This is a genomic window from Sulfurospirillum sp. UCH001 (assembly GCF_001548035.1).
Classification (GTDB): domain Bacteria; phylum Campylobacterota; class Campylobacteria; order Campylobacterales; family Sulfurospirillaceae; genus Sulfurospirillum.
On record NZ_AP014723.1, the window covers coordinates 1 to 57,671 of the forward strand.

A 57,671-nucleotide genomic window follows, 5' to 3' on the forward strand; every position below is an offset into this window, starting at 1 on the left:
TTTTTTATCCTTTATTCACAGGGTTGTTCACGATGTGAATAACTTTTTTCACATTATACACATACCCACTTTAACATATAACTAATAATAGTTTAGATAAAATAAAACAAACTTATTCACATGATATTCACAGGGTGAAGACTTTTTTAAGGAGTATGTTTGTTAGCAGATACTGTCATAGAACTTTTAAAAGAAGAAATTTCTTCTTTAGAGTATGATCGCTATATTAAACAACTCAAGTTTCATGAAAAAGCCTCTAATTCGGATCAAATGGTCTTTCTTGCTCCCAATATTCTCATTGCAAATTGGGTACGAACAAAATACTCTGATAAAATCGCTCATCTCTTTGAACTGAAAACAGGTAAAAAACCTGAAGTAAAAATTGTTCTCAAAGAGCATCTTAAAACGACTAAAACGAAATCAACTCCTACTGAGATGATTGATGCTATTAAAAGCACAAAAAACACTATTTTAAACCCATCCTACACATTTGACAGCTTTGTTGTAGGAAGTTCAAACCAATACGCTTATACGGCTGCTAAATCTATTGCTGAAAAACCAGGCTTGATGTACAATCCAGTCTTTATTTATGGGCCAACAGGACTTGGTAAAACACACCTTATTCATGCTATTGGTAACTATGTACAAACCAAAGGTAAAATTGTTATTTATGCCACCATTGAACAATTTATGAATGACTTTACGTATAACCTTCGAAACCAATCAATGGATAGATTTAGAGAAAAATACCGTAATTGTGATGTTCTACTGATTGATGATACTCAATTTTTATCCAATAAAATTCAAACACAAGAAGAATTTTTCCATACGTTTAACGAACTTCACTCTGCAGGAAAACAGATTGTTTTAACCTCAGATAAGCCGCCAAAAATGATCAATGGGCTTGAAGATCGTCTTAAAAGTCGCTTTGAATGGGGTTTGATTGCTGATATCGGCTTACCAGAACTTGAAACTAAAATTGCTATTATTAAAAAGAAATGTGAACTTGATGGTATCAATTTAGGCAGCGATATTGTCAATTACATTGCGGCTAATATGGGTGATAATATCCGTGAAATTGAAAGCGCCATCATTAATCTTAATGCCTATGCATCACTTATGCGTCAAGAAATTACTCTTGATTTTGCTAAAAACGTTATGCGTGAACAGATTAAAGAGCGTCGTGAAAATATTAGCCTTGAAGATATTATTCAAATCATTGCAAAAGATCTAAATATTAAACCAAGTGAGATTAAATCAACAAAACGTAGCAAAAACATTGTTGAAGCAAGACGTATTGGTATCTATTTGGCAAGAACACTCACACCAAATTCTATGCCTTCACTTGCAACGTACTTTGGAATGAAAGATCATACAGCCGTTTCACATAATATTAAAAAAATTAATGAGCTTATTGAAACCAATGAGTCCTTTAAACTCAAAGTTGAAGATTTAAAAAATAAAATTTTAACCAAACAAATGTAAAAAGTTTTGATGATAAACGTGATGAGATGTGAAAAACTCATATCAAATCTTTCACGCGAATCGTCCCTATTTTGAGGTATAATGTTGATGTTTTCACGAATTCATCTCATTCTACTACTTCATCTATTTTAATTAAAATAATAAAAAGGAGACTCTATGAAAGTTTCAATTAAAAAAAGCATTTTAGAAAACATGTTACTCAACATTCAACCTTATTTAGAAAAAAAAGATTTGAGTCAAATTACATCACATGTTTTACTGATAACAAAAGACGGTCAATTTACGCTTAAAGCAACTGATTATGAAATTGGTCTTTCTTACCATACTCCTGAAATTAAAATTACCACAGAAGGCGATGCAACAGCTAATGGTAAAAAGCTCTTAGATATTATCAAAAGTTTAAAAGATGATGAAGTTGTTTTAGAAACAATCAATGATTACCTCTATATCAAACAAAACAGCTCCAAATTTAAGCTTCCAATGCTTAATCCAATGGATTTCCCATTATTTCCAGAAATTGCAAATAAACCCAAATTTGACATCAATAGCAACACATTAGTTCGTTCTATTAAAAAAATAGCACCTGCTATTGATAGTAACAATCCAAAATTCGAACTTAATGGTTCTTTGATCGATATAAAAGATAATAGTATTAATTTGGTTGCAACTGATACTAAACGTCTTGCTATTATGCAAATTGAACAACCAACAGAACATAACTTTACATTGATTATTCCTAAAAAAGCAATCAGTGAAATTCAAAAACTTTTTTTTGATAACATTGAAATTTTTTACGATGAAAATACTCTTATTGCAAGTTCAGCACATTTTACATTTTATACAAAACTCATTAATGGTAAATTTCCTGATTATGCACGCATTATTCCAAAAAATAAAAATTATCGAATTCTGCTCAATCGTGAATCTATGGTTGATGCTATTAAACAGATCTCAATTATCTCTCCTGAAATCAAGATCACCTTTAAACCTGAAAAAGTTGTTTTTGAGAGTTTAAATGACGATAACATTGAAGCAAAGACAGAGATCGATTTTAAAACAGGTTTAGATAATGACATTTATTTAGCAGTTAATAGTCGGTATATTTTGGATTTTCTATCCAATATTGAAAATAGCAATTTTACATTAGGGTTTAATGATAGTGGTCTTCCTTTCACATTAGAAAGCGATAATTTTATGACTATTGTTATGCCTATTATGATTTAATACAGAAGATAATAAAGAAGCGGAGAAACTATGAGCAATTACGGTGCAGATAATATTAAAGTTTTAAAGGGCCTTGAAGCGGTAAGAAAACGACCTGGTATGTATATTGGTGATACGAACATTAACGGTCTTCACCATTTGATTTATGAAGTCGTCGATAACTCTATTGATGAGGCAATGGCTGGCTATTGTGATCTCATTAAAGTAGAACTTACACGTGAAGGCTCATGTATTGTAACCGATAATGGTCGTGGTATTCCTGTTGGTTGGCATGAGGGTGAAAATATGTCAGCAGCAACTGTTGTTCTTACGGTACTTCATGCAGGTGGAAAGTTTGATAAAGATACCTATAAAGTGTCAGGTGGTTTACACGGTGTTGGTGTTTCTGTTGTAAATGCACTTTCATCAAAACTTGTTGCAACCATCAAACGTGAGGGAAATGAACATCGTCAAGAGTTTGCATGCGGTATTCCTCAAACACCACTGGATATTGTTAAAACAACCAATCGTACGGGTACAACGATTGAATTCTGGCCTGATGGTACTATTTTTGAAACAACAGAATTTCAATTTGAAATCTTAGCAACACGTTTTCGTGAACTTGCATACCTCAATCCAAAAATAACGATTGAACTCAAAGATCAAAGAGATGGACGTGCTGAAGTGTACCACTTTGAAGGTGGTATTAAACAGTTTGTTCTAGATCTTAATAAAAAAGAAAAAGTAGCAGAAGCTGTTCATTATACAGCAAGCGTTGAAGATGTTGAAGTTGATGTTGCAATGATGTACAACTCAACGTACAGTGAGATTGTTTATTCGTTTGTTAACAATATTAAAACCATTGATGGTGGAACTCATGAAAGTGGTTTTAGAGCTGGTCTTACACGTGCCATTACGAACTATATCTCTTTAAATGCTGGTATTCGTGAAAAAGACGTCAAAATTACAGGTGATGACGTTCGTGAAGGTTTGATTGCAATTGTGAGTGTAAAAGTTCCTGAGCCTCAATTTGAAGGACAAACAAAGGGTAAACTCGGAAGTTCTTATGTTAAACCAATTGTACAAAAATTGGTGTATGAACAACTGGTTAAATACTTTGAAGAAAACCCAATCGAAGCGAAAGCAATTATGAACAAAGCCCTTGCTGCAGCAAGAGGTCGTGAAGCGGCTAAAAATGCTCGTGATTTAACTCGTAGAAAAGATGCTATGAGCATTGGAACACTTCCTGGAAAATTAGCGGATTGTCAAAGTAAAGATCCTTCTGCATGTGAACTTTACCTTGTAGAGGGCGATAGTGCGGGAGGTTCTGCAAAACAAGGACGTGATAGGGTTTTCCAAGCAATTTTACCACTCAAAGGTAAAATTCTTAACGTTGAAAAAAGTCGTTTAGATAAGATTTTAAAATCGGATGAAATTAAAAATATGATCACAGCTTTAGGATGTGGTATTGGTGATGAATTCAATGAAGAAAAACTTCGTTATCATAAGCTAATCATCATGACCGATGCGGACGTTGATGGTAGTCACATTCAAACACTGCTTTTAACATTTTTATTCCGTTTTTTACGTCCTGTCGTCGACAATGGTTATGTCTATTTAGCACAACCACCACTTTACCGTTATAAAAAAGGTAAAAAAGAGATTTATCTTAAAGATGATCATGAAATGAATGCCTTTTTAATTGAATCTGGTATGGATAGCATTGATATCGAGGGTATTGGTACAAATGACTTGGTTGATTTCTTCAAAATCATTTCTGCGTATAGAGGTATTTTAAAAGAGCTTGAAAAACGTTTTTCTATGATTGAAGTCATTCGTTATTTGATTGAAAATCCAGATCTTATTACACTTCCTTCAGCAGAACTCTTTAAAGAGATTGAAAAGTTTATAACAGCGCTTGGTTACAATATTCTGAATCATTACATCAATGATGATAGTGTTCATCTTTTCATTCAAACCAACGATGGGTTAGAAGAGTTGCTTTTAGATGAATCATTCTATACAAACCCACTTTATGAAGAGGCACGTTATATTTATACCAAAATTGTTGAGCGCGATTTTGATGTTTTTGATGGACGTGATCCTGTTGAAGTTCTTGATGAAATTGAAAAAAATGCTAAGAAAGGTGCTTATATTCAGCGCTATAAAGGTCTTGGTGAGATGAACCCAGAACAATTATGGGAAACAACCATGAATCCTGAAAATAGACGTTTATTGCAGGTTAAAGTTGAAGATGCAGAAGCAGCAAGTGAAACATTTACCCTCTTTATGGGCGATGAAGTTGAACCTCGCCGTCAGTACATTCAAGACCATGCAAAAGATGTAAAACACTTGGACGTTTAATGCTCTATTCTGAGATAAAGGAGAGAGAAAATCGATTTAAAATAGCTCTTAAAATCGCTTTTCCACTCCTGCTTCTCATAGGCATTTTTTTCTACTCATTTCAGCTTTTTTCACACACTTCGGTTAATTTTTTTCTTCTTATTTTACTGATTCCTATTTATGTGTACTATACGGTTTATTTGATCTATCATGGTTTTCAAACAACTCTGATTGATCCTATAACAAAAACATTCACAAGAGCCGAAATTCTTACTAAAATTGAAAAAATAAGCGACCCAGAAAATACAACAATTATTTTTTTACACATCAACAATTTTAGTGATATTAATGAGCGTTATGGCATTAACAATGGTGATTTGGTCTTAAATCAATTTATTCAAAAGTTAGAGTTTTTTTTACGTGAACATCGTTTTAAAAATATTCCTATTGGTCGTTATAGCAGTGATAGTTTTCTTTTATTTATTAAACATCCAAGTCGAGAACTCAAACATCTTTTAACAGTTTTTACAAAAAGTGTCCAAAATGTTGGAATTTCCAATATTGAAGTTAAAGTTGCTTTTTCTCTTTTAAGTGCTGCCTATGATACTGATGCAAATAACCTTATTGAACGACTTTTAATGATGATTGAAGAGCAAAAAAAGAGTGAAGAGACAACACCCAATATTAAATTGAATCAGTTTAAAACCATTATCTATGAAGTGATACAACACCATAAACTTTTCTTTAAATATCAACCATCTCTATCACTTCAAAAAGAAAAAATAACAATATTAGAAGTTTTAACACGTATGGAGTCACAAACCTATGGAACACTCTCAAAACAGCAAATTCAGCGTATTGTGAATCATACAGGGCATGAAAGAGAGTTTGATGAAAAGGTTTTTGAACTTTTACTCAAAGAAATTATACCACTTATGGAAAAAGAGATACTTTTTAGTATTGAAATATCTCCAGTGACGCTTCGAAATTTAAATTTCAAACGGTATCTTTTAACGCTTTTTGAACGTCAAAAGATTTCACCTCATCGTTTTATATTGGAAATTACAGAGAAAAAAAGTTATGAAAATATGCATCGTTTTAGAGAAATCATTGAAAGTTATCAAGAGGTTGGATTTAAGATAGCCTTGGGCAACTTTGGTGGAAATAATTGTGGTTTTGAATACCTCAAATATTTACCGATAAATTTAGTAAAATTTGATATTGAATTTACTAAAAAAATTGATGATTCAAGGTATCAGCACCTTCTTGGTCATTACATCAAACTTATCCAAATGCTTCATATTCAAAGTATGGTAAAATTCGTAGATAAAGAGGCTCTTTTACATAAAATAAAAGAGTTTAAACCTGATTTTATACAAGGGTTTTGCATTTCAAAACCTAAAAATTTAGAACAAATACTAGGAGAAATTAAATGAAATACGGTGAACAAATTATTAAAGAATTTGATGTTGAAAAAGATTTAGAAATTTGGCCAAATCAGCATAAAAAAAATTATGTGATTAAACTCACATTACCAGAGTTTTGTTGCCTTTGCCCACGAAGTGGTTATCCTGATTTTGCAACAATTTATATTGATTATATTCCTGATGAACTTGTTGTAGAACTTAAAGCTATCAAACTTTACATCAATAGCTTTATGAACCGTAACATCAGCCATGAAAACAGTGCCAATGAAATTTATGACCTACTCGATCGTAAACTCAAGCCAAAATGGCTTAAAGTAGTCGCTGATTTTAACCCAAGAGGTAATGTGCATACAGTTATTGAAATTGACTCCAAAATGGTTAGAAATGAGAGCTTATGCTAAATCCAAAACTCATTGAGCAGTTCTTTGGAGCTGCTTCTATTCAGCGTTGGAATGATTATCCGCGTATGGTGGAACTGGTAGAACTCGACAAACAAGCGCATAAATTCATTATTGCTTATTTTATTGCAAAGATGGAGTCAAAAGAGAATATTGATATGCGCTCTTTGATTGAAGCAGGTATTTTTGAATTTCTACGTCGTGTTGTTGTCACCGATATTCGCCCTGATGTTTTTCGTAAAGCACTTCAAAAAAAAGAGAAAGAGATCAATACATGGGTACTCTCTCAACTCTATGATTCTTTAAGTGATATCGAAAATGGAGCGTTTTATAAGCGTTTCGAAATGTACATTAGCGATAGTTCTATGTATAAAAAAGAGCGATTTATTCTCAAAGCAGCTTCATATATGGCAACACGCTGGGAATTTTCGATAGTCTATCAAACCAGCCAATTTTTAAACAATATTGATCGTGTCAAAGAGGCAGTGGAAGAAGAAATAGAAGACTATTATGAACTTATAAGCGTTCGTAAAATGGCTATGAATAAAAAAATCTCTAAAATTATAGACCTCAGTGGACGACTTCGTTTTCAAAAACGTTGGGCACAAACACCTAGAATTCCAGAAACTTCTGTATTAGGGCATATGCTCATTGTAGCAATTTTGGGCTATTTTTATTCTCTCTCAGCAAAAGCATGCGACCAACGATTGGTCAATAACTTCTTTTGTGCACTTTTTCATGATTTTCCAGAAGCGCTAACAAGAGACATTATCTCTCCAGTCAAGTATTCTGTAAGTGGGCTTGATGATATTATCAGTGAATTTGAAATTAAGATGATTGAAGAAGAGATACTTCCTTACCTTCCGGAGGGACTTATAAAAGAGTTTAAATATTTACTTGGATTGTATGGCGATAATCAAAAAAATGAGTTTATGAACCGTATTTTTGAGCATGAAATTACAGCAGTTGAAGATCTGTCTCACTACAACGAGAATAAATTTAATGCCATTGATGGAAAAGCGCTTAAAAATTGTGATAACTTGGCTGCATTTATTGAAGCGACACTTTCTATTTCACACGGTGTAAAGTCTAAAGAGCTCACACAAGGTAAAGAGCATATACGTCATAAGCTAAAAGAAAAAGGGAAAATGGGTAATGCTGATTTTTATGAATTGGCATTGGAAATTGAAAATTATTTTGGAGTATGAACGTAGAGGTAAAAAAACCCTCTCCCAGATGACTGCGGCACACACCTAAAAAAAGTGCTCTGCTGTGTTCCCACCCTGAAGCTTTGCTCTTAAAAGACATTGCACAGGTCTAGAAGAAGGCGAAGCGTATTTTACCCAAAAATTCTTAAACAAAAGAATTATTCTGCCTCTTCGAGGCAAGCTTTAGTGCCCCAGCGGCTAGCGTAGTCTTTTGAGCTTTGCTTGAAAGACGAGAATAAAGATAATGAGGACATTTATGGTTGATCCAAAAATTGAAGAGAGTTGGAAAAGTGTTTTAAAAGAAGAGTTTCAAAAGCCCTATTTTGAGAGTTTAAAAAGTTTTTTAGTTGAAGAAAAAAAACATCATACAATCTATCCAAGTGGAACAAATATCTTTGCTGCATTTGATAATACACCTTTTGACAAGGTTGAAGTAGTTATTTTAGGACAAGACCCTTATCATGGAGCAGGACAAGCACATGGACTTTCTTTTTCCGTACAAGATGGCGTGCCTCATCCACCCTCTTTGCAAAATATTTTTAAAGAACTACGCGATGATTTAGGGTGTGCTATTCCGCAAAGTGGGAACTTAACAGCATGGGCAAAACAAGGCGTTTTTTTACTCAACACAGTTTTAACGGTACGCTCTAGCGAAGCAAATTCTCACCGTGGACAAGGATGGGAAAATTTCACAGATGCTGTCATTAAACTTTTAAGTAGCCAAAAAGAGCATTTGGTATTCATTCTTTGGGGAAGTCCTGCTGGAGCAAAAGCATCATTAATTGATAGCAAAAAACACCTTATTTTACGTGCTCCTCATCCCTCTCCTCTCTCCTCATATCGTGGATTTTTTGGATCTAAACCTTTTTCAAAAAGCAATCATTATTTAATCAACAATGGTAAAAAACCTATTGAGTGGTGTTTGGCTTGAATGTAAAAGAGGCTATTTATGAGTGGTATATAAAAAATGGTCGTCATGATCTTCCATGGCGACAAACTGATGATGCCTATAAAATCTATCTCAGTGAAATCATGCTACAACAAACACAGGTTAAAACGGTTTTAGAACGCTTTTACTTTCCCTTTTTAGAACGCTTTCCAACGCTTAAAAATGTTGCTGTTGCACCCTTGGATGATGTGTTAAAGATGTGGGAAGGATTGGGCTATTACACCCGAGCTAAAAACCTTCATCATACTGCCATAACATGCAATGGCATTTTGCCAAAACGACCAGAGGAACTAGGTGGACTTAAAGGCATAGGGAAAAGCACCGCACACGCTATTTGTGCATTTGCTTACCATCAGCCGTTGCCGATTCTTGATGCAAATGTAAAGCGTATTTTATGTCGCTACTATGCGCTTCAGACAAAAGATGAAAAAATTCTTTGGGAAAAAGCGTGGAAACTTCTTAATACACAACATCCTTATGAGCATAATCAAGCAATGATGGATATAGGCTCACTTATTTGTACTCCCAAAAACCCTCACTGTTTAGAGTGTCCACTGCATATCTCATGTAAAGGGAAAGAAGAACCTGAAAGGTATCCACTCAAAGTAAAGAAAGCATCAATTCCTACAAAACAGCGTTTTGCTTTAGTGATTATGCAAGAGGGAAAGTTAGGGCTTATCCAGCGTAAAGAGAAGTTACTGCATGGACTTTGGGGTTTTGTCCAGGTCGATGTTTGTCCAAGTAATGCCAACTATTTAGGGAGAGTTTCTCATACGTATAGCCATTTTAAACTGGAGCTAGATGTTCTTATTCTTAATGAATCTACAGAAAAAGTAGATGGTTATTTTACAAATGAAGAAATAACACAACTTGCCCTTTCCACTGTAGATAAGAAGATTTTAGCTTTGTGTTCCATGATGGGGAATATACCCCCTACTTCCTAACAATAAAAGAAGTGTTCCACAAAGACTTACAACCATCATAACACCCGTAATAGGTAAAAGAGTACTATCATGCATTGAGCTTGCGACAAAGCCCATAAATGCGCCTACACTGTACTGCAAAACTCCAACAATTGCATTGGCAGAAGCGCTAATAGTTGGAAAAAATTCTAGCGTTAAAGAGATGGCATTTGAAAAGATGAAACCTAGTGTCCCAATATAGAAAGAAATCAGTGGAAAGAGAAGATAAAGATTGCCATCTTGAAAGACAAATAATAAAACACCAAGAATAGATTGCGTGGTCATACCAAAACGGAGCAAAACAAGTGGCTCATTTCGTTTTACAAGCCATGCATTAAGCCGCCCACACGCCATAAGTATCATCACGCTTACGCCAAAAAAGAGTGCAAATTTTCCAGCGCTCAGATGAAAATGCTCCATGTATATAAATGATGAAGAGGTGATGTAGGTGTACATTCCTGATGTACATAAAATTTGCGAAATAATAAAAACCATTGCTTGTTTATGAGTAAGAACATTTTTATAGTTTTGAATAGGCGTAATTTTGCTGCGTTTTTGTTTAACAGGTGGAAATCTAAAAAGGTAAAAACCCAGTGCAAACAGCGTATAAATTCCTAAGAGAATGAAAATAATTTCCCACTCAAAAAATTTAAGGACTAAAGAACCAAGTGTAGGTGCCAGAAGTGGAGCCATGAGCATAACCATGGCTATCAGTGAAAAGATGCGAGCACTCTCTTTACCATCAAACATATCACGAACGGTTGCTGAAACATTGACGGTTGCAATGCCTCCACCAAAGGATTGAAGGGCTCTTAATATCCAAAATGTTTCAACTTGAGGCGTAATGGAGAGTAAAAAACTACTGAGTCCAAAGACAATAAGACCAATAATAACCATAGGGCGTCTGCCATAAGCATCAGATATAGGGCCGCCAAAAAGCTGCCCCATTGCCATACCAAAAAAATAGATACTAAGACTAAATTCTATATTAGGAATACTTGTATGTAATTCTGTTGCTATAGCAGGAAATGCGGGTAAATACATATCAATTGCCAAAGGTGTAATAGCTGAAAGTGCAGCAAGTGTTAAAACGATTTGGCGTTCAGTGAGTGTGTGGGACATTAAAAATTCTCGTTAGTTAAAGTAATGTGATTATAGGAAAATAGTTTAAACCCTGTGTTAATAGCAGATAAATGCTGTTTCGAAACAGACTAAAAGTTAGTATTTTGAATAAATTCAGTATTAATAGATGTTTAAGTAGATAAAACTTAGAATATTTAATAAGTGATATGTGATAACATATTAAATATTATATAGAGGTTGTTAATGTATTGAGTTAAATTATGAAAGGGAGGTTTTGATGTCAAAGCAAACTATTGGGATGATTGTTCCTATTGCTGTGCTTTTTGTGTTGTGGTTTTTGCCTACTCCTCAAGGACTAAGTCTTGAAGGATGGCATTTTTTAGCTATTTTTTTAGCAGTGATCATTGGGCTTGTGATTGAACCTGTTCCAGCGGCACTGGTTGGTTTAGTAGGAATTAGTGTTGTTGCTTTGCTTGGTTTAGCGGGTAAAACTCCAGCTGCCAATGTAAAATGGGCACTCTCAGGATTTTCAAACTCCACAATTTGGCTTATTTTTGCTGCCTTTATGTTTGCAATGGGGTATCAAAAAACAGGTCTTGGAAAGCGCATCTCTTTAGTGATGATTAAATATATGGGCAAAAGTTCACTAGGGCTTGGTTATGCAGTTGCTTTTGCAGATCTCGTATTATCGCCTTTCATGCCATCCAATACAGCGCGAGGCGGTGGTACTATCTATCCTATTGCCATCAACATTCCTATTATTTTTGGCTCTACACCAGAACATGAACCGCGTAAAATGGGAGCATATATCACATGGATTGCTATGACAGCAACCTGTGTCACCAGTTCGATGTTTCTAACGGCACTGGCACCCAACCTTTTGGCGATAGACTTAATCGCAAAAGGGGCTAATATAACCATAGAATGGGGAGCTTGGGCAAAAATCATGATTCCTTTAATGCTACCTCTCTTTTTAGTAACACCCCTTTTGGTTTATTTGATCTATCCACCAACCCAAAAAACCTCTCCAGAAGCACCTGCTTGGGCAGCAGAAGAACTCAAAAAAATGGGCACCATTAGTTTAAAAGAGATTTTAATGGCATCCTTCGCAGGGCTTGCACTTATTCTTTGGATTTTTGGTAAAGAGTTTAAAATCGATGCAACGATAGCTGCAGTTTCTATTGTTGCTGCAATGGTTTTAACACGCGTAATCACATGGGATGATGTCATTGGCAATAAACCAGCATGGAATATCTTTATTTGGTTTGCAACGCTTGTAGCGCTTGCTTCAGGACTCAATGATGTGGGCGTTTTAAAATGGATAGGCAAAGGTACTGAAGTGTATCTCTCAGGCCTTACTCCTACGATGTTGATGATTTCGATGATAGTCTTTTTCTTTATGTTGCATTACTTTTTTGCAAGCTTGACAGCACATACGACAGCATTGTTGCCTATTTTCATTGTGATTGCAGCAAAACTGATTGCACCTGAGCAGTTAACAACATTCATGATTTTGCTCACAAGTACAATAGGACTTATGGGGATTATTACACCTTATGGCACAGGACCTTCGCCGATTTGGTACGGTGCAGGATACATCTCGCAAGGAAAATGGTGGGCACTAGGTGCTATATTTGCTCTCATTTTTATGTCAGTATTATTACTAGGAGTATTTATTTTCCTCTAAATAGATTTATCCTTACATGGAAAAGCCATGTAAGGATTTTTTATAGGTGAACGAAAAACGTTTAAATTATAAATGTGATAAAATATCACATATTACGAAAATGAAGGAGAGTAGATGTCAACTCCAAATGAGACCCAAAAAATGGTTGATATTTTGGGAAAGTTTATCGATGTAGTTTCGAAAGAACTGCCTGATGATGTGATGGCAAAACTGACTGAACTTAGAACACAAGAAGCAAGCCCTTTAGCAAAAACAATTTACGATGTCATGTTTGAAAATATGGATAAAGCTAAAAAGCTCAACCGTCCAACATGCCAAGATACAGGTGTGATCCAATTTTTCATAAGAGCAGGTGCAAAATTCCCCCTTTTAGGAAAGCTTCGAGAGATTTTAAGAGAGGCAACCATACAAGCAACGAAAAGTGCACCATTACGTCTTAATGCGGTAGAGGTATTTGATGAAGTGAACACAGGAACCAATGTAGGTACGAATGTCCCTTTTATTGAGTGGGAGATTGTGGATGATAGCTCCAATGTGGAAATCGAAGTCTATCAAGCCGGTGGTGGGTGTTCCTTACCGGGAAGAAGTATTGTATTGCCACCGCTTGCAGGGTATGAAGGAGCGATGAAGTTTGTATTTGACACCATTGTAGATTGGGGTATCAATGCCTGCCCTCCTCTTGTTGTTGGGGTAGGCATCGGAACGTGTTCAAACTCAGCAGCACTTCTTTCAAAGAAAGCAATGTTACGTCCTGTAGGCAGTGTTCATCCTCATCCAAAAGCAGCGGAGATGGAGAAAAAAATTGAAGAAGGACTCAATGCCATTGGTCTTGGACCACAAGGTATTTCTGGAAAAAACAGTGTCATGGCAGTCCATGTTGAAGGAATGGCACATCACCCTTCCGTTTTAGGGGTAGGTGTTACGGTAGGATGCTGGGCAAACAGGCACGGTGTCATTCGTTTTGATGAACATATGAACTATGAGATTGTTTCGCATAAGGGAGTAAGACTATGAAAAAAATTTTAACAACTCCAATTTCTGATGAAGATATCAAATCGCTCAAAGTAGGAGACATCGTTTATTTAACAGGTACGCTTGTAACGTGTCGTGATGAAGGGCATCGTAGAGTTGTTGCAGAGGGAATTATGCCAAAGCTTCCGATGGATCGCATCGCTATTTTTCATGCAGGTCCCATTGTAAAAGATGTTGAAGGTGGTTGGGAAATGGTTTCCATTGGACCAACAACGAGTATGCGAATGGAACGCTATGAAAAAGAGTTTTTAGCAAAAACGGGTGTTAAACTGGTAATTGGTAAAGGTGGCATGGGTGCAAAAACAGCAGAAGGTTGCAAAGAAAGTACGGCTGTTCATGCTGTTTTTCCTGGTGGATGTGGTGTGGTTGCCGCAGAACAAGTCGAAAAAATTGAAGATAAAGAGTGGCCAGAATTTGGTATGCCAGAGGCTTTTTGGGTTATGAAGGTGAAGGAGTTTGGACCATTGATTATTTCGATTGATACAGAAGGCAATAACCTTTTTGAGGCCAACAAAGTTACGTTTCATCAGAAAAAAGAAGAAGCATTGAAAAAGACAGCATCACACATTGTTTCGATGATTGCTAAGAGTTAATACTAGAGGCGCTTTTTGCGCCTCTTTTAATTAGTTTTTGTAATTTGCTAGTGTACTGTTCATACTGTAGATGATATGTTGACGCATGGTTTCGCATGCACCTTCATAATCTTTTTTCTCTAGCTGTTCAACAATTTTATTGTGATCTGCTAAAGAAATTCCTGCATATTCTTGAGCTGTGACCAAATGGTTCATTGATAAACCATTCCATAGTAATGAGAGAAATGATTTGAGTTTTTCACTATCTGCTGCTTCCCAAATCGTCATATGAAAGGCTTGATTAGCAAGATTGTAGGCTTCGGTATCGCCTGCTTCTTTGGCACGTTGACCTTGCTTGTTGACAGTCTGAATGGCTTTGAGTGTTTCGTCATTCATATGTTGACACGCACGTCTAAGCGCTTCGGTTTCAAGCAATATACGCATTTCATAGTGATCTTTAATAGCTTCAATCGAAATACCTTTGACAATAGCACAACGATTTTGGCGAAGTTCGAGTAGACCTTCATTGGCAAGAATTTGAAATGCTTCACGTACGGGCGTGCGAGACATACCAACTTGCTCACCAATACTGTCAAGTGTGATGGATTGACCTTTGCTGATACCACCAGAAAGGATTGAAGAGCGCAGTATGGAAGCTACCTGTTCACGAGCGGGTAACATTTGTACTTTTTTGAGATTGATCATAAAATGCTCTTTATAGTTCTATATTTATTTAAGTATAGCATGACAAGGCTATCTTTTCAAGAAAAGAGCTATTTTCTTTTTTTATTTTCAAACTTTTATAGTGCTAAACAGCTCACTTTTTATTGCTTTAAGTTGTACCGTTATACAATAAAACATGAACGTTCAATTAAGGAGAAATGTGATGCTAAGAGATGTAATAACATGTTTGATTGTTCTATGTTTCCTTAGCGGATGCAACAGTAAAGAAGAAAAAAATACAGATACAAAAGCAGTTCAAAGTGTTGATGCTACGTATCAAAAGACGATTAAAGAAGAGGTCTTAAAAACCATTAATGATCCCAAGTCGTATCAAGAACTTTCATGGAAAAAACTCAAAAGTGGTGATGTTGTAAGCTCACGTATTGGCAAAAAAGTTGTCTTTATAGCCCATTCATTTAAGGGTAAAAATATCTACGGTGGGGCAATTACACGTGAAAATATTTACTTTATAGGCGAAGATAAGCCTAGTCTTATTATAGATTTTGATGTGAAAGTGGCTTTTGAAGAGTTCTTAGCGAACAAGAGCATCATAAATCTTTTTGCAACAAGTATATGGGATATAGAAAAATTGCATGCAGAGTATAAAAAGAGTGCAACAGATCTTGATGCGAAAGAAACTATCAAAGATTTTATCTATTCGATCAAGCGCTTTAGTAAAGCCGATCAAGACTATTTAGCAGATTCTATTTCGAATGCAAACAATCCGCTCTCTATCGCAAAAAATGTGGCACTTTTTATGAGCATTAGGCTCTTTCCTGAGTTGATTGAAGAGTTACTGTTTAATGAAATAACCTATAATGGAAAATATAAATAAGGAGCTATGATGAAAAATGTTGTAAAACTCTTATCTCTTTTAGCGTTTTGTACACAATTATCGTATGCAGATGACCTTATGGATGGACTATCAGCATATGAACGAAATGACTTTGGCACTGCGGCAGAGTTTTTTCAAAAATCGTGTGACAATGACAATGCTGAGGCATGCTACAATCTTGCAAATATGTACGATTCTGGGCTTGGCATTTATAAAGACGATCAAAAAGCGGTTATGTTGTTTACAAAAGCGTGTGATGGTGGATTTATCGACAGTTGCTACAATCTTGGTATGATGTACGATTCTGGTGAAGGGGTTACCAAAGATGTAGTAAAAGCCTTTACGCTTTTTTATAAAACATGTGAAAAAGGGCATACCAGAGGGTGTTACAATGTCGCATTGATGTACTACAAAGGACAAGGTGTTCAAAAAAATTATCCAAAAGCATTTGAATTATTTCAAAAAACATGTGATGAAGGGTATGAAAAAAGTTGCTATAACCTAGGAGTAATGTACCGTAACGGACAAGGTGTGACGCAAAACCTAGATAAAGCATTAGCACTTTATAAAAAAGCGTGTGAACAAGGTCTTTCTATCGCATGCGATAAGTATGGAAAACTAAGAAGCGAGATGCAATAATGTATTGTGTAGATACGGTTTTTACCAGTATCTTCCATAATATAGAATTCAAATGAAACGCCATTTTCAAATTCTTGAACGCTTTCGTCGCTCTCTTCTCACAGGGCAGCAGTTACACGAAAGCGTTCCCTCTAGTCACGTCAAAAATTTCCGAGACATATCAGCTCTTTCCTATTCTGAAGTATTGGAAAAACTCCAAAGTAATCAAGAAGGCTTGACACAAAGCGAAGCGCATCATCGTTTGCATCTTTATGGTCACAATGTTGTTGCTACACATCAAAAGCAGCACAGTTTGCTTATTCTCTTATCGAAGTTTAAAGAGCCTTTGGTTGTGATGCTTTTGATTTTAGCGCTCATTAACCTTGTCTATATTCAAGATCTCAAATCGGCAAGCGTGATTGGCGCCATGACATTAATTAGTGTTGTTTTATCATTTACACAAGAGATACGTTCAGGAAAAGCAGCAGAAAAACTCAATGCAATGGTATCATCCATGGCGACTGTTGGGCGTAATGTTAATGGCAATATATCGTTATTGCAGTTGCCGATTTCTATGCTCGTTCCTGGGGATATAGTGCACTTAGGAGCAGGAGATATTATCGCGGCAGATATGAGAATTCTTACTTCAAAAGAGCTTTTTGTTAACCAATCTACATTAACAGGTGAAGCAATGCCTGTTGAAAAAAATGAACAAAGCAATGCGCTCCATAATGAAAGTATTTTCGATCTTTCCAATATGTGTTACAGAGGGAGTCATGTCGAAAGTGGTTCTGCTGTTGGCATAGTGGTTCAAACAGGTAAAAAGACTTATTTAGGCTCTATTGCTACGATGCTTGAACACCAGCCCTCTTTGACAACATTCGATAGAGGCATTAAGAAATTTACATGGATGATGATTACATTTATGCTTATCATGACTCCTGTTGTTATTGTGATCAACGGTTTATTAAAACACGATTGGGCAGAAGCTTTTTTATTTGGTCTATCGGTTGCCGTAGGGCTTGCACCTGAAATGTTACCGATGATCGTTACTGTTAATTTGGCCAAAGGTGCGATGAGACTTTCTCAAAAAAAAGTAATTGTCAAAAATCTTCAAGCCATTCAAAACTTTGGTGCTATGGATGTATTGTGTACCGATAAAACGGGAACACTCACGCAAGATAAAATTATTTTAGAGCGTCATATTGATGTTACTGGAAATGAGAATGCGCATGTTTTGGAGTTAGCGTACATCAACAGCCATTATCAAACGGGGCTGAAAAATCTTCTCGATATGGCAATTTTGCAATATGTTCAGTACGAAAAATTACAAAAAAGCGATTATGTACGTAAAATCGATGAAATTCCTTTTGATTTTAGTCGTAAACGCATGTCTGTTGTTATTGAGAATAATGCTTCAAAAAAACATCTTATGATTACGAAAGGTGCGGTTGAGGAGATTATCGCTTTGTGCCATACATTTGAGCATCGAAGTGAAAATTTGGCATTTGATGCTTTTAACCAAGAATGTGCTTTTCAAACAGTGAAACGGCTCAATGAAGAAGGGTTTAGGGTTATTGCTATTGCTTCTAAAGAGGTAGATGTTTTACAAAGGAACTTTACGCCAGAAGATGAATGTGATTTGACATTAAACGGATTTATCGCTTTTCTTGATCCTGCTAAAGAAGGTGTAAAAGAAGCACTTGATGCACTTCATGGCTGCGGTGTTGCAGTTAAAGTTTTAACAGGAGATAATGAAGTTGTAACACGAAAAATATGCCATGATGTGGGGTTGATGATTACACGTGTTTATAAAGGTTCAGATATCGATACTATGAGTGATAAAACACTCAAAATTGCTGTGGAAGAAGCGAATATTTTTGTCAAACTTTCACCTTCTCATAAAGCACGCATCGTTGAAGCATTGAACCATAATGGTCATACGACAGGCTTTTTAGGGGATGGTATTAATGATGCTTCAGCCCTTCAAATGGCTGATGTTGGGCTTTCTGTTGATACGGCAGTGGATATTGCTAAAGAGAGTGCCGATATGATTCTTTTAGAAAAAAGCCTTCTTGTGCTCCAACAAGGTGTGATCAGTGGAAGAGAGGTCTTTGGAAATATCATCAAATACATAAAGATGAGTGCCAGTTCGAATTTTGGCAATATGTTTAGTGTTTTAGGCGCTAGCCTCTTTTTACCCTTTTTACCTATGCGTCCTATTCAAATTCTTACGAACAATTTTCTTTACGATTTATCCCAATCAACAACGCCCACCGATAATGTTGATCCGGAGTTTATAGCAAAACCTCGTAAATGGGACATTGGAGGATTGCGCAATTTTATGTTGGTAATGGGGCCAGTGAGTTCGTTGTTTGACTATATATTGTTTGCCGTTATGTTGTATATCTTTCAGTGTTGGGAAAATCCATCGTTATTTCAAACAGGTTGGTTTGTGGAGTCGCTGGTATCGCAGACGATGATCGTGCATATCTTGCGCACCAATAAACTTCCTTTCATTCAAAGTGTTGCGAGCGTTCCTGTTCTTATTATGACATCATTTGTAATGCTCTTTGGTATGTTTCTACCCTACTCTCCTTTTGCGCAAACTTTGGGATTTCAAGCATTGCCGATGTTGTATTGGTTTATATTGTTAATGATGATGTTAGCGTATATTGTCTTGGCGCAAAGCGTGAAACAATGGTATAGTAATCATTATGAGAGTTAAGCTTTATCATGAGATAGTGAGTTGTGAAGTGGCGGGCAGAGGGGGAGACATTCCCAATTCCCATTGTAACCAGAAACCCCGTAATTTAGGGGTTTTAAACGCATTTTATTCCTTTTTTTTGATGATTATAACATAAAAAAAGTTGGACAAGTTGGACAAAAAGTTGGACACTTGTATATTTTTCTTTTCTCTCTTTTTGTTCATTAGAACAAAAACACATTACCAATAAACTAACTTTTTACCGAAATGAAATGTAGGGTAAAAAAAAGTTAGTTTATTGTCATAAGGTGTTATTACCCACGTCTAACTTTTTAATCTATAATTAAGTTTATAAATTAAAAAAGGAGAAAAAATGGGAAATAATACATTCTTATACAAAGAAATAAATTTTACGAAAAACGGTAAAAAAGTATTTCAAAACACTAAAAATTGTTATTCACAAATGATAACAAGTTTAAAACATTCGTTAAGGGTTTTAGAAGAGGAAAAAATACATATAAACACCGAGAAAACACACGAAAATGATTATATTTCTGATTTCAATTTTGACACAAATGAAGAATTATTATTAAAAATTGAACAAGATATAAAAGACAATATAAAAAAATTTGAAAACATTAACAACGAAGAAGAAAGAAAAAAGATTTTAAAAGACTTCCAAAATTCAAAATCATCAATTTCCAAAAAAATTCCACTGGAATTACTAGAATTAGAGTTGGAACAAAGTAAAAATGCTGGAACTGTTTTACATAATATAGTCTATAAACACAAAATTAAAAACGTTAAAGTAAAAGACAAAAGAACAATAAAAACATTGGAAAATTACATTTTTTTAAAAAATGAAATGATTAAATTAAAACAAAAAACACGTAAATATAATAATCAAATTATAGTTAAAGAGGTTCTTTTAAAAATTCCAGAAGGGCAGGAATTAGACTTAAAAAAGGAAGAGTGGAACGTAATAATTAAGAATTTTAAAAATGAATATTTCAAAAATTATGATCTTTATTGTTCTTGTATTCATCTTGACGAAGGAACAGAAAATAAAAGTCATGTTCATTTATTTTTAAGCTCATATAACAACGAAAAAAATGATTTTGATATTAATAAAAATACTTTTCAATACATAGATACTAAATATAATTTAGATTTAGATTTTAACAAACAAGAAGATCATAAAAAATTTATGAAACAATTTCAAGAAGATTTTTACATTTTTTTCAATAGACAATTGAAAGAATTAAACAAAAAAGAACGTATAAAATTTAACGATTATTTGACAACAGAAGAAATTGAAAAACGTTTAAAAATCAATCACGAAGATAATTTAACAATCGATCAAAAACATACAAAATTAATCAATCAAAAATTGAAAGAAAAAATACAAGAAGGTCAAAGTCCAATCAAAATTTTAAACATCAAAACACAAGAAAATTCACATTTTTTAAGTAGTAAAACAACCCAAAAAATCGAAATTGAAACAGAATCAAAAGAAGATATAAAAAACATTATAAAGTCTGTTAGAAACTATTCAAATTTAAAATTTTTCATTGAAGATTTAGAACAAAAAAACAAAGACAAAGATATAAAAATCTTTTCTTTAAATCAAAAACTAAACGATGATTATTTCTTTTTTAACAAAAAAGAAAATGTATTATTATCAAAAATTGACGAACTAAAAAATGACCAAAATGAAGATAAAAACAAATTAAAAAATGAACATGAAACAAATAAAATTTTAAAAAATATTCTTGAAAACATAATAAATGAAGAAATAAAAAATGATGAAATTGATAAAAAATTAGAAAAAAATGTTTTTGAAAAATTAGAAAAAATTAGAAAACAAGAAGAAGAAAATTTCAGAAAATTTGAAAAAGAAAGACTAGAAAGTTTACGTTTCAAAAATAAAAAAAGTATTGAAGATATTGGACAAATCGAAAAAAAATAATTTAAAATTTTATCCCCCCAACCCCCTGAAGGGGGCTTTTTGACTTGAATGGGATGTTTTTATAGAAAAAAATTGGTTAAATATTTCGTGTCAAAGTAATTCTAATAGGAGAAATCCTATCACACCTATTTAGCTACTACAACAGCAACTACAATTTTCATTACTATTTTTACCTGAGTAGAGCTTAATTAAATTTTTAATATCCTTTGAGCAACACTCACCAGATGGATTTAATTCTTTACAACTACTTCCAGTACAAGCTTTTGTTGATTCTTTGATTTTAGAAAGAGTGTTATTTCCTTTTTTAATGGCATCAACAATAGTTTTTTTATCAATTTCTATACAATAACACACTAATTCTGAATCATTAGCTTCCAACCAGTTTGTCATATCAAAAGTCCTTTAAATGCTTTTGTCACATTATATCATCACTTAAATTTTAAGCTCATTATTAAGCCTCCCTTCAAAGAATATTGCAAGTTGAGAAAGTGTCAAGCTCCAATTCCAAACAGGCATAGTCCATTTTTTTTCAGCATCTTTTATGCCCATATAAAGCAATTTGAGTAGTGAATTCTCATTTGGAAAAGCACCTTTTGGTTTTTGTTAGCTTACGAAACTGACGATGCACTGATTCAATAATATTGGTGGTGTAAATAACTTTTCTTATTTCTGGTGGATATTTGAAATAAACAGAGAGATTTTCCCATTTATTCTGGGGACTGTTAGAAATATTTACTTATACTCTTTTCGTTATATCAACATTGTAGTATTTATAAAACAAGTCAAAAAAGATTTTAACATAGAATATAAAACCTCATTAAACACTCAAAAACAATGAAAAAACACTAAAAGAAATGTTTGACAATACAAAACATCAAAAAACAAAAAGTTGTCATAGAAAACGCTTTATTTTATTCTTTTTCTTTTTAGCGCGTAATTTTTTCTTTTTCTTTCGTGTGTGTTTGTATTCTACAAGTTTTAGATAACAAAAAGAGTATAAGTAAATATTTTTTCAAAAATTTATAATCTAAAAACATTTTTACTTCAATAACTTTTAAAACTAAATTTTTTAAGCAAAAAAAAGATTTTTCTAAAGCTAAATTTTCATTAAAGCAAATTCAAAAAATCAACCAAAAGAAACAGTTTCAAGAAAAAAAATTTCGTACAACTAGTGAGTATAAATATTATTTATTATATTCACGAAGTGAATGTAATAAATTATAATTATAGTGATAGTTTACCTCTCTCGGATGTAGTTTATATATGAGTATTTACTAGTATATAAACTACATAGTTAATAAAATATATTATTATTTTATTAACTATTGTGACAGACTAAGTTTTACAATGTAAAGGTTATTTGACTTATACAATCTACTAGTTTTTGTATATTGATTTTATTTTTGTTATAAATGGTATGTGTTATATCTCCTTTAAAACTGTGTCCCATCAAATATTTTTTGGTTTTCTCGTCTCCATTTGTATTTAATTCAATTTCTTGACTGAAATTTTTTCTAAAAGAGTGAAAACTTTTATTTTCTTCATTAATAATTTTTTTTAGTCTATTATTTGTTCTTTTACCAGCATTTTTGACTTCGTTTTCTTTCTCATAATCAAAAAATAAGTATTTGTATTTACTGTGTTTCGTTTGATATTTGGAATGACCCCACATTTGTAGACACACTCTAATTCTGCGAAGCCATATTTAATTTCTCATTATATCTTTTTTCAAATTCATTGGGCGAAATATAACCAAGATAGCTATGCCTTCTGGTTGAATTATAAAACATTTCAATGTAATAAAATATGTCTGATTGTGCTTCCTCTCGTGTAATATAAATCTGTTTTTTGACACATTCACGCTTAAATGTTTTAAAAAAGCTTTCAGCCACTGCATTATCATAACAGTTGCCTCGCCTGCTCATGCTAGGAATCAGGTTGTATTTTTTTAGGAGTGCTTGCCACTCGTAAGAGCTATACTGTGATCCTTGATCAGAGTGTACAATAACTTCATGATGTGGTTTTTGTCTAAAGGTTGCCATTTCCAGAGCTTTTAGAGCTAACTGTGTTGTCATGCGATGACTTGTTGCCCATCCAGCAACTTTTCTACTGAAAAGGTCTAATACAACCGCTAAATAAAACCATCCTTCATGTGTTTTGATATAGGTTATATCTGTTACCCATGTGTGATTTGGCTCTTGAACATTGAAACACTGCCCAAGATGGTTAGGAGGTGCCAAATGTCTCTGCCCTTTTTTATAACGAGGTTTTTTCTGTTTGACACCTGCACCAAAGAGTTTGGCTATGTTCATAAGTCTTGCGACTCTTTTTTTATTCACACTGATACCTGATGCTATAAGATCTTTGGTAACAGTTCGATATCCATAGATACGACCACTGTGTTCATAAGCCTCTTTAATGTGTTGCAAGACCACTTTATTATCTCTATCACGTTTTGATTCTGGTTGTTTATTCCATGCATAATAACCACTAAAATGGACTTGCAAAGCTTTGCACATTCTTCGCACGGGATAAAATGGCTTATACTCTTTAATGAAGGCGTACTTTACTTTTGATTCTTGGCAAAGTACGCTGCGGCCTTTTTTAGAATGTCACGCTCCTCGGTGACTCTTTTTAATTCTGCTTTGAGCTTCCTATTCTCGGATGATAAATCTTTGGAAGCTTGGTGTTGTGAGGTACTTTGAGGATTACTATAGATTTTTATCCATGCTTTGAGTGAATCAGGATGCACTCCTAATCTTTGTGCGGTATCTTTAATGGGATAGCCATTTTTTACAATTTGATTGACTGCCTCTTGTTTGAACTCGTCTGTGTATAGTTTATTTGCCATGGAATTACTTTCTCCTCTTGATGTTTCATGTGGTCATTATCGACCGTATTAACAGTTTCAAGAGTGTCTAGTGTTGTGGGGTCATTCCACATATATATGTGATTAAACTTAAGTTGCAGAATGTTATCATCGTCCAAAAAAGGATGGTGATAATTATGAAAGTTATAGGTATCGACCCTGCTCCTTCTAAAAAAACTGTTATTTATAATGATATTGATGGATTCACTGAAATAGAAGCTGATAAGTTAAAAAAGTATCTTGATGATGAATTTAAAAATTCAGAAGAAGATATATTAATATGCTGGGATGCGCCTTTAACAGGAGGAAAGCCAATTAATTTTAATCAGAAAATAGAAAAATATAACCCGTTCTATCAAAGAAAAATAGAACAGTTGATTAATGCCACCGTTCAAGTTAAAGGGATATCCACTATGGGCTATGCTGGGTGTCCTCATTGGTCAATTACTCAATATTGCTTAGGGCTTCCACAAATATTTCAGCCAGAGGTTCCTCAATCTAATTTGCCATTTCAGCTTATCACCGAACAGCTTACGATAAAGCAGAAAAAATCTCTAAAAGGCAAATATGTTATTGAAGTTCACCCTGCCCTTGCTTTATGGCTTTGGTTAAAAGAAAACAATAAAGCTAAAACGGAATTTGACTGGGATTATAAAGAAAATAAAGAAACATTCAATATATTGGTTAGACAATTACTTGACAAGTTCGAAAAACCACAAGCTGTAACGGAATCCACAAATCAGGCAAATGCAAAATATAAAGTTGAAGTTACTGTAATTAAAGATGAAAACGAATCTGTAAAAGAAAAAACGATGACTGATGACCATCTTGATGCTTATATCGCATGGTTATTAGGAACTTTATGGTTAAAAATAGAAAATGAAGTATTGTTAGTAGGCAATAAAAATACGGGCGCAATGCTACTACCTACCGACAAGAAAGAAGAAGTTAGTAAAAAATGGCAATCCGAGTTAGAAGAATATAAATAAAAATTAACACTAACTTTAAATATACATGAGGTCAAAATGTCCAACATTATAGCTATCATATTTGATTTTGATATTACGCTGTCCCCAAAGTTCCAGCAAGAAGTTATCTTTGATGATTGGGGTGTCGAGGCAAAAATATTTTGGGAAGAAAGTGCCCAAAAGATTGCTCAAGGGTATGATATGGAGCATGCTTATTTAAAAACTTTCATTGATTATGGGAAACGAGACCCAAAGTATGCACTTAATAATCAAACGCTATACAAATACGGTAAAAAAGTCAATCTTTACGATGGCTTGAGCCGAAGAAATGGCAGTCATTCTATCTTTGATGATTTGCAGATGATTGTTGAGCAAGAAGAGCACAAAGAAAAGAACATCAAGTTAGAGTATTACTGCATTAGTGGTGGCATTACCGAGATGATTCAAGGTGCTTTTGATGAACACAATTTGAGTGACCACTTTAAAGAGATATTTGCATGTTCCCTTGATGAAGATGAGCATGGAAAGTTGGCATATATCAAAGAGACTGTTGGTCATACCATCAAGACACAAAAGCTTTACATGATCGCAAAGGGTGTTTCACCTAAAAGAGGGGATAACCCATCTAAGGTTAATGAAGTGAGCAAAAATCTTCGTATTCCTTTTGAAAATATGATCTTCCTTGGAGATGGACAAACCGATATACCTGCTTTTTCCCTTATCAATAAAAGTGGTGGAACATCTATAGCGGTTTACCGTGAAATCAAACGCGCTGATGGCACGATAGATGAACAAGCAACCATGAAACCATACAACGAAGGGTATCATTTGGCGATAGAATCTAAAAGAGCAGAACAACTTCTTCCAGCGGATTACTCAGCAGGGAAACCACTCAAAATGGCTCTCTTGAGCTATGTAGAGAAAATGGCTAAAAGGATAAATTGAAGACAAAAGTCATCTTTCTCTCGTAAAATAATTAATCTCAAATTCCTTCATAATAGGAAAAGCTACTCAAAATAATGGGTAGCTTTGTTACATTTTTCATTAAAAAATCAAAAAATCACCTTTTACTATTAACAAAATCACATCTTGGCTTTTTATATATATGTATAGAAATCAATTTCTATGCCCAGAATCTAAATGAAGGACAATACTATGCCGTTTAAAATTTTAGAGCAAGAGTTAATCAAAGAAATCAAACATATTCAACAGCTCTTTAGAAAAGAAGCAATGGGTGAAATTTCAATTGATACGCTAGCTAAAAATGAACTTGTAGAAATCGAAGCAACTTTACAGAATCGACTAGAAGAATTAAAAAGATCCTCTTCAAATGCATGCATCGTTGGAGATTTTACATTAGAAGAAATTGCTAAAACGATGGGTATAACACGTGAAAGAGTACGCCAGATTGAAACATCTGCTATTAAAAAGATTAAAAATCCAAAAATAGGTAGAAAACTCAAAACTTATTTAGAGATATAGCAATTTTTCATAAAACAGAAATCACGGAGAGCACCATGCCATTGCAAATTTTTGAGCAGGCGTTATTCAAAGAAATTATGCATATTAACGGTCTTATAGGGAAAAGACTAATAGGTGAAATTTCAATTGAGGATAAAGCTAGAAATGAGCTTTTAGAGATAAGAATAACTTTGCAAAAGCAAATGAAAAAATCAAAAAGATATTCAGAAAATATGCGATCAGAAGGTGATTTTACACGAGAGGAAATGGTTAAAATACTGAAAATCATGAGAGAAATAATATGCACAATTGAAATATCGTCAATCAAACAAATCATAGAGGGGACAACACGCTACACAGATTACTCTAAAGCTAGCGGTAAAACTATGAAACACCTAAAAAGAAATAAGGTATGGATACCATACTCAGAAGATTAAAAATTTTTGATTAAAGCTTGGGAGAAAAAGTATGCACGAACTAATAGAACAAATTAATTTCAAGCTTGAACAGCATGCAGTTTCAACGGTGCTAAAACAACTCGGTTATCATGTGATTTCAAAAGGAATATCCAAGTTGAATTCGTTGTTGAGATGTAGCACACTGCAAACCTGGCTCGCCTCAGCACATTATGATTATGTACATACAAACAGAACATTTCTTGTGGTACTATGTGAGATTTTATCGATTGAAAAGCACTATTATGAGCCTTTATTAAATGCCATACAACAGTTAGAAGCTATGAAAACACCCTATCTCTTCATGGAGACGTACTTTAAAAGGGTGAATGAACCACTCTTTGTATTGGCATTAATGGATGCAAAGCGTCGTATGATGTTGCCCAAAGAAGCTTTTCTCAATCAATCGAAAGAAAGTATTGAAGCCTATGTGGCACACCATATCAAAGAGCATTATGCGATGACACAAGGCTATCTTGCAATGTGGGGGAAAATTCATCTTTATATCCTTTTCCATCCCGATGGGAAAAAGCATATTTTCAATATCCATGGAAACTTATTGGCAGTGGAAACATACAGTGAAGAAAGCGAAGCATTTTTGAGACTTCATAACTACACTTTCTAACTATTTTAGTGTAGTACAATCACACTTTAAGCCATTTTTGACTAAAATCGCCTTCTACAAAAGTGGGCAGATGTCCGAGCGGTTGAAGGAGCACGCCTGGAACGCGTGTAAGGTGCAAGCCTTCGGGGGTTCGAATCCCCCTCTGTCCGCCACTTTTTCTTCACTAAAACTTACAAGGCAATAGCTACATAGAGTTACATTGTGTCTATTGCACTACTTTAATATTTGTTTGATGTAATCAGCAACACGGAATGCATTCGCATAAATAGTCCATGTGTAAGGAACACTTCCTCCTGTTGGCATAAAACTACCATCTGTTACAAAAAGGTTAGAAATATCATGGCTTTGGCAATAACGATTAAGCACATGTTTTTTAGGGTTATCTCCAAAGCGGCATCCTCCTGCTTGAAGATTTTGAGATGGTAACGGAGAGATTGTGTATGATATATTTTTGGCACCCATCTGCTCAAGTAGTCTTACAGCTTTTGTCGCTAAAAATTCTCCTACTCTGACATCTTCTGGATGAGCCCCTATTCGTATATTTGCAACTGGGATTCCATATTTATCTTTATATTTCTCATCAACGGATACAAAACAGTTATCATTAGGCATCCAATCATTAAATATTTCAAAATTAAGAACTCTTTTTGTTGTAAATGTTTGATAGATTTTATCTTGAAGCTTTTGTCCAAAGATTAATTTATCATTTTCCCATTTCAAGCTATTGGCACGTCGAATTGGATTAGAATGCTCAAATAAAAAATCAATCAATCCGCCTTTAAATTTTGGCGTGAAATACCAATCTTTTAAAGCACGATTCACGAAAAGCCCTGATTGTAAAAGAACTTCTTGACTAAAATGGCTCAAATCAAATTCCCCAGACCCCATGCCTCCGCCTGAAAAGAGAAGATTTTTCCCAACAGCTCCTGAAGAATTGGCTAACCCGTTCGGAAATGCTGCATTTTTGGAATTTAACAGCAAACGTGAACTCTCGACCGCTTGTGCTGCAAGGATAAAGAGCTTTGCTTTTATCTCTTTTTGAGTACCTTCTTTTGTAAGATAGAGTGCTTTCTTTACCTTTTGCGTATGATCTGTTTCCAATTTTACGACAAATGCATTTGCTATAATATGTAAATTCCCTGTGGCTAAAGCAGGCTGAATTAAAGCAGCTCTTGAGCTTCCTTTTGCACCACTTGAACATGCATAAGAACCGCAATAGTTAGAATAGTAACAGGGATTTCGATTCTCTTTAGATTCTGACAGAATAGCTCTTGGTGTCATGAAAGGGGTAAAATTTAAAGCTTTACATGCCGTGTCAAATTTTTCAACAATTGGGTGTTCTGCCAAAGGAGGATATGGATATGTGTTAGTGCTTCTTGGTTCTTGATGAACATGTTCGGTAACATGCCCTGAAACACCAACAATTTTTTCTACTAAATCATAGTAAGGTTCAATCTCTTCATAACTTATAGGCCAATCTTCAATGTTAGCTCCATCATACATGCCATAAATAGATTTCAACTTAAAGTCATTTGGTTTCAAACGATGAAAAAAGCCACTCATAAAGTTGGAGGATCCTCCCAAAAGACTACCATTCCAAAAATTCCAATTATTTTCATAAGTAGGTGTTTTTATCCATTTTCCCTCTTCCAACGTTTCAATCGTATGGTATTCATCGCTTAGTTGTGGCGTAAAAATATTTCGTTTCGTATAAGCGATTTCATCCTTTGAAAAATCTTGTTCGCTATAAATATCGCCCTTTTCAAGAATAACCACTTTTTTTCCAGCATGCGAAAGTTCATAAGCAAGTGGCCCAGCTCCAGCTCCACTACCTATAATACAAATATCATAATTCATATTTTTCTTCCATATTTATTTATGGGACGAGGATTTCCCGTGGTATGCAAGGTTGAAGTCCACCCTAACTCATGAGTATTTCCTCCATATATAGGGTCACTAAACATAGCTTCAATCGTATAATAAATAAGTTTTGATAACCATTTTTCTAAGAAATCACTTTCAGTTGCTATTTCTAAAATTTTATTTTTAGATTCAGTGTCTTTATGCGAGAAATCTGGAAAATTTTGATGAAACATAGAAGCTCCTTTTATTAGGAAGTCTAAATCATTTGCATCAAAATACTCAGATGAACAGTTCGATACCAAATAAAAAAGTGCGTTGATATCTTGTGCAGATGGCATGTGTTCAGTTTTGGGTAATAAAGTGTCTTGAACACTTGCAATAGTTTTCCATGCATGCGTAGGAATTTCTTTAGCTTGCATATTGATTCTCAAAAATACAGGTGATGTAGCAATAAGTGCTATAAAGGTTCGTCTCTTCATACCGAACATTCTAACACACTCTTGTAAAACGTTTGTGTAATAAAACTACATAATCACTACACAAAAAATCATTATACTTTCACTATCCAAAACCCAATAAAAGGAGATTTTCATGAAAGTATTTTCTGGAGTTAAGCCTCTTGTAGCATTATTAGTAGCTACAATGTTTGTAAGTGGTGCTATGGCAGCTGATGGTAAATGTGGAGGTGACATGAACTCTACTAAAGACTCAAAAGAGATGAAAAAACCTGCTGATGCAAAGTGTGGTGGTGATAAGATGTCTGCTGATGCGAAAAAACCTGCTGATGCAAAATGTGGTGCTGCTAAGTGCGGTGGAGAAAAAAAATAATTTAAAATGAATATGGTTAATATTCAACAATCGAGTATTTTGCTAGGTGTACGATTCGCATTGGCATATGGATTTTATGAACCAGCAATACGAAAACTAGAAGATATTCAATCAGTTGCCGATTGGTTTAGTACACTTGGTATACCATTATCTTCACCCATGGCTTATATCACGGTAGGTACTGAAACCTTAGGTATTATTTTGTTAACTTTGGGATTATTTACAAGGTGGATTTCATTACCCCTAAGTGTTATTATGATTGTTGCAATCATTACTGTACACCTGCCTAATGGTTTTAGTGCAGCAGATGGAGGTTATGAAATTCCTCTTTACTATCTAATTTTTCTTGGCATACTCAGTTCCTTTGGTGCGGGAAAAATCAGCTTAGATTACTTCTTTGCCGAAAGAAGGAAATAAACTTCATCTATACCATAGCTTCTTGAGGCTATGGTATAATTGGTACAATAACCAAAGGGTATTTGATGAAAATTTTATTACTAGAAGATGATCCTATTTTATCTGATATTCTGCTTTGTCATTTGAATAAACATATGCATCAAACAACTCATTTCAATGATGGACAACTTGCTTGTAATACACTAAACGATCAAAAATTTGACCTTTTGATTCTTGACATTAATGTTCCAAAATTAAGTGGTATCGACCTTCTTAAAGAAATTCGTACCTATCAAAACAATACTCCTGCCATTGTTATAACTGCATTTCAAGATACCGCTCATTTAAAAAAAAGTTTTGAAAATGGGTGTGATGACTATATTAAAAAACCATTTGATCTTGAAGAGCTTGATTTAAGAATTAAAAATATTCAAAAACGGTTTCATATTGTCAATGAAGAAGCTATAAAATTAGACGATAATATTTTGCTAATCGTTTCTAAAAATCGCTTGTTTGTAGATGAAATATCCTACACACTCACGCGTAAAGAGTGTAAAATTTTACTTTATCTGTGTAATCAAAAAGGGAAAGTCATTTCTTCAGAAGAACTCATCCAAAATTTATGGGATTACCATGAAATGCCCAGTGAAGCTACCATTAGAGTCTATATTAAAAATTTACGCAATATTTTAGGCAAAGAAAAAATTCAAACCGTTAGAGGGAATGGATATATTTTTGAATAGAGAAGAACTTAAAGCATTATTGGGATTTTTAATCATTTATACATCTTCAGCACTTATTCTCATGATTATTATTGCCATTTTATATCACAATAATGAAACAAATAAAATTCACGAAAAACGTACGATGGAAATTAAAACTGTCATCATGAGCTACGAGAAAGAGCTTATGCAAGCAGAAATGGATAAAGTACCTTATGAATTTCATCCACCAAAAGACTTTTTTAATGTCGTATTGCTAGATAAGGGGAAAAAACCTCTTTTTTCAAATGTAAATAGTCAAATTTCTGATTTGGATACTGCGCGTTACACTTTTCACGAGCTATCAAGTCCTATCAATGAAGTCGCCTATATTGTTGTCGATGAAAAAAAGAGTGAACAAGAAATATTCAAATTAAATTTTATTATTGCCTTAAGTATTTTGATATCTTCTATTTTTGTTGGTATTGAGGGTTATTTTTTAAGTCGATTTTTGCTTAAGCCTGTTCATTCGCGTATTGACAAACTCAATAAATTCATCAAAGATAGTTCACATGAACTCAATACTCCTATAGCTGCTTTGATGATGAGCGTCTCAAATCTCAAACAAAGTTCTTTTCCAGATAGGCGCGTTATTAATCATATTTCTATTAGTACGAAACTCATTTCGCAGATTTACAATAGCTTAAGTTATATTGCTTTTAACGATATTGACGAAGTATTTGAAGAATCATTTGATCTTGCTCTTTTAATTCAAGAAAGCGTTAGCTACTTCAACGAGATAGCCGCAACAAAAGAAAATACGATTACTGCGCAACTTCAAACAACATTTATTCATATAGATAAGTCTCGTATTCAAAAAGTCATTCATAATCTTTTATCAAATGCTATCAAATACAGTTATCCTAAAACAACCATTTCCGTTAAACTTTCTGAGCATCTTTTAACGGTTACCAATAAGGGTATAGGCATTAGCGAAGAAAATAAAAAAAACATTTTCAAGCGTTTTGAACGAAGGAGTACTACTGTTGGAGGTTTCGGAATAGGATTGGACATTGTTAATTCTGTGTGTGAAATGTATCACATTAAAGTTTGGATTGAATCTATTCCAAATAAGGAAACGACCTTTTATTTGCAGTTTCCTAACGTATAAATACTTATATAGGTACTATTATGAAGATTTCACGTATTGCTAATATCACCCCTGAAGCTCTTTTTGAAGCACGTCGCTATTTTTTAAAATTAGGTGCGGGCGCACTGGTGAGCAGTAGTGCCATTTCCAACCTTTTAGCAGACCTACCACAAGAAGCGAATCTAAACTATACCCCTGATGCAAACCCGCAGAAACTCACCCTTAACACGTTTGAGCAAGCCAGTAACTATGTCAACTTTTACGAGTTTTCTACGGACAAAGGTGCCCCCGTCAAACTCTCCCAAAAGATGAAGACTAACCCTTGGAATGTTCGCTTAGGCGGTGAGATAAAAACCGCACAATCTCTTGATGTGGAAGAGTTCATCGCCAAGTTTGGACTTGAAGAGCGCATCTATCGTTTTCGCTGTGTCGAGGGTTGGTCGATGGTTGTACCTTGGATAGGCTTTCCTCTTTATAAACTCTTAGATTATCTTGAGCCAAACAGCAACGCCAAGTACGTGAAGTTTACCACACGCTACGACCCTGCGATGTTTCCAGACCAAGCCAAAGGCATCTTCTCAGCCATCAAATACCCCTATGTTGAAGGCTTACGCATGGATGAAGCACGCCATCCTCTTACGTTCATCGCTGTTGGCATGTATGGCAAGCGACTACTTCCTCAAAATGGCGCACCCATTCGTCTTGTTGTACCGTGGAAATATGGCTTTAAGTCTATCAAGTCGCTCGAGCTCATTGAGTGCGTTGAAAAAGAGCCACTCAACACATGGCAAGAACAAAACCCCAAAGAATACGGCTTTTATGCTAATGTCAATCCGCAAGTTGACCACCCAAGATGGACACAAGCCAAAGAGCGCTTACTCGGCAAACTCACGAAACAAGATACCTTGATGTTCAATGGGTACGAAAAAGAGGTCGCCTCACTGTATGCAGGCATGGACTTAAGGAAATTCTTTTGAAATTCTTGCTTCATCATGATAAATTTATTGATTACTATAGATACTTTCACAACAGCGCTAATTGATGAGATTATTAATCATCACCTCCAATAATTTTTCTATGCTAACCTTGTGCTAATAAAATTTTCCATATATAGCTTGTTATGTAGAGTATTGGATGATAATTCAGTTAAATGAAGAAGGTATATGGCGAGATATGTGAAGATGTGTCGTGATGGCACATCGCCTGTTCCAGGCGACTGGATTAAACCACTCTCCCATCTGCCCATTTTGGATAGGACTGGAAGTATAACGATTTTGTGCTTATTGGAGGATTAATGGCTTTTGCTAGAGCCACTAATCCTTTCCTCTTAAGATTTTCGTATCGCTTTGAAGCCTTCTATCAGTTTTTCAAAGCCTACTTTACTGGAATGTTCTACATTTCTAAAGGTTTGGACACCATCGTGTGGATTTCCATTATTGGCAAAAATATCAATGGCTTTTTTGAGACCTTCATGCACTTTCACATGATGTTCACTTACTTCATTGACAACACTTGGGTTTAGTCTTTGGCTAACGTTCGAGAACCATTTTCCAAAGCGGCAAGCGGTGTGCCCTAAAATGTCGGACTGTTTGCGTGCTAAAGCAGCGTTATAGCCTCTGAGTTTGAGTAAGATATGGTCGATTTTTCCATTGCTTACAGAGATTTCATTGGTGACATTGTCACACTTGTTGGTGATGCTGGTTGAGTTAGCAAGCATTGCCTGGATTTCATTTGAAAAAGTGCCAAGTGTTGACATAGAGTTTTGTGACTCTTTTTGGAATGTCTCACTGGTGTCTGCCATCGAATTGGTATTTTGTTTTAGAATGCTGATGTTAGATTCCACTTCTAGGGTTGCTTTTTGTGTGCGTTCAGCAAGCTTTCGCACTTCATCCGCAACAACGGCAAAACCTCGTCCATGTTCTCCTGCACGTGCTGCTTCGATAGCCGCATTGAGTGCTAAAAGATTGGTTTGGTCAGAAATGTCTTTAATCAGATTGATGATGTCACTAATAGCTGAAACACTGCTGGAGAGATTTTCAACATCGTGTGTAAACTTTTGAGTGAGTTCTTGGATTTTTTCCAAAGAAGTGATGATCTCTTTTGTCTGATTTTCAACATTTTGACCTCTTTGCATAGAGCTACTGTTAAGTGTATTGATCTCGTTGAGCATGGTTAATCCCTCTTCGACAGTATATTGCAAAAAGTTCATTCCATCTTCGTAGCTGTTTAGAAGAATACTGAGTAATTCTTCTTTGGTTTGATCTATAGACGTTTCTTGAGACTCTTGTGTTATGCGTAGGTTTGTATTTTGAAGTTCTTCATTGTAGTCTTTGAGCTTTTGTAATTCATGTTTAAGTGCTTGATTTTCACTTTCTAGCTCTGCTATACGTTTTCCGCCAAACATAGTTTCTCCTCGGGATTAAGTATGTAAAATTATAACAAACGAAGCGTGACATTTACGTTGTAATTTTTTAGAATTTTAAGATTAGTAGTACCCTACGCAAATGCCATTTGAGAGGTTGATTTTCTTCTCAAAGGGAGAAGGTCCAAAATATTTACATTTTTCGATGTAGATATGGTATTTGTACTCGAGTTTTAAATCATCGTAAAATTTTTTGAGATTAACCAGTTTTACATCGCATACATCGATGATTTCAAGCATTTTATAAATGCAGGAGTTGTTGTGTTCTATAAGGTGTGAGGGAGCAAGACCTGTGTATTTGCAAAAGGCTTGAGATTGGACCATGCCTGTAAGATCGGTACACTCTTTGATGACCTCTTTGTACTTAGGGATGATGCTCTCTTTACGTAAAAAAACGACACGAGCATCATCAAATTTTGCGGCTTCGACATTTTTCCAATAACGGTATGCATTGGAAGAAATCCCCGCAAGAAGGCTAAACTCTTTGTTTAAAACATAGTTGTTTAGCCAATGATTATGCGTCAGGATTTCCATCTGCATATTACATTATCTTCATGCCTAGTTGTGCTAAAACAATGACCAATACTAAGCCAAGAGGATAGACCGCTGCATAAGCGATAGATGGATAATCTGTTTTGGTCATATTGTTTGCCATAGTTAGAGAAGGCGTTGATGTCATTGCACCAGAAAGCAGACCTAAAATATCTAAGAAGTTCATCTTTAAAATGGTTCGGCATGTAAAAGTGATGATACCTAAAGAGACAATAAGTGCACCAAGCGCAAGGACGATAGGCAAGATGCCATTGTTTTCTAGTGATTCTACAAGGTACTTTCCTGCATTCGTTCCAAGTGTTGCGATGAAGATAAGCTGTCCTAGTGTTTTCAAAAGCGTGGTTGAATGTGGAGAAAGGTTCCATACAATAGGTCCAACACGCCCTAACCTGCCAAGTACCAACGCCGTAATCAAAATGCCACCCACAAAACTAAGTTTGATAGCACCTACCCCTGGGATGTAAAAAGGGATACTTCCAAGTAAAATACCAAAAACAACACCTAAAGAGATAGGCAAGAAGTCTGCTGCAGGATATTTTAGAAGGTCATTACCAATAAGTTTTGTCACTTTTTCAGTATAAGTTTCAGGTGCAACGACATAAAGTTTATCACCAAGGCGCAATGTAAGGTCGGGGTATGCAGGAATATCAATACCTGCACGTCTTACTTTGGTAATGACTGCACGTAAAGATTTCAGCTCTTTAATCATGCCAATTTTTTTACCTACGATCTCTTTGTTTGTTGTAAGAAGTCTTAAAACCGCCATATTGTCTTGGAACTCATGTTCTTCACCGATTTCTTGTCCTAGAACAATACTAAGGTTTGCCAGTTGTTCATCCGTTCCTGCAACCCTGATAACATCACCATAGCTTAGTGAAACATCGTCTGTAGTGTGGTCAACATGCCCATCAGACGTCATACGCTCAATGACAGTAGACGTCATGCTCTCGATTTTAGATTTTTTAATCTCTGTATTTTTAAAATTTTCATTTGTAATACGAAAATTTCGAGTATGAATGTCAGGGAAACGTACTTTCTGACTTGATTCATACGCTTCAACTTCTTTTTGCAAATCAACACGAAAGAGTACAGGAAGCACACGGATAAATAATACTGTTGCTACGATACCAAAAGGATAGACAAGACCAAAGATAACTGAAGTGGTCGCCGTGTGTTTAATCTCTAATGCTGCTGCAAGCGCTGGAACAGAAGTGAGCGCACCTGTAAAGATACCGTCAACAATCGTTTTTGGCATATCAAAAAAGTATCCAAATCCAAAAATGATGACAAAAAGCAACACTAAAAGGGCGGTTGCAATAAGGTTGAGTTTAAGTCCTTCATGTTTGATCGTATCAAAAAAACCAGGACCAGACTGAAGTCCAACGGCATAAATAAAAATAGCAAGTCCAAAGTATTGAAATGCATCAGAAATAACCATGCCATAATGCCCTGCGATGAGCGCAACAATAAGCATTGCAGTTACATCAAGCGAGAAGCCTCTGACTTTGATATTGCCTAAAATATAGCCAACAGAGATGATGGCAAAGAGGTAGAAAATTTCATTATTAATCATAAAAAATAGTGCCTTAAAAGAATTAAGCAATTATACCTAATTTTTTAGTTTGGCTTTTGAATTATCGCCTTTAGCTGTTCAATTTATATTAAGTTTAGGGTAAGAAGATGGTTAGAATGCATCCTTATAATTGAAACTATAAGTTTAAATTTATTCTTTAAACTAAATATAAACTTGCCAATGTGCAGGTAACACAAGGAGAAGGGATGCAAATCGCTAAACTCAGCGTAGCGGCAGCTATTGTTTTGGGGCTTTCAGGAAGTGTTTATGCGGCGGATACACTCGCAGATGCGTTTAAAAATGGTAAAGTGAGTGGTGAACTAAAAGCTTGGTATTGGGATCAAACAGCAGATTTTAGAGCTGGTGACAAACCTGGAAATGTTAATATCTTTAATACAGCCATTGAATTAGGCTATGTAACGGATTCATTCTATGGGCTAAGAATGGGTGTTACATTCCAAGGCAATGCAACCCCTTTTGCAGATGCAGATGCAAAAACAGCTTATAAGTATGAAGAGTGGGCATCAGGTTCAACACTTTCAGAAGCGTATTTAGGTTATAAGATCGGTAAAACAGATATTAAAATTGGTCGTCAATATATCAATACTCCTCTCATAGCAGGTAACTACGCGCGTATCTTTAAAGAGTCATTCCAAGGTGTTTCCATTGTCAATAATGACCTACCTGATACAACCGTTTTTGCAAACTATATCAATAAAACCCAGGGTAGAACCAGTGCAGTTATGGGAAATGAAGCTGGTGATGCGCCAACTTTTGAGAAAAGAGCACTGTTCGCAGGTGTTGTAAATGCGACAGGTGTTGCATTTGATGGTGCATATGGTTTAGGTGCGATCAACAAGTCAATCACCAATCTAACATTGACAGGTCAGTATGTAAGAGCGATGGATGCTGCACTTAAAACTAGTATTATTAATCCTTTAGCATCTGATGATGTTGATTTGTATTACACTGAAATGAATTATACTTATCCTATGAATGGGTTCAAGTTAGGTTTTGATGCAAACTTTAGAGGATCAAAAACCGGTAGCAATTTAGATGTTTTAAATGCTGAAGGACATATGCTTGGTGGTCGCATTAGAGTTTCTGAACTCAATGGTTTCGGTGCTTCGTTTTCAGCGACTACAAACAGTAAAAAAGATGATGTGATAGAAAGTATCGGACTTGGCGGCGATGCTTATACGAGTGTTATGATTCGTGGGCCATTTAATACGACACCATTAGCCAATAGTGATGCGTACAAATTAGAAGTATCGTATGATTTTTCTAAAATGAATATTCCTGGACTTACGTTCATCGGTCAATACCAATGGACAGACCAAGGTAAAATGGCAGTCACTACTGGTACATCAGCTATTGGAACCAGTGCTGACTTTACAACCTATGCAGCGAACCTAACGTATGCCGTTCCTTATGTGAAAGGTTTGACAACACAATTACTGTATGTGACACAAGAAAAAGAGGCAACCAATGCTGCCAATGTTGTGACCAAAACCGATACGGATGAGTTATGGTTTAAGGCAAATTACAAATTTTAGTTCTTAGTGTGTATTCCGCCGACATAGGCGGGATACATTTTCTTCTTATATCAATTTTTGAGATAGATTTAGTGTGTAACGCTATATAATGAGGTGATTGAGGTAAAGGAAGACAATGAAGAAAGTGTTTATTCATTTCATTCAAAATATTGAAAACTATAAAGTCTATCATATCATCATTATTTTCACACTAGCCTTTGTATTTATGCTCTTTAATGGATTTTATCATATACAAAATGAGCTCAAAAGTTTTGCCAATCAAAACCGTGTTTTAATTGCCAAAGATATTGACTATACGATATCCTCTTGGATATCTGAGCGCATTAATAACTTAGAATCAAGTGTGAAATACCTCAGTCAAGATCTAAGATTTCAAGATGAAAACAAACTAAAAGCGTTTGCGGATACCTTTTTACAAGACAATCGTTACTTTGATGCCATTCAAATTCTCATTCCAGATCGATACTTTTATGTCAATACAATGAAATTTAATGATTATCGTGAAAATCCTACGTATATTGATGAGAGAACAGGGATTGAGCCTTTAAAAACACAATGGTTTTTAGATACCAAGCAACAAAAAAAGACAACGATTTATGGAATGTCTGTACATGGGTATCTGTTAGAAAAAACACTCAACATTTGTACTCCTATTTTGTATAAAGAGAATTTTGAGGGTGTTTTTTGTGGTATTTTAAAAGCGAAATCGCTGTTTGATAAAATTGAAAAACTGAGCTTTCCTCAAAACGCCTCTTATTTTATTAGTAACGATGAGGGAAGTATCTTAACCCCTTTTAAACAAAGTCATTTTCAAGAGGAGTTAGAAAAATTTTTCTTGAATAAAATCGATTTGAATACCAATGAACCCCAAAAAATCATTATTGAAAATGCCGTCATTACGCTATCTAAATTTCAACGTTTCAATTGGTATATCGGTGTTGTAACGGATAAAGAAGATATTTTACAAGAGAGTAGGCAAAGAGTGACAAGTCATGCGATTTGGTTATTGCTTTGTTTTATTTTACTTCTTATCATTGTCAATAGCGCACATGAATTTTTGCGCCGCAGGGTTGAACGTAAACAAAAAGAGTATGAATTTATGCTGGCGCATCGTTCTCGCATCTCGGAGATTGGTGAGCTGATTTCAGGAATTAATCATCAATTGCGTCAGCCCATCAATGCAACCGCACTCGTGGTCAGTAGCACCCTAGATCTCTCAGAACGGGATCTTTTAGATAAATCAACGTTAGAGAACAATCTTAAATTGTGTCAAAAATCCATTAGTTTGATGGACAAAACCATTGGAATTTTTCGTAATTTTTATCGTTGTAGTGAAACGGCTACGGAATTTTCTCTGTTAGATTGCATCAAAAGCGTTTTACATGTGAATTATATTGAATTGACAAAAAGCAACATTAACATTGAAATGGATGAAAAAAGTTTTGAAGATATTCGCGTCATTTCGATAGAAAACTTTGTTCAGCAAATTCTTTTAGTCTTAATTCAAAATGCTAAAGAGTCGTTAAATGCACTCGATTTGCAAGGTAAAGAGGCATTTCATAAAAAGATGATTCATATTGTCGTTACATTTGAATATGGCAAGGTTATTATCGATATTTCTGATTGGGGTGGAGGCATTAGTAAAGAGGTGCAAGAAACCCTCTTCTCAGAATTCAAAATTTCCAAAAAATACCAAGGTTCGGGCATTGGGCTTTATTTTGCTAAAAAATTGGCAAAAGAGAAACTCTTAGGAGATTTAGTCTTGTACAACGCTTCTTCTCCGACAACATTTCGTCTTATTTTCCCTCAATATATTTCAAAGAAAGAGTAAATAATGCATATCACCACACTGAACTTATTAAAACATCTCTCTATCTTAGTTGTTGAAGATGATGAGATTGCACGTATGATGATCGCTCAAGGTATAAAACCGTATTGCGAGGCGTATTATGAAGCAAAAGATGGTCTTGAAGGGTTAGAAGTTTTTAAAGAGCATCGTGTGGATATTATCGTCACAGATATTCATATGCCAGGAATTAATGGCTTTGAGATGATGAAAGAAATTTTAACACTCAAACCTTCTCAGCTCTTCATTGTCATGACGTCATTTGATACGGACAAAAATCTTATTTCAAGTATTCATGAAGGTGCGTGTAGTTTTTTACGAAAACCCATCGATATTAAAGAGTTACAAACGGCTCTTTTGATGACATCGGGCCGTATTGAACAAACATTGAAACAATTAAGCCCTGATATTACGATTGATAGTCGAAAAGAGGTGATTTATAAAGACAAAGAGCCTATTTTCCTCACGCATAAGAACCATAAAATCTTTTGGTTATTGTGTTATAACTTTGGACGGCTCGTGACGTATGAAATGTTTGAAGATTATGTTTATGATGGTGAAGCGATCAATAAAAGTGTTTTACATGTTGCAATCTTGCGTATCAAACAACAGCTTGGTAAAATCAATATTGAGAATGTGACGAATTCAGGATATGTTTTAAAACCTTATAGTGGCGAATAACACTCACCCAAGAGAATTTTCTCTTGGGTTAAAATAGACTTCTTTTATCAGATAGCTCTCTTACTCATTTTCCCTTACATTTTTTCTCTCAAGCGTTTGAGTAATAAATACATTTCAATGGCATTTTTATTTCATTCTAAGTTTTATGCAATAAGAAAGAGAGAACTCTACTATATTATTTGTGCTTGATATAGATAGAAGTAGGATACAAAAATGCTGTCTAAAATTGAAGCGTTAAAGCATGAGATATCAAAAGTCATTGTGGGGCATTCTGAGCTTATTAATTCTCTCATTATAGGATTAATGTGTAAAGGACATATTTTAATTGAAGGCGTACCGGGTGTCGCTAAAACAACAACGATTAATACGTTAGCCAAAACATTGGGACTTACGTTTGGACGGATTCAATTTACCCCTGATTTATTACCAAGCGACATTATTGGAATGGAAATATTCAACCCAAAACTTCAAGAGTTTTCTACAAAAAAAGGACCTATTTTTAAAAATATTGTTCTTGCGGATGAAATTAATCGAGCCCCAGCAAAAGTCCAATCAGCACTTTTAGAAGCTATGCAAGAGAAACAAATAACTATTGGCGAGCATTCGTATCTCCTCTCTTCTCCATTTTTTGTTCTTGCTACTCAAAACCCGATTGAATCAGGAGGTACGTATTCTTTGCCTGAAGCACAGTTAGATCGTTTTATGATGAAATTAATTCTCTCCTACAACACAAAAGAAGAAGAAAAAGAGATCATACGTCGCGCATCTACCTCGTTAATGCACTCTGTTGCAACGATATTTACACACGAGGATTTGGAAGAACTTTTTGAGGTTATTCAGCATATACATATTGATCCTGAGGTCGAAGAGTATTTAGTCGATATCGTCTTTGCAACAAGAGAGCCACTCTCCTATAATCTCACCTCTATCGCACCATTGATTCGTTTTGGTGTAAGTCCGCGCTCGAGTATGGACTTGCATAGGGCATCAAAAGCCTATGCGTTTTTACAAGGACGAGACTATGTCACGCCTGTAGATATTGCTTCTGTGTGCAAAAATGTTATGCGCCATCGACTGATTTTAACCTATGAAGCAGAAGCACAAGGCGTTATAGCAGATGATATTATTAATACGATTTTAGCAACCTTGCCACTACCGTAAAACAAATGCATACGCTAACGTTTGAAAAGATTGTAGCCCGTACGAAAAAGCATATATTTACAGATATGTCTGGGAATTATAGCTCCCTCTCTAAGGGTGAGGGATATGATTTTGCTACATTGAGAGAATATCAATATGGCGATAGTGTCAAGCATATTGATTGGAAAAAAAGTGCTCAAAAAATGGCTCTACAACAACGTATTTTTTTTGCAGAACGTGAAATTGACATCAATCTCATGGCTCTTATGAATGGCTCATTGCATTTTGGGATATCTCGTATGAAGCAAGAAGTTGTTGGCGAAGTTGCTTCTTTATTGGGCTATTATGCATTAAAAAACAATGACCCGTTTACGCTTACACTCTTTAACGAAGCTTTAGTTGCAACAACATATTCAACCAAACAAGAATCAAGACTGCAAAATGTACTTAAAACATTACTGACCATGAATGTTATAGGTCATCATATAGATTGGAAAGAGGTAGAAAAGTACGCAGTACATGTTCTTAAAAAATCTTCATTGATGTTCATTATAGGTGATTTTTTTGAAGTTCCTATGCTGGAAATCCTTTGTAGAAAACACCATGTTGTTGTGATTATTGTGAGAGATTTATTTGAAGAAAATCTCGATAATATAGGGACTTTACACATCAAAGACCCTATTGGTTTAGAAGAAAGACGTATCAGTGTTGATCATGCATTTGCGAAACAGTACAGTCAGCATCAACAGATACACGATAGAAATTTAGATGCCTATTTAAAATCTTCTGGAATTGCATATACAAAAATATACACATATGAAGATCCTTTTTTAAAGCTTTTGACACTGCTAAGGTCACTATGATGGAATATGCATTAATCAACTATTTTAAAACGCTATTGCATTTGCATCCACAAAAAAAAGAGTATATCTATTTTAATCCAGAAGGTGATTTTCAAGATATTAGGGGATTTGCTCCCATTGAAGATTACTCATTTGTAGTTTTTTCTTTTTACTGCTTGATTGTGGGTGCATTACTCTTTATGGTTATTCGTTGGTTTTATCATCGCTCACAATGGTATAAAACCAAGCAAACAAAACGTTTAGCAAAAGAGTATCTTTTAGGCTTTAATGAGATGGATGCCAAGTCGTATGCGTATCTGTTTTCAAAATGGAGTCCGTATCTTGTAACGCCTCAGACACAAGAGTTTTGCCAGTTTATCTCTATGCATTTAAAACGCTATAAATATGTCAAAGAATCAGGCGTATTGAGTGAGAATGAAAAGAATGCCATTAGGCATTTTTTAGGATGTTCACAATGAGTTCTCTTTTCTTTGAATACCCTTTTTTTTCTCTCATTTTCGTGCTGTTTATCATCAGCCATTTACTTCTTAAAAGCCGTAATCACGCCTATTATATTCCGCATATTGTTCATTTTTCACATGTAAAAAAAAGAGGTTTTTTTCTAACAGTTATCAAATGGCTTAGTATTGCTCTTTTATGTTTTGCTTTGATGTCTCCGTATATAGAGCGGCGTCAAGAGCCACTGAATTTATCGCATACTGTAATGATGTTGATTGATGTAAGTGATTCGATGAATGGAACACTCTCGGATAGTAATGTTACGCAACAAAGCCAGAGTAAATTTTTTCTGGCAAAACAGCTGGGTATGGACTATGTGAACAAGCAAGAGAATAGTGCTATTGGGCTCATCGTATTTGGAGATTTTGCCTACATTGCATCACCATTGACGTATGATAAGGAGACGGTTAAAACGGTTTTATCTAGCCTTACTGAGGGCATTGCAGGTCAGATGACAGCAATGTACGATGCTCTGTTCTTGGGTGCTCGATTATTGCAGAAAAACAGTGCAAAAGAAAAAGCAATCATTTTGCTGACAGATGGGTATAACACAGCTGGAAAAATTAGTTTGGATGTTGCTTTCAAACAACTCTTGGAGCAAAAAATACGTGTCTATACAATTGGGGTTGGCAACACAACAGAAGAATACGATAAAGCGTTATTAGAAGAGATAGCAACAAAAAGCCAAGGTGCTTTTTTTGAGGCATCCAATGAACAAACATTGCAGAATGTTTTTGCTCATATTGACGCTCTTGAAAAAAGCTTTCAAAAATCTCCTGCAGAACAACTCAAAGATCAGTGGTTTATGTATCCGTTAAGTGTAGGATTTTTACTGCTGTTATGGTACTTTTGGATTGTGCAAAGAGAGGAAATATGACCTTTTTATACCCTTACAATGCGTCTCTTTTCGCCATCATTTTAGGTATTTTTTTCATAGGACTGCTATCTAAAAAGCGTTCTGGTTTATCACGTGAAATCAAAGAAAAATTGAAAGTTAATCGTTCTGGAACGATCACGTTAAAGTCGCTCAAACGTATCTGGTTTCTCTTGTTTTCATTGCTTGTTGTTGCACTTTGTAGACCTGTTATTGTTGAACAAGATAATTCAGACGGGTATAAAATGCAAACAGGAACACTTGCAATTAGTCTTGATATTTCCAAATCAATGTTAGCCAAAGATGTCTATCCCAATCGATTGGAGTTTGCGAAGGTATCTCTTTTAGAGATGTTTAAACACTTAGAGGATTTTAAAGTTGCATTGAGTGCTTTTTCAAAAGATGTTTTTATTGTTTCTCCTTTTACGCACGATAAAGAAACAGTTTCATTTTTGCTGACAAATCTCGATACCACCTCTATGAGCAGTGAAGGTAGCTCTATTCGGGCATCTTTAATGGGCGCAGACAAATTATTTGCTCCTTTTCAAAAAACAATCAAAGATGTCTTAATTGTCACTGATGGTGCTGATGGATTGGAGTTGCAAGAGTCCATCACGGAGGCGAAAAAAAATCAAATGAGAGTGCATCTTTTCATCATTGGAAGCAAAGAAGGAAGCACGATTGTGGATTATGATAACCATGTCATTAAAGATAGAAATGGCAATAACGTCATTACAAAACGCGATGACACATTGGCAAAGCTTTCAGAAGAGACAGGCGGTTTTTTTGTCATGACCAATGGTTCTTCATCGGATCTAAATTGGTTGGTAGATCGTATTAAAGAAAAAGCAGCTAAAGAAGAGTCGTATATTGCAAAGAAGCGTTATACGCATGAGTTATTTTATATTCCACTCTTTTTAGCACTGACTCTTTTATGGTATGTTTTATTTCAGCCTAGAATGTTTCATTTTTCAAAAGTGCTAGTACTATTATGTTTTGTAGCAATGCCTTACAAAGGGCATGCTGACATTTTTGATTTTTGGAATATCATAAGAGCGGAGCAATTAACGATTGCACATCAACATGAAAAAGCGCTCGAGTTTTATCAAAAGATTTATGCGTCTAAAAAAAATGATGTCTCCCAATATAACCTGGCAAACAGTTACTATCGTAATCGTGACTATGAAAAAGCAGCACAGTATTATCAAGAAATAACAACAACCAATAAGACCTTAGAGTACGAACGCCTCCATAATCTCGGCAATGCCTTTTATAAATTAGGACGTTTTGATGAGGCAGTGAAAGCCTATCAAGATGCACTATTGTTGAGAGAAGAGCCTGCGACACGGTTTAATTTAGACTATATTTTAGAGCGACTTGACAATAAAATGGCTTCAGAATTTGATAGTCAACAGCAGCAGAATGAGAAAAGCAAGAAGGATGATAAAAAACCTAAAAATTCCGCTGCTTCTGAAGCTGAACAAGAAGATGAAGAAGAGAAAGACCATGATGCCAATAACACCCCAAGCAATCAACCACCAGAAGATAAAGATGGGGAGAAATGGGAGCGCACATTGCGTAGTCAAAAGCCAAGAACACAACCACAGCCACTCATAAAAAATGAAAGATTGGAAAAAGACAATGATGTTTTTTGGTAAAAGTATTTTTTGGGTCCTACTCTGTTTCAGTTCGTTGTATGGAGAAGCATTGGTTCAAACCACCTTGAAAAGTGACTCTGTTTTTGAAGGAGAAAGTGCAACACTCACGATTCGTGTCAAAGGCGAAAAAGTTGTTTTACCAAAGATCAACAGTATCAATGGCAATGAAGTCGTGGAACGTGGTGGAAAGATTCGTTCGCTAGTAGAGGAAGGAAAAGAGGTTAAGGAGTACGAGTACACTATCATCTTTTTTCCAAAAGAATCTACAACACTTGAAACATTTCATATTCTCATCAATGGCGAAACCTATACAACAGAGCCTCTCAAACTAAATGTCGTACCTCATCCAAAACCTCCTTATTCGATTGAATATCATCTTGAAAAATCAACTGTGGTTCAAAATGAGCTTTTTAAGATGACGATGAAGTTTTGCTACGATGAAGGTCTAGGGTTAAGCGATATCAAAATAGAACATCCTTCCTTTGAAGGGTTGTGGGTGCAGTCCATTGAGTACAGACCTACTTCTATCTCTTCCGCAAATCAAGTGGTGTATGAAATAGAGTATTATCTGTATGCCACAAAGCCAGGTGAAGTGAAAATTGGGGCTACAACGATTAGCGCAAATCAATTACTAAGAGAAGATCTTTCGCAAACACAGCCTACAACGAATAATTCTTATAGTAGAACTTATAAACGAACGTTTAGCTCAAAAGCGACCAGTTTGCAGGTACTAGATGTATCAAAAAGCCCTTATGTGGGCACATTTTCATTGAATGCTCTGAGCGATAAAAAACAGCTCGATGGGAATGAAACAATGCTTTTAGCAGTTCAAATCAAAGGGTATGGCAATTTTGATGACTTAAAGCCTTTTTCGTTATCACTTCCCAATGCAACGGTCATTGCTCAAGAGCCTAGTGTGCGCTCCTCTCGTAGAGTGAATGATCTGAAAGAGTGGGAATGGATACAGCGCTTTAGCATTGGAAATGCAAAAAGCGACATTGTCATCCCTCGCTTTGAATTGCGCTATTTTGATCCTGCAACAAAGCGTTTAGAACTCACATCAAGCCAAGAGATCATCATTCCGGTGGAACATCCAATACTTGATGAGTCTATCAAAGGTGGTGGACATGAGGCACGTGTCTTACCATGGTACGAAATAGAAATTTTTGAGGGGTTGTCAATGCATTATTTATTATTTATCTTAGGCTGTATTGTAGGGCTCATAGCTTATAACTATACGCAAAAAATATATAGAATGTGGGCGTATTATCGTTTGTTTATGCCTTTAAGTTATGAAGAGCTTTTACGTTGTTTCTTACCGTATAAACATCAGAATAACAAGATTGATAAGAGCATTGTTTTGTTAGAAAAACGCCTTTACATTGATAAAACAACTGCCTTGACACTGCGTGATAAATACGATTTATTTATGACTTATCAGATGATTCGTTCACAATTTTTAAAGAGTATTCATCCCTAAAGTGTTATACCGCTTCTAAAAAGTAGCTCTCTATGTGATGACGTGTTCATCAAAGAGCTACTCTCTTAACACACTCCAATGCTCTTATAAATGGTCTTTGAGTGTTGAAATTAACCACCTCTACACTCAATCTTTTGATAATGCAAATGCTTCATAACGAATTTAGAAGAAAGTGTTTGACTCTTTAAAAAGAATGATGATGAATGTGTGGTTGTGCTATCAATGGAGATGTAGTTTGTAGATAAGGAGAGTCCAAGAGAAAACTCTCTTGGACTTAGAATGAGTAAATTATTTGGAGAATGCTTTTTCGACACTAAATGGCATTGCTTGATAGCCGGTTGTATCTTTGAGTTGGATTTCAACAGATGGTTGTTTTGCACCGTATTTGAATTCCATAATGAATGGATTTGGATCAGATTTGAATCCACCTGTTGCGATATCAAAATCAGCACCTGCTGTTGCAGAGTAAGTAAAGACAGAGTCTTTATCGGTTTGATACTCAGTGATAGATGTAACAGGGCTGTACCATTTGTTACCTCTTTCTTTACCAAATTCCCATACTTGCTCAACAGTCATTTTCTTTTGATCAATTTTATAAATAACCGCACGAGAGTATTTCATACTTGGCATTGCAGGTTGTTCCATACCACGGCTATCACCATTGTCAAATGCGCTTAGATAAAGGATGTCACCTTTTGATTTTGAATCGATTTTAAATGCTGTATGTTGTGTCCATGTCCAGTCAAAGCCACCTTTGTCACTCTCGTAACCAGGACATTTTGAACCGCTTGGTCCACAATCAATTTTATTGCCTTTTGAATCAACTGGTGTTAATAGTTTATCTTTATATTTAGCGTTCCAGCCTTCTGGGCTACCTAAGATCCATTTAACTTGTTTATCACGACCAACTTTGATCATTGCAGATTGGTGGCGTGAGCTGATGATGATAGAATCGTCTTCCGCATCGTGGTCAACACTGTTAACGTGTGCCCAGTTACGTCCAGGACCAGAACCTACAACATCACCAAATTTATCAGAAGCATCTTGTTTTGCTAACTCTTCAGCAGAAAGAGTATGTCCTGCTTTAGATGCATCGATATTTAAACATACAGCACCTTGGTCAAGAACTTTCATGTTAACATCTCTGTATGGATCAAGAATAGAGTAAAGTTTCCACTCGTCAAGTACTTTTCCGCTTTGTGGATCAACTTCGATGATCACGTCTCTTACAGTTCTAACGTTTTTACCATCTAAACGTTTTTGGTTAGCACTACCAACACGCATAAAGTAGTGTCCGTTTGGAGAAACGTCAAGTGAGTGTGAAAAGTCATTATAACCTGCTGGGAGTTGGCGATTGAAAATCTCTTTACCCATGATGTCATACTTCACATAACGTTGACCATAACCCCATGTCATAGCACCGTCAACATTTTGTTTGAAGCCCATCATAACACCCGCTTTGTAAATTGAGTTGATGTCATAAATTGGCTGTGCGTTCATAAACCAGCGTACTTCACCTTTGGTATCAACGATGAAGTTTTGTGGATAGTAGTTCCACTCTAAAGCACCACCCATAGGGTTGTTCCAAACTGCACGTGTTCCTTTTCCTGCTTTTGGAAGGAAGTTGTTTACAAAGTAAAGTCTGTCTGAAAACTCTTTATCAACTTTTACAACATCAGCTGATGAGAAAAGTGATGCTTTGGTTGTTGCTAAACCATTTGGATCAGAATAAACACCGGTTGTATAGATTTTGTAAGTTTCTTTAACTTGTTCTGGTTTGCCGTTATTGACGCTTTTTGAATACTCTACTTCAACAGTATTTTGATAATCTGCATAGAGACCAAATACAGGAATACCGCCATGTGTCATAACGTTTTGATCAGTAACCTTGTACTTAATTTCTTGACCACCTGGTTTTGGGACAATGCGTACAGAAACATCTTTAAGATCGTAACCACCACTACGAATAACCGCAGTAAGTGGAGCAATTTCATAAGGGTTAACAACCACTTCACCAATTTTTCCCGGAACCGCGTAATCTACTTTTGGACCACTAGCTCCACCGATTGCAAAGGACATCGTTGGAACGACGCTCAAGACAAGACCTGCAACAATGGCAGATGACAACATTTTACGGACTCTCATAAAATCTCCTTTTTAAATTTTTCTTTAAGTTATTATTTAATCTAATTTAAAGAACTTAGCGTAAGTATAAAGCGGGTGACTAACGGGAGAGTTTCGTTAAAATTAATTTTTGCTGAAAGAAGAGAAGAAAGAAAATTATGATTTTTAGAAAAAAGAGAAGGTGGCAAAAATGCCACCTTGGATTATTTAAAAGCAGATTGCAAATCAACAGAGAGAGCACGATATCCGATCGTATGATTGCCATTAATAAATTTCATTTCAAGTAAGGAATCGGTTGTTCCATACTTAAATTCATGCAAAAATGGTGTTAATTCTTGCTCACCTTTACGGAATTTTTTAACATCACCTAAGCCAGCAACAGCAGAGTAGACCATCATTGAATCTGTTTTTGGTTGGTACTCAACAACAGAGGTAATTGGACTATACCACTCAAAGCCTCTCTCTTTACCAAACTCCCAAACTTGTTGTACTGTCATGTTTTTTTCATCAACAACGTATTCAACGGCACGAGAATATTTCATACTCATCATTGCAGGTTGTTCCATACCACGGCTATCACCATTATCGAAGACGCTTACATGGACTTTACCAGGTTTTGACTTTTCATTGATTTTGTAAGACGTATGTTGTGTCCATGTCCAGTCAAAGCCACCTTTTGGATTTTCATACCCTGGGCATTTTGAACCGGTAGGTCCACAATCAATCTTATTACCTTTTGCATCAATTGGTGTCAACAGCTTGCTTGCGAGTTCTTTATTCCAACCTTCTGGACTTGCGATAATCCATTTTACTTTTTTATCTCTACCGATTTTAACAGTAGCACTTTGGTTTCTGACTGACAAAATAATTGAATCATCAGTTGCATCATAATTTACAGAGTTAACATGTGCCCAGTTACGTCCTGGCCCAACGCCTGTAACATCACCAAATGGAGAGTTAGGTCCTTCCATTTCTTCTTTTGATTTTGTGTGTCCTGCCTGTGAAGCATCGATATTCAGACAAACGGCACCTTGATCCATTGCAAGTAGGTTATTGTCTCTGTATGGGTCAAGAATGGTATTAATATTCCATTCATCCATTACATTACCATCTTTATCGACCTCAACAATCACGTCCCTTACAGTACGAATATTTTTGCCATCTTTACGTTTAAAATCAGCAGAAGCTACACGTAATAAATAGGTACCTTTTTCTGTCTCTTCCATGTGATGGCTAAAGTCAACGTAGTTGGCAGGGAGTTCTCTGTTGAAAATTTCTCTACCAAGAAGGTCATATTTCATATATGATTGACTCATACCCCAGACCAATGAACCATCTTTTGTTTGATCAAAGCCCATCATATTACCTTTTTTGCGAAGGTCTTTAGGGTCTCTAAATTTATCAACATTCAAATACCATCTTATATCACCATTGGTATCAATGATCCAAACATAAGACGAGTTATCCCATTCGAGTGCTCCACCAGATGGATTATTCCAAACAACTTGTGAGGAATTAGGTAAAACACCTGATAGATGGTCCATAAGATAGAGTTTATCTTTCACGCTTTTATCTGCAGGCTTAACAACAACAGCTGTTGGGAGAGCAGAAGTTTGTCGTGTTCCTGATCCATATGTAATTACAGGTGGTGCATAAATTTTATAGGTTTCTTTGACATCATCAATTTTTCCATCTTTACCAGGATTGTGTTTTTTGTAGCTGACTTCAACGGTGTTGACAAAATCTGGATATAAACCAAATACAGGGATACCACCATGCTGTAAAATCTTAGTATCGCCAACTTTATAAGAAATAGGTAATCCTTTTTCTCCTTTGCCTTTTACTGTTACTGAAGCATCTGTTAAAGTATAGCCGGCTGATTTAATTACCGCTGTTAATGGAGCAACTCCATATGGATCCATAAAGACAGCACCTATTTGTCCTTCACCTTTGAAAGTTACTGGACCGCTTGCACCTTGTGCTGCTATCATACTTGAAGGTATAACAGCTATCAATAGTCCTGCCACTAGCGCGGAGGATACCATTTTACTCACTCTCATAAAATCTCCTTTTATGTAATAATTGAATACGTAAGATGACGATTTTTTGTTTCACCTGTGACTATTTTAATCCCATTTTCTGACAGATGTGTCACATTAAACTTAAATAAAAATAAATTTATTAAAATAAAAAGTTAATGATATAATTTAAAAAAAAGTGGAAAAATTTGAAGATTAATACACACTATTTTTGATAGGAATGAAATGAAATTTTCACTTAAACAATCACTTCAAAGCATTGAAAATTACAAGGTCTATCACATCATCATTCTATCTGTAGTTGTGTTGTTTGCCATTATGTTTAATGGCTTTTATCAGTTACAAGAAGAGATTCAGAATCTTGTTGAAAAAAATAGAATTACGGTGTCTAAAGATATAGAATATACCATTCATACTTGGTTGGAAGAGCGTATTAATAACTTAGAGAATGGTATTAAATACATTGCTAAGGATATGATATTTGACAATGAAATGCAGTTTAAGCGTTTTATTGAAACTTTTTTAGATCAAAATCCCTATTTTGATACCGTCCAAGTAGTCATACCTGATCTTTACTTTTATATGAATAGTAAAAAATCGAATGATTTTAGAGAAAATCCAGCGTATGTTCATCCAATTTTAAAAATAAGTCCATTGGAATCACGCTGGTATCTTGATACAAAAAAATCTCTACAGACTACCATTACAATTGTAGATTATCATGCTTTTTTGCAAGGTAAAACGATGAATATTTGCTCTCCCATCATCCAAAAAGATGAATTTAAGGGTGTTATGTGTGGTGTTTTAAAAGCTGATTCTATTTTTCAAAAAATTCAAAAATTACAATTGCCTCATGAGGCGTATTATTTTATTGTCAACGCTGAAGGGAAATTACTCTCCTCTTCAGAAGGAAGTTTAGCTAAAGAGGTCATTGAAGAGCATTTTTCAAAGATAGCTACTCTTGATCATAATGATTTAGAAAATATTGCATTTAAAAATCACATCATTAATATCTCCAAAATGAAGCAATTTGACTGGTATGTTGGTATTGGAATGGATAAAGATAAAGTTTTTGGTGCCAGCTTGCATAAAATTATTTATCATGGGCTTGCTCTTTTAATTGGTTTTGTCTGTGTCGCTATCATTGTGAGTAGTGCCTTTGAATTTATGAGGCGTAGGGTTGAGCGCAAACAAAAAGAATATGAATTTCTTTTAGAACATCGGTCGAGGCTCGCTGAAATAGGAGAGTTGATTTCAGGGTTTAACCACCAATTACGTCAACCTATCAATTCACTATCGCTCATGTTAAGTAACATTTTACAGCTTTCTGAAAATCGTGCTCTTAAACAGGATATGCTTGAAGAGAGCGTACAAGCATGTCAAAAATCGGTTCAGCTGATTGATAAAACGATGACGATTTTTCGAAATTTTTATCGCTGCAATCAAGAAATTACGACATTTGATTTGAACGATTGTATCAAATCTGTTTTGCATATCGTCTTTACTGATTTTGTACGCTATAACATTAATTTTTCTGTTAACGAAAATAAAGACATTCCCATTACAATGACGTCTGTTGAGAATTTTGTACAACAGATTATTTTAGTGTTAATCCAAAATGCCAAAGATGCTCTTTTAGAAGAGGAAATCAAACAAGGCAATACAATTAATAAAAAAATTTTGATTACAACAAAAGCAGAATATGGTCAAGTGATTATTGATGTGATTGATTGGGGTGGTGGTATTGATGAAAGTGCTAGCGAAACTCTTTTCTCAATGACAAAAAATTCACAAAAGAGACAAGGTTCAGGACTTGGACTCTTTTTTGCCAAAAAACTAGCACAAGAAAAACTCTTAGGTGATCTTGTTCTAGAGAATTCAAATAATCCAACGATTTTCCGTTTGAGCATAGCTCAATATCTTACATGTAAAGAGTAATGTATGCATCTAAATACCCTAAAACTTCTTAGTACGATTTCGGTTCTGGTCGTTGAAGATGACGCGATGACGTTAATGGCAATCAAACAAGGACTTAAACCTTATTGTGAAGCCTTTTATGAAGCCAAGGATGGTTATGAGGGATTAGAGCTTTTCAAGCAGCACCGTGTTGATATCATCTTAACCGATATCCACCTTCCTGAAATGAACGGATTTGAGATGATTACAGAAATTCTCTCTCTTAAACCAGATCAACTGTTTATTGTCATGACCTCTTACGATACAGATAAAAATATTCTAAGCAGTATTCAAGAAGGTGCATGCAGCTTTTTACGCAAGCCATTAGAAATTAAAGATATCCAAACTTCATTGTTGCTTTGTTGTGGAAAAATCAAATCAACGACAAAACAGATCACTCCTGAAGTTACGATTGATTATCGTAAAGAGTCCATCTATAAAAATAATGAATTGATTTTTCTATCGCAAAAAAGCCATAAAATCTTTTGGTTGTTATGCTATAACATTGAAAAATTGGTCAGTTATGATATGTTTGAAGATTATGTGTATAGCGGAGAATCTATCAATAAAGGGGCATTGCACACAGCAATTTTACGTATTAAACAGCAATTGGGTAAAGATTTAGTTATTGATAATATCCAAAATCAAGGGTATATGTTAAAAATCACGTACCGACCGGACAAATAAACGATGCGTGACTTACGGATGTTGATACGGAATGGTATTCACTCCATTCTTCATCGCTTCTTTAATGCCACCGCTTAAATTGATGACATGTGAATACCCTTTTGAGAAAAGAAAATTAGTCACTTTCAAGGAACGGTTTCCAGAACGACATAAAATAACAAAGGTATCATCTTTCTTAACAACTGCAGCAAGGGCTTCTAAAAACTCTTTTTCGTTATAGCTTTGATCTTCTTTATAAAATGTTATGAGGTGGCTCTGAGGTATAACGCCTGTTTCACGCCATTCTGATTCTGTTCGAATGTCAATAATAGGAATATTTTGTGATAAAAAAGCATTGGTTAGAGGTTTGCTTTTGATGATAGGTACTGTTTTTTGTTCACTGCTATACGATTGTATGGCAATCATTCCAGCAAAACAAAATATCGCGATACAGATAAAGATCAAAAACTTTTTCATAATGTGTTCCAAAAGAGTTTATAAAGAAGAAACAAGCTTGCAAGGATCAAAAGCAAGCTTGTTTGATAGAAAAATGACTACGCTTTTTTAGACTGGATCATTTTAAGAATCCAGCTTGCAAACATTGCTCCAAGGAGGAGGAAACAGAGAATGTATGCAAATAAACACGCTTGTGCCATGTTGACTAAATGCTGTGATGGGATAAGATACCACCCTTCAGAATAAAAATCAACTAGCCATTGTTGTAAAGAACTCAACTCTACACCATCTGGAACGATAGGCGCATCAAAACCACAGTCACCTGTTGGTTTAAACCAATCTGGAGCCCATTTATCAAGTGGGAGTCCAAGAGGAAAACTTGGTTCTGCTGAACAGCCTTGCACACCAAATGGGTTATCACTGTGGGCCGCATGGTGAATTTTATTGAGTTTAATACTGTACATAATACCTTGAATAATGCCCCAAAAACCAAAAATATAACCAATGATTTTTAATGCAATATTTTGCGGATTGATCGACGCAACCAACCCACCAATAACCATACATAAAAAGGCAAAACGGATATAAACACATTGCTCACAAGGTTTCATATAAACATAATTCTGAAACAGTGAGTGCGCTACAAGGATCAAGAAGATACTCGCAGCTGCCATTACCAACCATAAAAAGCGTTGGTCTTGCCATTTGGCAACTGTACCGACAGGGCAGGATTTAAACTCCTGCCACAAGTTTTTGAAAAAGTCCATAGGAGATCCTTATTTTGTTGAAAGTTCTTTAATAAGTTCTACCATGCCATCTGGAGATGTGATACTTTTTGTATAAATGAGGTATTTACCATTAACAACAAACCCTGGAACACCTTGAACTTTTGCTACATCATAGCTTTGTTCCCACTCAGCAATCATCGCTTTTACTCTTGGGTCTTCTTTCGCTTTTTCAAAATCAGCTTTGCTAAGACCACTTGCTTGTAAACCTGTCTCTAAGAAACTCTCAGCACCAGCGTCCCATCTCTCTTTTTTATCATGGTATGCGTTATAGTATGCCATTTTTGCTTTTTTGAATTGTGATTTTTCATCAAACAATGATTTAACACCATTGTCTTGATCTTTGATAATCAATGTTGCAAAAAGCTCACTTGCTTGAACACCATACTTACCTTTTGTTTTAAGGTGGAATGGTCTAAAAGTTAAACCTTCTGGTAATTTTGGAACAATAACAGGTGTGACAGCTTTGTCATACTTGTAACAGAATGGACAATCATAACTAAACACTTTAATCAGTGTTTTATCAGCGTTTGCAATTGGTTTCTCAAGTTTTACATAGTCAGTTCCCTCTGTAAAACCAAAACTTGCTGTCGCAACTAACATACTCAATGCCAAACCTTTTGCTAATAGCGTAGGTAATTTCATGGTAGCTCCTTTTATTAAGTTAACAGAATTATAAAAGGTACAACTAACATACAAATCACGTATAAATTAAATTTTACTTAAATGAAAAGATTTATTTTATTTTTGAGAAATGATGGATGAAGAGATAAAAATGAGTGTTTTTTAGACGTAATCCAAAAAACACTCACCCATTAAAAGTCTTTTTCTATTTTAAAGGCATCGAAGATAATGTCTATAGCTGACATACGCGCACCGTGGTTGGTTACATCGAGTATCTCACCATCGTTGTAGCCAAAGTCGCGCAAGGCTTGAACATCCGAAGCGTTGACATCATGAGGGGTACGAACCGCTTTAAGTACAAAAAGAAGCATTGCCTTTTCTTTGGCATCTAGCTTTGCATCGTTGGGGTTAGCGCGCATCGCTTCAACATCTTTAGGCGTCCAACCCAGCATATTGATGAGGATAGAAGCATTAAAGTCAACGCAGTAGCTACAATGATTTTTATCAGAGATAAGCATACGAATAGAAGCCAGTAAAGGCATTGAAAGGCTTTTTTGCTTTACCATGTAGTATTCGATGAAACTCATTTGTTGTTTGATGAGCTCAGGGCTTGCACTAAAAATTTGAGCAGAGTTACTGATACGTCCTCTCATGGCTTCTATTTTTCCATAGAGTTCTGCGAGTTCACCTGTGGCGTCTTCTGGTTTAATCGTTTTAATAAGTGGCATAGTTTCTCCTAATGGTTTAGAAATGTTTGAATGTTTTGTGCAACGAGGCGCATAAGTGCTGTGCGTGCTTCAACACTTGCCCATGCTACATGGGGTGTTATGATAAGTCTTTCGTGGTGCTTCACTGTTAAGAGCGGATGTCCTTTTTGCATAGGTTCTGCTTCTAAAACATCAAGTCCTATATAAAGCTCTTTTTCATCGATGATCTTTGCTAGGGCTACCTCATCAATGATACCACCACGTCCAACATTGATAAGTACAGAACCCTCTTTCATGCTTTGTAAGGCTTTTGCATCGATAAGTCCTTTGGTTTGGGCATTGAGTGGTGCATGAATAGTGATGATAGAACAGGTTTGAAGCATCTCTTCTAAAGAAACACGTTGATAAAGTGCATCGTTGTTTGCACCACTGGTTGAGAAGTAAACGACTTCGGCACCAAATGCTGTAGCAATCTTCGCAACCTCTTTACCAATCGTTCCAAGTCCTATAATGCCCCAGCGTTTTCCTTTGATTTCCCAAAAAGAACGTTCAATATGCGTAAATGTTGAGGCACTTACCCAGCCGCCCTTTTTAACAAAATCATCATAATAGGAAGCATGACCAATAAGATTAAGGGCCAACATGATGGTGGTT

At 35.3% G+C, this 57,671-nt stretch carries 51 protein-coding genes, 1 tRNA gene, 1 other RNA gene and 2 pseudogenes (1 of these 55 running past the window's edge); 37 read left to right on the forward strand and 18 right to left on the reverse strand.

Going from position 1 to position 57,671, the window contains the following annotated elements; all coding sequences use genetic code 11:
• The first annotated feature begins 159 nt into the window (after positions 1-159).
• The 6 genes from dnaA (at position 160) to UCH001_RS00030 (ending at position 8,064) form a co-directional block, all read left to right on the forward strand.
• A complete protein-coding gene (dnaA, locus tag UCH001_RS00005) occupies positions 160-1,485 on the forward strand; it encodes a chromosomal replication initiator protein DnaA (protein WP_067172570.1) in 1,326 nt (441 codons plus the stop codon).
• 156 nt (positions 1,486-1,641) lie between these two features.
• A complete protein-coding gene (gene dnaN, locus UCH001_RS00010) occupies positions 1,642-2,709 on the forward strand; it encodes a DNA polymerase III subunit beta (RefSeq protein ID WP_067172573.1) in 1,068 nt (355 codons plus the stop codon).
• 30 nt (positions 2,710-2,739) lie between these two features.
• Entirely contained in the window at positions 2,740-5,052 is a 2,313-nt protein-coding gene (gene gyrB, locus UCH001_RS00015; RefSeq protein ID WP_067172575.1) for a DNA topoisomerase (ATP-hydrolyzing) subunit B, read from the forward strand.
• Positions 5,052-6,467, forward strand: a complete 1,416-nt coding sequence (locus UCH001_RS00020; RefSeq protein WP_067172578.1) for a GGDEF domain-containing protein — start codon at positions 5,052-5,054, stop codon at positions 6,465-6,467. Before gyrB ends, UCH001_RS00020 begins: the two co-directional genes overlap by 1 nt.
• Complete coding sequence (gene queF / locus UCH001_RS00025; RefSeq protein WP_067172580.1) at positions 6,464-6,859, forward strand: preQ(1) synthase; 396 nt, start codon at positions 6,464-6,466, stop codon at positions 6,857-6,859. The genes UCH001_RS00020 and queF overlap by 4 nt, the downstream gene beginning before the upstream one ends.
• Complete coding sequence (locus UCH001_RS00030) at positions 6,853-8,064, forward strand: HD domain-containing protein (RefSeq protein WP_067172583.1); 1,212 nt, start codon at positions 6,853-6,855, stop codon at positions 8,062-8,064. The genes queF and UCH001_RS00030 overlap by 7 nt, the downstream gene beginning before the upstream one ends.
• 18 nt (positions 8,065-8,082) lie before the next feature.
• Here the strand turns inward: UCH001_RS00030 and ffs are convergent.
• Positions 8,083-8,180, reverse strand: an RNA gene (gene ffs / locus UCH001_RS00035) — signal recognition particle sRNA small type.
• A gap of 140 nt (positions 8,181-8,320) precedes the next feature.
• On the opposite strand from ffs, the gene UCH001_RS00040 reads away from it, so the two are divergent.
• Together UCH001_RS00040 and mutY are read left to right on the forward strand one after the other, a co-directional pair.
• The gene (locus UCH001_RS00040) at positions 8,321-8,995 is read left to right on the forward strand and encodes a uracil-DNA glycosylase (protein WP_067172586.1); all 675 of its coding nucleotides are present in this window, start codon (positions 8,321-8,323) and stop codon (positions 8,993-8,995) included.
• Positions 8,992-9,957 carry an A/G-specific adenine glycosylase gene (gene mutY / locus UCH001_RS00045; protein WP_067172588.1) on the forward strand — a complete coding sequence of 322 codons (966 nt, stop codon included), beginning with the start codon at positions 8,992-8,994 and terminating at the stop codon, positions 9,955-9,957. Before UCH001_RS00040 ends, mutY begins: the two co-directional genes overlap by 4 nt.
• Here the strand turns inward: mutY and UCH001_RS00050 are convergent.
• Positions 9,913-11,097 carry a multidrug effflux MFS transporter gene (locus UCH001_RS00050; protein WP_067172591.1) on the reverse strand — a complete coding sequence of 395 codons (1,185 nt, stop codon included), beginning with the start codon at positions 11,095-11,097 and terminating at the stop codon, positions 9,913-9,915. The two genes, mutY and UCH001_RS00050, sit on opposite strands and share 45 nt — an antisense overlap.
• A 238-nt stretch (positions 11,098-11,335) precedes the next feature.
• Between UCH001_RS00050 and UCH001_RS00055 the strand changes: the two genes are divergently transcribed.
• The 3 genes from UCH001_RS00055 to ttdB all read left to right on the forward strand — a co-directional run bounded on the left by UCH001_RS00055 (position 11,336) and on the right by ttdB (position 14,370).
• Complete coding sequence (locus tag UCH001_RS00055; RefSeq protein WP_067172594.1) at positions 11,336-12,745, forward strand: DASS family sodium-coupled anion symporter; 1,410 nt, start codon at positions 11,336-11,338, stop codon at positions 12,743-12,745.
• A gap of 114 nt (positions 12,746-12,859) precedes the next feature.
• Positions 12,860-13,759 carry a L(+)-tartrate dehydratase subunit alpha gene (gene ttdA, locus UCH001_RS00060; protein WP_067172597.1) on the forward strand — a complete coding sequence of 300 codons (900 nt, stop codon included), beginning with the start codon at positions 12,860-12,862 and terminating at the stop codon, positions 13,757-13,759.
• Positions 13,756-14,370: a L(+)-tartrate dehydratase subunit beta gene (gene ttdB / locus UCH001_RS00065; RefSeq protein WP_067172599.1), complete on the forward strand. Its 615-nt coding sequence runs from the start codon at positions 13,756-13,758 to the stop codon at positions 14,368-14,370. The genes ttdA and ttdB overlap by 4 nt, the downstream gene beginning before the upstream one ends.
• 30 nt (positions 14,371-14,400) lie before the next feature.
• Here ttdB and UCH001_RS00070 read toward each other — a convergent pair whose 3' ends face one another.
• The gene (locus UCH001_RS00070; protein WP_067172602.1) at positions 14,401-15,054 is read right to left on the reverse strand and encodes a GntR family transcriptional regulator; all 654 of its coding nucleotides are present in this window, start codon (positions 15,052-15,054) and stop codon (positions 14,401-14,403) included.
• A 181-nt stretch (positions 15,055-15,235) separates the two neighbouring features.
• Here UCH001_RS00070 and UCH001_RS00075 point away from each other — a divergent pair, with 181 nt between their 5' ends.
• From UCH001_RS00075 to UCH001_RS00090, 4 genes are all read left to right on the forward strand, one after another.
• Positions 15,236-15,907, forward strand: coding sequence for a hypothetical protein (locus UCH001_RS00075; protein ID WP_067172605.1), 672 nt, complete (start codon positions 15,236-15,238; stop codon positions 15,905-15,907).
• A gap of 9 nt (positions 15,908-15,916) precedes the next feature.
• Positions 15,917-16,546 carry a tetratricopeptide repeat protein gene (locus UCH001_RS00080; protein ID WP_145973086.1) on the forward strand — a complete coding sequence of 210 codons (630 nt, stop codon included), beginning with the start codon at positions 15,917-15,919 and terminating at the stop codon, positions 16,544-16,546.
• A gap of 52 nt (positions 16,547-16,598) precedes the next feature.
• Positions 16,599-19,253: a magnesium-translocating P-type ATPase gene (mgtA, locus tag UCH001_RS00085; RefSeq protein WP_082705623.1), complete on the forward strand. Its 2,655-nt coding sequence runs from the start codon at positions 16,599-16,601 to the stop codon at positions 19,251-19,253.
• Positions 19,254-19,605: 352 nt separating this feature from the next.
• Positions 19,606-21,201 (forward strand): hypothetical protein, encoded by a 1,596-nt coding sequence (locus UCH001_RS00090; RefSeq protein WP_067172609.1) that lies wholly within the window; start codon positions 19,606-19,608, stop codon positions 21,199-21,201.
• 129 nt (positions 21,202-21,330) lie between these two features.
• Here the strand turns inward: UCH001_RS00090 and UCH001_RS00095 are convergent, their stop codons facing one another.
• The 3 genes and pseudogenes from UCH001_RS00095 to UCH001_RS00105 all read right to left on the reverse strand — a co-directional run bounded on the left by UCH001_RS00095 (position 21,331) and on the right by UCH001_RS00105 (position 24,052).
• A complete protein-coding gene (locus UCH001_RS00095) occupies positions 21,331-21,591 on the reverse strand; it encodes a (2Fe-2S)-binding protein (RefSeq protein WP_067172612.1) in 261 nt (86 codons plus the stop codon).
• A gap of 42 nt (positions 21,592-21,633) precedes the next feature.
• Positions 21,634-21,925 (reverse strand): annotated as a pseudogene (locus tag UCH001_RS13070) (transposase); the annotation flags it as partial.
• A 961-nt stretch (positions 21,926-22,886) separates the two neighbouring features.
• Positions 22,887-24,052 (reverse strand): IS3 family transposase gene (locus tag UCH001_RS00105; RefSeq protein WP_145973087.1). Its coding sequence is split into 2 segments (ribosomal slippage): positions 22,887-23,800 and positions 23,800-24,052, totalling 1,167 coding nucleotides; the frame shifts between segments, so codons are not numbered across the junction.
• Positions 24,053-24,207: 155 nt separating this feature from the next.
• Between UCH001_RS00105 and UCH001_RS00115 the strand changes: the two genes are divergently transcribed.
• The 6 genes and pseudogenes from UCH001_RS00115 (at position 24,208) to UCH001_RS00140 (ending at position 27,731) form a co-directional block, all read left to right on the forward strand.
• Positions 24,208-25,059, forward strand: coding sequence for a DUF429 domain-containing protein (locus tag UCH001_RS00115; RefSeq protein ID WP_067172622.1), 852 nt, complete (start codon positions 24,208-24,210; stop codon positions 25,057-25,059).
• Positions 25,060-25,095: 36 nt separating this feature from the next.
• Complete coding sequence (locus UCH001_RS00120; protein ID WP_067172625.1) at positions 25,096-25,983, forward strand: HAD family hydrolase; 888 nt, start codon at positions 25,096-25,098, stop codon at positions 25,981-25,983.
• Between the two features lie 402 nt (positions 25,984-26,385).
• Positions 26,386-26,520: pseudogene (locus tag UCH001_RS13300) on the forward strand (sigma factor-like helix-turn-helix DNA-binding protein); the annotation flags it as partial.
• A 35-nt stretch (positions 26,521-26,555) separates the two neighbouring features.
• The gene (locus UCH001_RS00130; protein ID WP_067172630.1) at positions 26,556-26,936 is read left to right on the forward strand and encodes a hypothetical protein; all 381 of its coding nucleotides are present in this window, start codon (positions 26,556-26,558) and stop codon (positions 26,934-26,936) included.
• A gap of 31 nt (positions 26,937-26,967) precedes the next feature.
• The gene (locus UCH001_RS00135) at positions 26,968-27,579 is read left to right on the forward strand and encodes a hypothetical protein (RefSeq protein WP_145973089.1); all 612 of its coding nucleotides are present in this window, start codon (positions 26,968-26,970) and stop codon (positions 27,577-27,579) included.
• 64 nt (positions 27,580-27,643) lie between these two features.
• Positions 27,644-27,731 (forward strand) — tRNA-Ser (locus UCH001_RS00140).
• Between the two features lie 61 nt (positions 27,732-27,792).
• Here the strand turns inward: UCH001_RS00140 and UCH001_RS00145 are convergent.
• Positions 27,793-29,436 carry a GMC family oxidoreductase gene (locus tag UCH001_RS00145; RefSeq protein WP_067172635.1) on the reverse strand — a complete coding sequence of 548 codons (1,644 nt, stop codon included), beginning with the start codon at positions 29,434-29,436 and terminating at the stop codon, positions 27,793-27,795.
• Positions 29,433-29,921 carry a gluconate 2-dehydrogenase subunit 3 family protein gene (locus UCH001_RS00150; RefSeq protein ID WP_158508919.1) on the reverse strand — a complete coding sequence of 163 codons (489 nt, stop codon included), beginning with the start codon at positions 29,919-29,921 and terminating at the stop codon, positions 29,433-29,435. The genes UCH001_RS00145 and UCH001_RS00150 overlap by 4 nt, the downstream gene beginning before the upstream one ends.
• Positions 29,922-30,033: 112 nt before the next feature.
• Between UCH001_RS00150 and UCH001_RS00155 the strand changes: the two genes are divergently transcribed.
• The 5 genes from UCH001_RS00155 to msrP all read left to right on the forward strand — a co-directional run bounded on the left by UCH001_RS00155 (position 30,034) and on the right by msrP (position 33,494).
• Positions 30,034-30,270: a hypothetical protein gene (locus UCH001_RS00155; protein WP_067172640.1), complete on the forward strand. Its 237-nt coding sequence runs from the start codon at positions 30,034-30,036 to the stop codon at positions 30,268-30,270.
• Between the two features lie 6 nt (positions 30,271-30,276).
• Positions 30,277-30,687, forward strand: coding sequence for a DoxX family protein (locus UCH001_RS00160; protein ID WP_067172642.1), 411 nt, complete (start codon positions 30,277-30,279; stop codon positions 30,685-30,687).
• 65 nt (positions 30,688-30,752) lie between these two features.
• Positions 30,753-31,409 (forward strand): response regulator transcription factor, encoded by a 657-nt coding sequence (locus tag UCH001_RS00165; RefSeq protein ID WP_067172645.1) that lies wholly within the window; start codon positions 30,753-30,755, stop codon positions 31,407-31,409.
• Positions 31,402-32,538, forward strand: a complete 1,137-nt coding sequence (locus UCH001_RS00170) for a HAMP domain-containing sensor histidine kinase (protein WP_067172647.1) — start codon at positions 31,402-31,404, stop codon at positions 32,536-32,538. Before UCH001_RS00165 ends, UCH001_RS00170 begins: the two co-directional genes overlap by 8 nt.
• A gap of 20 nt (positions 32,539-32,558) precedes the next feature.
• A complete protein-coding gene (gene msrP / locus UCH001_RS00175) occupies positions 32,559-33,494 on the forward strand; it encodes a protein-methionine-sulfoxide reductase catalytic subunit MsrP (protein WP_067172650.1) in 936 nt (311 codons plus the stop codon).
• Positions 33,495-33,844: 350 nt separating this feature from the next.
• Here msrP and UCH001_RS00180 read toward each other — a convergent pair whose 3' ends face one another.
• The 3 genes from UCH001_RS00180 to UCH001_RS00190 form a co-directional block, all read right to left on the reverse strand.
• The gene (locus tag UCH001_RS00180) at positions 33,845-34,921 is read right to left on the reverse strand and encodes a methyl-accepting chemotaxis protein (protein WP_067172652.1); all 1,077 of its coding nucleotides are present in this window, start codon (positions 34,919-34,921) and stop codon (positions 33,845-33,847) included.
• 81 nt (positions 34,922-35,002) lie between these two features.
• Positions 35,003-35,479, reverse strand: a complete 477-nt coding sequence (locus UCH001_RS00185) for a cysteine permease (protein WP_067172655.1) — start codon at positions 35,477-35,479, stop codon at positions 35,003-35,005.
• A 1-nt stretch (position 35,480) separates the two neighbouring features.
• Positions 35,481-37,064: an aspartate:alanine exchanger family transporter gene (locus UCH001_RS00190; protein ID WP_067172658.1), complete on the reverse strand. Its 1,584-nt coding sequence runs from the start codon at positions 37,062-37,064 to the stop codon at positions 35,481-35,483.
• 206 nt (positions 37,065-37,270) lie between these two features.
• Between UCH001_RS00190 and UCH001_RS00195 the strand changes: the two genes are divergently transcribed.
• From UCH001_RS00195 to UCH001_RS00235, 9 genes are all read left to right on the forward strand, one after another.
• Positions 37,271-38,620, forward strand: coding sequence for an OprD family outer membrane porin (locus UCH001_RS00195; RefSeq protein WP_067172661.1), 1,350 nt, complete (start codon positions 37,271-37,273; stop codon positions 38,618-38,620).
• 115 nt (positions 38,621-38,735) lie between these two features.
• Positions 38,736-40,451, forward strand: coding sequence for a sensor histidine kinase (locus tag UCH001_RS00200; RefSeq protein ID WP_067172664.1), 1,716 nt, complete (start codon positions 38,736-38,738; stop codon positions 40,449-40,451).
• 3 nt (positions 40,452-40,454) lie between these two features.
• Positions 40,455-41,147: a response regulator transcription factor gene (locus UCH001_RS00205; protein ID WP_067172665.1), complete on the forward strand. Its 693-nt coding sequence runs from the start codon at positions 40,455-40,457 to the stop codon at positions 41,145-41,147.
• A gap of 213 nt (positions 41,148-41,360) precedes the next feature.
• Positions 41,361-42,308 (forward strand): MoxR family ATPase, encoded by a 948-nt coding sequence (locus UCH001_RS00210; protein WP_067172668.1) that lies wholly within the window; start codon positions 41,361-41,363, stop codon positions 42,306-42,308.
• 119 nt (positions 42,309-42,427) lie between these two features.
• Positions 42,428-43,150: a DUF58 domain-containing protein gene (locus UCH001_RS00215; protein WP_231963943.1), complete on the forward strand. Its 723-nt coding sequence runs from the start codon at positions 42,428-42,430 to the stop codon at positions 43,148-43,150.
• Positions 43,150-43,608 carry a hypothetical protein gene (locus UCH001_RS00220; RefSeq protein WP_067172673.1) on the forward strand — a complete coding sequence of 153 codons (459 nt, stop codon included), beginning with the start codon at positions 43,150-43,152 and terminating at the stop codon, positions 43,606-43,608. The genes UCH001_RS00215 and UCH001_RS00220 overlap by 1 nt, the downstream gene beginning before the upstream one ends.
• Positions 43,605-44,525, forward strand: a complete 921-nt coding sequence (locus UCH001_RS00225; protein WP_067172675.1) for a VWA domain-containing protein — start codon at positions 43,605-43,607, stop codon at positions 44,523-44,525. Before UCH001_RS00220 ends, UCH001_RS00225 begins: the two co-directional genes overlap by 4 nt.
• A complete protein-coding gene (locus UCH001_RS00230; protein ID WP_067172678.1) occupies positions 44,522-46,180 on the forward strand; it encodes a tetratricopeptide repeat protein in 1,659 nt (552 codons plus the stop codon). The genes UCH001_RS00225 and UCH001_RS00230 overlap by 4 nt, the downstream gene beginning before the upstream one ends.
• Before the next feature lie 49 nt (positions 46,181-46,229).
• Positions 46,230-47,660, forward strand: coding sequence for a BatD family protein (locus UCH001_RS00235; protein ID WP_158508921.1), 1,431 nt, complete (start codon positions 46,230-46,232; stop codon positions 47,658-47,660).
• Between the two features lie 288 nt (positions 47,661-47,948).
• Here the strand turns inward: UCH001_RS00235 and UCH001_RS00240 are convergent, their stop codons facing one another.
• Together UCH001_RS00240 and UCH001_RS00245 are read right to left on the reverse strand one after the other, a co-directional pair.
• Positions 47,949-49,805: an aryl-sulfate sulfotransferase gene (locus UCH001_RS00240; protein WP_067172684.1), complete on the reverse strand. Its 1,857-nt coding sequence runs from the start codon at positions 49,803-49,805 to the stop codon at positions 47,949-47,951.
• A gap of 182 nt (positions 49,806-49,987) precedes the next feature.
• Entirely contained in the window at positions 49,988-51,844 is a 1,857-nt protein-coding gene (locus tag UCH001_RS00245; RefSeq protein WP_067172687.1) for an aryl-sulfate sulfotransferase, read from the reverse strand.
• A 204-nt stretch (positions 51,845-52,048) separates the two neighbouring features.
• On the opposite strand from UCH001_RS00245, the gene UCH001_RS00250 reads away from it, so the two are divergent.
• Positions 52,049-53,761 (forward strand): sensor histidine kinase, encoded by a 1,713-nt coding sequence (locus UCH001_RS00250; protein ID WP_067172689.1) that lies wholly within the window; start codon positions 52,049-52,051, stop codon positions 53,759-53,761.
• Positions 53,762-53,764: 3 nt separating this feature from the next.
• A complete protein-coding gene (locus UCH001_RS00255; RefSeq protein ID WP_067172691.1) occupies positions 53,765-54,466 on the forward strand; it encodes a response regulator in 702 nt (233 codons plus the stop codon).
• 12 nt (positions 54,467-54,478) lie between these two features.
• On the opposite strand, the gene UCH001_RS00260 is transcribed toward UCH001_RS00255, so the two are convergent.
• The 5 genes from UCH001_RS00260 to UCH001_RS00280 all read right to left on the reverse strand — a co-directional run.
• Positions 54,479-54,922 (reverse strand): rhodanese-like domain-containing protein, encoded by a 444-nt coding sequence (locus tag UCH001_RS00260; RefSeq protein WP_067172694.1) that lies wholly within the window; start codon positions 54,920-54,922, stop codon positions 54,479-54,481.
• 77 nt (positions 54,923-54,999) lie between these two features.
• The gene (dsbI, locus tag UCH001_RS00265; RefSeq protein ID WP_067172696.1) at positions 55,000-55,668 is read right to left on the reverse strand and encodes a protein-disulfide oxidoreductase DsbI; all 669 of its coding nucleotides are present in this window, start codon (positions 55,666-55,668) and stop codon (positions 55,000-55,002) included.
• A 9-nt stretch (positions 55,669-55,677) separates the two neighbouring features.
• On the reverse strand, positions 55,678-56,331 hold the full coding sequence (locus UCH001_RS00270; protein ID WP_067172699.1) for a thiol:disulfide interchange protein DsbA/DsbL: 654 nt from the start codon (positions 56,329-56,331) through the stop codon (positions 55,678-55,680).
• Between the two features lie 170 nt (positions 56,332-56,501).
• Entirely contained in the window at positions 56,502-57,038 is a 537-nt protein-coding gene (locus UCH001_RS00275; protein WP_067172701.1) for a carboxymuconolactone decarboxylase family protein, read from the reverse strand.
• An 8-nt stretch (positions 57,039-57,046) separates the two neighbouring features.
• On the reverse strand, positions 57,047-57,671 hold the 3' portion of the coding sequence (locus tag UCH001_RS00280) for a D-2-hydroxyacid dehydrogenase (protein WP_067172703.1). The gene runs 308 nt beyond the window's last position; 625 of the gene's 933 nt are visible here — the last part of the coding sequence; its start codon lies beyond the right edge, outside the window; its stop codon occupies positions 57,047-57,049.

What these genes read in the sequence shown, in the direction of transcription:
- dnaN (WP_067172573.1), top strand. Translation starts at nt 1,642, where the DNA reads ATGAAAGTTTCAATTAAAAAAAGCATTTTAGAAAACATGTTACTCAAC.
- gyrB (WP_067172575.1), top strand. Translation starts at nt 2,740, where the DNA reads ATGAGCAATTACGGTGCAGATAATATTAAAGTTTTAAAGGGCCTTGAA.
- UCH001_RS00020 (WP_067172578.1), top strand. Translation starts at nt 5,052, where the DNA reads ATGCTCTATTCTGAGATAAAGGAGAGAGAAAATCGATTTAAAATAGCT.
- queF (WP_067172580.1), top strand. Translation starts at nt 6,464, where the DNA reads ATGAAATACGGTGAACAAATTATTAAAGAATTTGATGTTGAAAAAGAT.
- UCH001_RS00030 (WP_067172583.1), top strand. Translation starts at nt 6,853, where the DNA reads ATGCTAAATCCAAAACTCATTGAGCAGTTCTTTGGAGCTGCTTCTATT.
- UCH001_RS00040 (WP_067172586.1), top strand. Translation starts at nt 8,321, where the DNA reads ATGGTTGATCCAAAAATTGAAGAGAGTTGGAAAAGTGTTTTAAAAGAA.
- UCH001_RS00050 (WP_067172591.1), bottom strand. Translation starts at nt 11,097, where the DNA reads ATGTCCCACACACTCACTGAACGCCAAATCGTTTTAACACTTGCTGCA.
- UCH001_RS00055 (WP_067172594.1), top strand. Translation starts at nt 11,336, where the DNA reads ATGTCAAAGCAAACTATTGGGATGATTGTTCCTATTGCTGTGCTTTTT.
- ttdA (WP_067172597.1), top strand. Translation starts at nt 12,860, where the DNA reads ATGTCAACTCCAAATGAGACCCAAAAAATGGTTGATATTTTGGGAAAG.
- ttdB (WP_067172599.1), top strand. Translation starts at nt 13,756, where the DNA reads ATGAAAAAAATTTTAACAACTCCAATTTCTGATGAAGATATCAAATCG.
- UCH001_RS00070 (WP_067172602.1), bottom strand. Translation starts at nt 15,054, where the DNA reads ATGATCAATCTCAAAAAAGTACAAATGTTACCCGCTCGTGAACAGGTA.
- UCH001_RS00075 (WP_067172605.1), top strand. Translation starts at nt 15,236, where the DNA reads ATGCTAAGAGATGTAATAACATGTTTGATTGTTCTATGTTTCCTTAGC.
- UCH001_RS00080 (WP_145973086.1), top strand. Translation starts at nt 15,917, where the DNA reads ATGAAAAATGTTGTAAAACTCTTATCTCTTTTAGCGTTTTGTACACAA.
- mgtA (WP_082705623.1), top strand. Translation starts at nt 16,599, where the DNA reads ATGAAACGCCATTTTCAAATTCTTGAACGCTTTCGTCGCTCTCTTCTC.
- UCH001_RS00090 (WP_067172609.1), top strand. Translation starts at nt 19,606, where the DNA reads ATGGGAAATAATACATTCTTATACAAAGAAATAAATTTTACGAAAAAC.
- UCH001_RS00095 (WP_067172612.1), bottom strand. Translation starts at nt 21,591, where the DNA reads ATGACAAACTGGTTGGAAGCTAATGATTCAGAATTAGTGTGTTATTGT.
- UCH001_RS00115 (WP_067172622.1), top strand. Translation starts at nt 24,208, where the DNA reads ATGAAAGTTATAGGTATCGACCCTGCTCCTTCTAAAAAAACTGTTATT.
- UCH001_RS00120 (WP_067172625.1), top strand. Translation starts at nt 25,096, where the DNA reads ATGTCCAACATTATAGCTATCATATTTGATTTTGATATTACGCTGTCC.
- UCH001_RS00130 (WP_067172630.1), top strand. Translation starts at nt 26,556, where the DNA reads ATGCCATTGCAAATTTTTGAGCAGGCGTTATTCAAAGAAATTATGCAT.
- UCH001_RS00135 (WP_145973089.1), top strand. Translation starts at nt 26,968, where the DNA reads ATGCACGAACTAATAGAACAAATTAATTTCAAGCTTGAACAGCATGCA.
- UCH001_RS00145 (WP_067172635.1), bottom strand. Translation starts at nt 29,436, where the DNA reads ATGAATTATGATATTTGTATTATAGGTAGTGGAGCTGGAGCTGGGCCA.
- UCH001_RS00150 (WP_158508919.1), bottom strand. Translation starts at nt 29,921, where the DNA reads ATGAAGAGACGAACCTTTATAGCACTTATTGCTACATCACCTGTATTT.
- UCH001_RS00155 (WP_067172640.1), top strand. Translation starts at nt 30,034, where the DNA reads ATGAAAGTATTTTCTGGAGTTAAGCCTCTTGTAGCATTATTAGTAGCT.
- UCH001_RS00160 (WP_067172642.1), top strand. Translation starts at nt 30,277, where the DNA reads ATGAATATGGTTAATATTCAACAATCGAGTATTTTGCTAGGTGTACGA.
- UCH001_RS00165 (WP_067172645.1), top strand. Translation starts at nt 30,753, where the DNA reads ATGAAAATTTTATTACTAGAAGATGATCCTATTTTATCTGATATTCTG.
- msrP (WP_067172650.1), top strand. Translation starts at nt 32,559, where the DNA reads ATGAAGATTTCACGTATTGCTAATATCACCCCTGAAGCTCTTTTTGAA.
- UCH001_RS00180 (WP_067172652.1), bottom strand. Translation starts at nt 34,921, where the DNA reads ATGTTTGGCGGAAAACGTATAGCAGAGCTAGAAAGTGAAAATCAAGCA.
- UCH001_RS00185 (WP_067172655.1), bottom strand. Translation starts at nt 35,479, where the DNA reads ATGCAGATGGAAATCCTGACGCATAATCATTGGCTAAACAACTATGTT.
- UCH001_RS00190 (WP_067172658.1), bottom strand. Translation starts at nt 37,064, where the DNA reads ATGATTAATAATGAAATTTTCTACCTCTTTGCCATCATCTCTGTTGGC.
- UCH001_RS00195 (WP_067172661.1), top strand. Translation starts at nt 37,271, where the DNA reads ATGCAAATCGCTAAACTCAGCGTAGCGGCAGCTATTGTTTTGGGGCTT.
- UCH001_RS00200 (WP_067172664.1), top strand. Translation starts at nt 38,736, where the DNA reads ATGAAGAAAGTGTTTATTCATTTCATTCAAAATATTGAAAACTATAAA.
- UCH001_RS00205 (WP_067172665.1), top strand. Translation starts at nt 40,455, where the DNA reads ATGCATATCACCACACTGAACTTATTAAAACATCTCTCTATCTTAGTT.
- UCH001_RS00210 (WP_067172668.1), top strand. Translation starts at nt 41,361, where the DNA reads ATGCTGTCTAAAATTGAAGCGTTAAAGCATGAGATATCAAAAGTCATT.
- UCH001_RS00220 (WP_067172673.1), top strand. Translation starts at nt 43,150, where the DNA reads ATGGAATATGCATTAATCAACTATTTTAAAACGCTATTGCATTTGCAT.
- UCH001_RS00225 (WP_067172675.1), top strand. Translation starts at nt 43,605, where the DNA reads ATGAGTTCTCTTTTCTTTGAATACCCTTTTTTTTCTCTCATTTTCGTG.
- UCH001_RS00230 (WP_067172678.1), top strand. Translation starts at nt 44,522, where the DNA reads ATGACCTTTTTATACCCTTACAATGCGTCTCTTTTCGCCATCATTTTA.
- UCH001_RS00240 (WP_067172684.1), bottom strand. Translation starts at nt 49,805, where the DNA reads ATGAGAGTCCGTAAAATGTTGTCATCTGCCATTGTTGCAGGTCTTGTC.
- UCH001_RS00245 (WP_067172687.1), bottom strand. Translation starts at nt 51,844, where the DNA reads ATGAGAGTGAGTAAAATGGTATCCTCCGCGCTAGTGGCAGGACTATTG.
- UCH001_RS00250 (WP_067172689.1), top strand. Translation starts at nt 52,049, where the DNA reads ATGAAATTTTCACTTAAACAATCACTTCAAAGCATTGAAAATTACAAG.
- UCH001_RS00255 (WP_067172691.1), top strand. Translation starts at nt 53,765, where the DNA reads ATGCATCTAAATACCCTAAAACTTCTTAGTACGATTTCGGTTCTGGTC.
- UCH001_RS00260 (WP_067172694.1), bottom strand. Translation starts at nt 54,922, where the DNA reads ATGAAAAAGTTTTTGATCTTTATCTGTATCGCGATATTTTGTTTTGCT.
- dsbI (WP_067172696.1), bottom strand. Translation starts at nt 55,668, where the DNA reads ATGGACTTTTTCAAAAACTTGTGGCAGGAGTTTAAATCCTGCCCTGTC.
- UCH001_RS00270 (WP_067172699.1), bottom strand. Translation starts at nt 56,331, where the DNA reads ATGAAATTACCTACGCTATTAGCAAAAGGTTTGGCATTGAGTATGTTA.
- UCH001_RS00275 (WP_067172701.1), bottom strand. Translation starts at nt 57,038, where the DNA reads ATGCCACTTATTAAAACGATTAAACCAGAAGACGCCACAGGTGAACTC.